This is a genomic window from Pseudomonas sp. PLB05, from assembly GCF_021106615.1.
Lineage (GTDB): Bacteria > Pseudomonadota > Gammaproteobacteria > Pseudomonadales > Pseudomonadaceae > Chryseomonas > Chryseomonas benzopyrenica.
In genome coordinates this window covers 1-55,401 of record NZ_JAJOHO010000002.1, presented here as the reverse complement: position 1 = coordinate 55,401, position 55,401 = coordinate 1, and the positions used below count along the sequence as shown (strand labels likewise).

Below are 55,401 nucleotides of genomic sequence, written 5' to 3'. Positions count from 1 at the left end.
CGCCCTTGGGGCCACCGATGATCAGCTCGGCACCCGGCTGCGCCTGGCGCGCCCAGGTGGTCAGCACCCCGGCTTCATGCAGATAGAAGTCGATGGCCAGTTCGCCACGGGCGGCATCGTAGTGGCGCGGGGTGTAGTGCCGACCGACCAGCTGCTCGGGATTGGCAGCGCGGATCGGGGTGGTGTCGGCGGGGACGAACAGCTTCACGTGTTCGTCGAAGGCTGCGCTCTGGAAATCGGCCAGGTCGCTGCCACCAAAGGTCAGGCGCAAGAGGTCGCCACCCAGGTCTTCGCGGCGGACGACGGTCGCCCAGCGGCGCTTGAGGTCGAAGCGCACGCGCTGGAACAGGTGAGGGGCACTGGCATCGCCCTCGCGGCTGTGAAAAGATGTCGCCATTTCGGAGGTACCATTCATTGAGGTTCCTCACTATATTCGAGGTAAGTAGTTGTCATGTCAACCGCCGCCGCCATTGCCGAAGCCCTGATGGATCTGAAACGGCAGATGCGCCAACAACTGGATGAGACCCTCAAGGCCTCCGGACTTTCCTTTGCCCGCTACAAGGTGCTCAAGGTGCTAGAACGCCTGGGACCCTGCCGCCCGGGCGAGGTCGCCGAACAACTGCGCCATGCGCCGCGCACCCTGACCGATGCCTTCGACGCCCTGGAGCGTGACGGCCTGGTCCGCCGCGAGCCCCATCCCCAGGATCGCCGCGCTCTGCTGGTGCACCTGACCGAGCAGGGGCGCCAGGCCCTGGATCAGGCCCAGACACCCCGGACCCAGGCGCTGGAGGCGGTCTTCGCGCCCCTGGATGCAACTGAGCAGGCACAACTGCTGGCCTATCTGGAGCGCGTCCGTATTCGTCGTTGAGTGGCGGGCGAACTCCGTGGCGGTCGTTGCGCTCGAAAGAAGGACCCTATCGAGGAGAGCCTGCCATGAGTGACCAGCGTTCCGATGCCCACCTGGGCAAGACCCCACCCAACGAACCCGCGCTCGATGAAGCGGGACGCCCCGTGGATGTGGTGAAGAAAGACATGGAGCAGCCGGAATCGACGCCGACCGATGGCATCGACAAGGTCCTCACGCCCACCGATATCAAGACCAAGGAACAGGAAGCCGAGGCGCTCAAGCGCAAGAACGCCGAGGTCGAGCGCAAGCTGGAGCGCTGATGCTCCACGTGGAACCTCGGCTGGCCGAGGTATCCATGGCGTCTTTGCCTCGGAGCCGGCCAAAGCCAAGGTTCCTCATAGTGCCTTTGCACTGGCTGCGAATAGGTGAGGCGCCTAGCCTGGGCGCTGATCATCTCTTCTTGGCGTCAGGCGCACCGATGGACCAGGCCACCTTCATCGAGCAACTCGCCCGCGAGGGTTTCCAGCCACCGGTGCTGGTCGAGCGCGACGCACTGGGCAGGCTGGAATCCCATGCTCACTTCTTCAAAGCCAGGGCGCTGGTGATCCAAGGTGAATTGCACATCCGTACCGCCGCTGGCGAACGCCACTACGGCGTCGGCGACATCTTTCAGCTCGCCGCCCAGGAGCCGCATTCCGAGGTCTTCGGCCCCATGGGCGTGCGTTACCTGGCGGGTCGGCGACCGGCCTAGCCTTCGCTGTCGTTCTTCTCGATGTCCTTGCGTTGGCGGTTGAGGATCACGCAACCGTAGATGCCGCCGCCCAACAGCAACACGGCGAGGATGGAAAAGAGGGTCATGAAGATGGAGTCGTTCATCGTACTCTCCGAAAGCGGGGTCGGAGCAGTCTAGCGACTTGCGGACAGCTCGGCGAACAGGCTCTGGAACAGGGTGTTGCCGACGCCGGAGCGGCATCGGCAGGCGCCCCAGACCCTTAGCCTTCGAGCGTGGCGTTCAGGTTGATCTTGGCGCCCTTGAGCACCTTGGACACCGGGCAACCTTCCTTCGCCTGGTTGGCGATGGTGGTGAACTGTTCCTGGGTGGCACCGGGGATCTTGGCCTTCATGGTCAGATCGATGGTGGTGATCTCGAAGCCGTCGCCGACCTTGTCCAGGGTCACGTCGGCCTTGGTCTCGATCCGCTCGGGAGTCAGGCCGTTCTGGCCCAGCAGCATGGAGAAGGCCATGGAGAAGCAGCCGGCATGGGCTGCGCCGATCAATTCTTCGGGATTGGTGCCCGGAGTGCCTTCGAAACGGGTGTTGAAGCCGTAGGCATTGTCCTTGAGCGCGCCGCTCTCGGTGGAGATATGGCCCTTGCCATCCTTCAGACCGCCTTGCCAGACCGCGGAAGCATATTTCTTCATGGAGCGTCTCCGGTTGTAGATTAGGAATCCATCTAGAACCAGGCGGCAGCCGGTAAGTTCGTTGCAGTCGATCCGGGAACTGCGTGGTCAACCTCTTTCGACCATCCCTGGAGGCCCCCATGAACTATCGCACTCTCGGCCGCACCGGTCTGAAGATCTCGCCCCTTTGCCTCGGCTGCATGACCTATGGCGTGCCCGAGCGCGGCAATCATCCCTGGACCCTGCCGGAAGACCAGAGCCAGCCGCTGCTGAAGAAGGCCCTGGATCTGGGCATCAATTTCTTCGACACCGCCAACAGCTACTCCGACGGCACCAGCGAAGAGATCGTCGGCCGCTTCCTCAAGGCCCACGCCGTGCGCGAGGAGATCGTGCTGGCGACCAAGGTGTACTTCCCTCTGCGCGACAAGCCCAATGTCGGTGGCCTGTCGCGCAAGGCCATCTTCGCCGCCATCGACGCCAGTCTGCAGCGCCTGGGCACCGATTACGTTGATCTCTACCAGATCCATCGCTGGGACTATCACACGCCCATCGAGGAGACCCTGGAGGCCCTGCACGACGTGGTCAAGGCCGGCAAGGCGCTGCACATCGGCGCCAGCAGCATGTACGCCTGGCAATTCGCCAAGGCGCTGCACACCGCCGAACGCCATGGCTGGACCAGATTCGCCACCATGCAGAACCACCTCAACCTGCTCAATCGCGAAGAGGAGCGGGAGATGCTGCCGCTGTGCCGCGACGCCGGCGTTGGCGTGATCCCCTGGAGTCCGCTGGCCCGTGGCCGCCTGACCCGCGACTGGGACGCCAGCACGGCGCGTACCGAAAGCGATGCCTTCGGCAAGACGCTCTATACCGCCAGCGAGGAATCCGATCGGCAGATCGTGGCTGCCGTGGCCCGCATCGCCGAAGCCCGCGGCGTACCGCGCGCTCAGGTGGCGCTGGCCTGGCTGCTGCAGAAGCCGGGCATCGACGCGCCCATCGTCGGCGCCTCCAAGCCGCAGCATCTGGAAGACGCGATGGCGGCGCTGGGGCTGCACCTGAGCGACGAAGAGATCGCCGCCCTGGAAGCGCCCTATGTGCCGCATCCGGTGGTGGGGTTCAGCTGAGACGGGGCCTTGCCCTCACCCCAGCCCTGTCCCGGAGGGAGAGGGGGAAGAGCGGGATGGAGTGCCGGCTGAGGTTCCATGCCCGGGGCCCCAAGGATCCTTCCCCTTGGCGCCCCAAGGCTGAGGCCGGGCTAGCGCTAGCAATAAAAGACGCTTCAGGCTTATTCAAACTCACCCTGCAAAGCCGAGGACCGCTCTGCTCCCCTCTCCCTCAGGGAGAGGGGCCGGGGGTGAGGGTGCCCGACCCTAGGCGAACTGGTCGGCGATCTGCCGCTCGGCGCTGGCCAGGGCCGCGCTCTTGGCTTCGTCGCCATAGGCCAGGCCTTCGGCGCGAACGATCTGGATGTCGGTGATGCCGAGAAAGCCCAGCAGCAGCTGCAGATAGTCCTCGTGGGCGATGCCGGTGGGCTTGCCGGCATGGATGCCGCCCGCGGTGGCGACGATGATCGCCTTCTTGTCGCCACACAGGCCTTCCGGACCGGCTTCGCTGTAGCGGAAGGTGGTACCGGCCACGGTGATGCGGTCGATCCAGGCCTTGAGCTGGGTCGGAATGGTGAAGTTGTACATGGGCGCACCCAGCACCAGTACGTCGGCGGCGAGGAATTCCTGCAGGGCGCGGGCATTGCGCTCCGCTTCGTCGCGCTGTTCGGCGCTGCGCTGCTCGGCCGGGGTGGCCCCAGCGGCCAGGCTGGCGCCGGAGAAGTGCCCGAGGGCGTCGTGGGCGAGGTCATGGTAGATGACCTCCAAACCCGGCGTGGCGGCCTTGAGCGCGTCAACGACCTTGGCGGTCAAGGCGCGGGAGGCGGAGTGATCGCCGAGGATGCTGGAATCGATGTGCAAGAGTTTCATGGCGGTAGTCCTGTAGGGTTCGACGCGATGAGCCCAGACTACCGATAAGACGATCTCCTGATTAGACGGCTAAAATGCGATGCATCGTCCCATGGATAGGACAATCGCTCATGCAAGATCTCAATGACCTCGCCTACTTCGCCAAGGTGGTGGAGGCCGGTGGCTTCGCCGCCGCCGGGCGGCTGCTGGGCATTCCCAAGTCGCGGCTGTCCCGCCGCATCGCCGAGCTGGAGACCCGTCTGGGCGCGCGCTTGTTGCAGCGCACCACCCGCACCCTGACCCTCACCACCCTGGGCGAGCGCTATCTGGTGCACTGCCAGGCGCTGTTGCGCGAGGCGGAAAGCGCCGCCGAAACCGCCGCCAGCCTGTCCAGCGAGCCGCGTGGACCGCTACGAGTGTCCTGCCCAGTGGCCCTGGCGCAGCAGTATCTTCCCGAGGTGGTGACGCAGTTCCTCGCGCGCTATCCCCAGGTGCAGCTGGACATGCTGCTGGTCAATCGGCGGGTGGACATCATCAACGAAGGGGTGGACGTCGCCATGCGCGTGCGGGACGTGGACGACGAAGAACCTGGCCTGGTGGTGCGGCGGCTGCGCCAGGCTTCCGTGGTGTTGGTGGCGGCACCCGAACTGCTCGCCGGGCGACGGCTGGATACCCCGGAGGCCTTGCTAGGCCTGCCCTTGCTGGGCGCCCTGGAGGTGGATCGCAAGGTACACCTGCGTCTGGCAGGACCTCAGGGCGAACGTCGCGAGCTGATACTGGAAGCGCGTCTGGGCATCGATGACTTCGGCGTGCGCAAGGCCGCCGCCCTGGCCGGGCTCGGCTATACCCTGCTGCCATTGCCCTATTGTCAGGCCGAGCTGGCCGAGGGCCGCCTGCAACGTCTGCTGCCGGACTGGTCGATCCCCGGTGGCCATCTCCAGGCCGCCTATGCGCACCGCCGCGGCCAACTGCCGGCAGTGCGCGCCTGGCTGGAGCACCTGGAAGAGAATTTTCGGGATCAGGGCAGTGCGCCGGTCTAGATCACCGTCGCCCAGGCCGAGGCGAGCAGCAGCGCCGCCATCCCCAGGTTGAAGCCGCGCCAGGCGCGGGTCGATTTCAGGCCATGCGCCGCGACCCGGCCAAGCAGCGCCCAGAGACCCAGGCAGGGCACGGACACCAGCAGGAACACCAGCGCCAGGACCAGCACCTGCCGCCAGAGGTCGGCGCCGGGCTCGGCATAGACCGTCACCACCGCCAGCGCCATGCTCCAGCTCTTGGGGTTGAGCACCTGCAGCCCGGCGGTGCCGCCGAAGCCCAGGTGGGCGCTGTCGTCCGCCACCGCGGGCGCGCCGGCGCGGGCCAGTTGCCAGGCCAGCCAGCTCAGCCAGAGCACCCCGGCCCAGGCCAGGCCGCGCTGCCAGTCGGGATGTCGCGCCAGGGTCTGGCCGAGACCGAAGCCCACCACCAGGACCAGGGCCACCGCGCCCAGGCTACCGCCCAGCACCAGGGGCAGACTGGCCCGGGCGCCGTGGCGGGCACTGTGGCCGAGGATGAGCACATTGGTCGGCCCGGGGGTGATGGAGGCGACCAGGCGAACAGCAGGAAGGGCAACAGGGACATGGGAGACTCCTGGTTTGGAGGGAGCCCCAGGGTCGCAAGCCTGCCGCTAGCGGTCTGGAAGATTCGAGCAGCGCGCGCGATAGGCCGCCGGGGTCAGGCCATAGGCGCGGCGGAACCAGCGACCCAGGTGACTCTGGTCGGCGAAGCCCAGGGCGGCGGCGGTCTCCGCCGGCGACAGGCCGTCGGCCAGCAGGCGGCGTGCCCGCGACAACCGCAGCTGTACCAGATAGGCGTGGGGCGCCAGACCAAAGGCCGCCTTGAAGGCGCGAGTCAGGCGGAATCTGTCCACGCCACAGGCCTGGGCCAGTGCTTCCAGGCCGATGTCTTCGTGGTGATGGGCATGCAGGAAGTCCCGCGCGCGCAGAGCGACCTGGGGCAGGCGCGGATCGCCCGCCTGGGGCGCTCGCCATTGCAGTTGCGGCAGGAGGCGCAGCAACAGGGCGTCCAGGGCGCTCTGGCGGACGATCCGCAGCTCTGGCCGACTCAGGACCTCATGGGCCCAGGCCACCGCGCGGTGCAGTTCGGCCTGGTCCACCAGGGTACGGGCGAAGCCCGGTTCGCCCAGCGGCCGGGCATCACCGTGCAGGCCTTGCAGCTCGCGCGCCAGCCACTGGGGATCGAGGTAGAGCATGGAATAGGTGAAGCCCTCGGTTTCCGGCGCCTGGCCGTCGTGCAACTCGCCGGGCTCCAGCAGAAAGACCTGCCCCGGGGTGCTCAGGTGGCGCTGGCCCCGACAGTGGAATTGCTGCAAGCCCTGCTCGGTGTAGCCCACCAGATAGGCGTCGTGCCAGTGCGGATCATAGGCATGGCCCTCGAAATGGGCGCGCAAGGTCTCGATGCCGGTGTCGGCGTCCTGCTGCAGCTGGATCCAGTGATCGTCGGCCATGGCGAGAGAAGGGGATCTGCGGGCTTTCCAGTCTAGCTACGGACCCGGTGCCGGTCTGGAAGATTCGTGCAGCCTAGTGTGGTGTTTCAGAAGTTCGCGCAAGAATTGGCGAGTGATTTTTTGCGGTTCGGCGTTCCGACTTGGGCTAGGCGTCGCGACGAGTCATAGCAGGGCTATGGCGAGGAGTGGCAACGCCGCTCAAGCCGAAAAAGCGCCGCCAAAATTGTGCAGTTAACTTCTGAAACACCACACTAGCGCCCCAGCCGCGCGGGCAGCTCCTGCGCCAGATGGCGGATCAGTTCGGAAAGCCGACGCGGCACATGGCGCTGCTGGCGGTGTACCGCATAGATGGCTGCAGCCGGCGCCTCATGATCGGTCAGCACTGGCACCAGGGCGCCACTGGCGATCAGCTCGGCCACGTCCCATTCCGATCTCAGGATCAGTCCGTGGCCCTCCAGCGCCAGGCGCACCACCACCTCGCCATCGTTGCTGCTGAGGCTGCCGCGCACCTTCTGGGCGAAGTGCTGGCCGGCCTTGGTGAAGCGCCAGACGGCGTAGTCGCCCGCGTCCTGGCGCAGCACCAGGCAATTGTGCCGCGCCAGGTCCGCCACGCTTTCCGGCACGCCGGCCCGAGCCAGGTAGGCGGGGGCGGCGCAGAGCAGGCGACGGTTATCCAGTAGGCGGTGGGCGATGACCCGGGCGTCCGGTGGCTCGCCGACACGGATATCCAGGTCGAAGGGCCCTTCCAGCAGGTTCACCGGATGGCTGGAGAGGTGCAGATTGACTTCCAGCCCGGGATGGCGGTGGGCGAAGTCCGACAGCAGCGGCGCCAGGTGCCGGCGGCCGAAGCCGAAGGTGGCGTTGAGATTGAGCACCCCGCTCAGGGGCGCATCGGGCCTTCCGACGGCGGCCTCCAGGTCTTCCAGCTGGGTCAGCAGCGGTCGGGCGCCTTCCAGATAGCGAAGGCCCTCCGGCGTCAGGTCCAGCCGCCGGGTGGTCCGGCGGATCAATTGCACGCCCAGGCGGCGCTCCAGGACAGTGAGTCTCTTGCTGACCGCCGCCAGGGACAGCCCCAACTCCCGGGCAGCGGCGGTCAGGCTGGGGTGGCCGGCCAAGCGGACAAAGAAGGCAAGGTCGTCAGCGGACAAGATTCTTGATCCCAGGTTAAGAATGGCTTTCCCTGCGACGGGATTGTACGCCTCCGGCGCGAGACTACACTGGGTCCATCCCACCCAGACTGCCGGAGAAAAGCCATGCAAGCGTCCAAGCCCTACAAGATCGCGGTCATCGCCGGTGACGGCATTGGCAAGGAAGTCATGCCCGAAGGTATCCGCGTGCTGGACGCCGCTGCCCAGCGCTTCGGTATCGACCTGCAGTGGGACCATTTCGACTTCGCCAGCGCCGAGTACTACCAGGCCCACGGCAAGATGCTGCCGGACGACTGGTTCGAGACGCTCAAGGACTACGACGCCCTCTACTTCGGCGCCGTCGGCTGGCCGGACGTGGTGCCCGACCACATCTCCCTCTGGGGCTCGCTGCTGCAATTCCGCCGTCGCTTCGACCAGTACGTCAACCTGCGACCCTGCCGGCTGATGCCCGGGGTCAAGGCGCCCCTGGCCAATCGCCAGCCGGGCGACATCGACTTCTATGTGGTGCGCGAGAACACCGAGGGCGAGTACTCCAGTGTCGGCGGCATCATGTTCGAGGGCACCGAACGCGAGGTGGTGATCCAGGATACGGTCATGACCCGCCACGGCACCGACCGCATCCTCAAGTTCGCCTTCGATCTGGCCCAGCAGCGGCCACGCAAGAAGCTGACCTCGGCCACCAAGTCCAATGGCATCGCCATCACCATGCCCTGGTGGGACAAGCGCGTGGAGGAGATGGGCAAGGCCTATCCGGACGTGGCGGTGGACAAGTTCCACATCGACATCCTCACCGCCAACTTCGTCCTGCACCCGGACTGGTTCGACGTGGTGGTGGCCAGCAACCTGTTCGGCGACATCCTCTCCGACCTGGGCCCGGCCTGCACCGGCACCATCGGTATCGCGCCTTCGGCCAACATCAACCCGGAACGCAATTTCCCCAGTCTATTCGAGCCGGTGCACGGCTCGGCGCCGGACATCGCCGGCCGCGGCATCGCCAATCCCATCGGCCAGATCTGGTGTGGCGCCATGATGCTGGAGCATCTCGGCCATGCCGACGCCGGCGCTGCCGTGGTGGCGGCCATCGAGGCCGTGCTGCGCCAGGCTCCCGAACAGGCGCCCCTGACCCGCGACCTCGGCGGCCAGGGCACCACTGAGAGCCTGGGTCAGGCCATCGCCGCGGCTCTGGCCTGAGATGGACGGCCTCTTTGCGGGCTTCGAACAGCGGCGGCTGAACGTCGGCGGCGTCGAGATCAATTACCGCGTCGGTGGTCAAGGGCCTGCGCTGCTGCTGCTCCACGGCCATCCCCAGACCCATGTGATGTGGCACAGGGTGGCGCCGCGGCTGGCCGAGCGCTTTACCCTGGTGGCCGCCGACCTGCGCGGCTATGGCGACAGCGCCAAGCCCGACGCGGGCACGGAGGCCTACAGCAAGCGCACCCTGGCGCGGGACAACGTCGAGCTGATGCGCCTGCTGGGCCACCAGCGCTTCGCCGTGCTGGCCCACGACCGCGGCGCCCGGGTCGCCCATCGCCTGGCGCTGGATCATCCCGCGGCGGTGGAGCGGCTGATGCTGCTGGACATCGCGCCGACCCTGGCCATGTATCGGCAGACCGACGAGGCCTTCGCCCGGGCCTATTGGCACTGGTTCTTCCTGATCCGCCCGGCGCCGTTGCCCGAGCGGTTGATCGAAGCCGATCCGGAAGGCTATCTCAAGGGCGTGATGGGTACGCGCAGTGCCGGCCTGGCCCCCTTTCCACCGGAAGTGCTAGCCGAATACCTGCGCTGCCTGAGCCTGCCTGGCACCGCCCGGGGCATCTGCGAGGACTACCGCGCCAGTGCCGGGATCGACCTGGAGCACGACCAGGCCGACCTGGATGCCGGGCGCCGCCTGGAGCTGCCGTTGCGGGTGCTCTGGGGCGCCGAAGGCACTGTCGGGCGTTGCTTCGATCCGCTGGCCGAATGGCGCCAGGTGGCCACCCAGGTCAGTGGTTGCGCCTTGCCGGGTGGCCATTACCTGGCGGAGGAGTTACCGGATCTGGTCGTGGCAGAAGCGCTGGCCTTCTTTGGTTGAGTCGATGACCGCAAAGGAGTGTTGCGTCATCTAGCTGTAACAAAGTGTGACGTCATTGAGGTCGAGTCAGTCTATTCGTGAAATTTTCGTGAAAAGAGACCTCGATGAACGCTCCCCTCTTCACCGCCAACTGGCAGTGGCGTCGCCTGGCGCTGTGCCAGGCTCTGGCCCTGGGCCTGCTGCTGCTCTGGCTCATTCCCACCGTTCGTACCCAGTTACTGGCCTTCGATGCCGGGCTATTCCACGCCCTCAATGCCCCTCTGGCGCATTCCGCCGCCTGGCTCTATCTCTGGACCTTCTTCAGCCTGCGACCGGTGGATGCCCTGGTTGGCCTGGTGCTGCTGGCCTTGCTGGTTCGCGGCGGCTGGGCCTATCCGACCCATCAGGTACGGCCAGCGCTGGCCGCCTTCATCGGCCTGCTGGTGATCCTACTGATCGTGCGGACCTTGCTGACCAAGGGCATCGAGGTCTGGGGTCTGCAGCATTCCAGTCCGTCCGACGTGCTCGCGGGCGCCTATCTGCTCAGCGATCGCTTTCCCGGGCTGGAACACGGTTGGGAATTGAAGGACAGATCCGGCGCCAGCTTTCCCGGCGACCACGCCTCGGTGCTGCTGCTCTGGGCGCTGTTCATGGCGCACTTCACCCGCGGCGGACGCCGCCTGGTGGTGGCCGCGCTGGCGGTGCTGTTCATGCTGCCGCGCCTGGTGGCCGGCGCCCACTGGGGTTCGGATGACTACATCGGTGGCCTGGCGCTGGCCCTGGGCGTCATCAGCCTGGGCCTGCACACGCCGCTGGCCGCCGTCTTCGCCCGCCAGGGTGAGCGTCTGCTGGCGCCACCCCTGCGTGGCCTGGGGCGGCTGCCGGTGTTGGGCTGCCTGAGTCTGCTGCGACCCTAGGGTGCCTTAGGCGCGCGCCTGGGCCAGGGCCGGCAGCAATTGCTGGTCGATGGCCTGGCGTACCGCCGGCAGCAGCGCCGCGCTGCCGGACAGCAACTCCTGGATCAGTTGGCGCAGGGCCTGGGCACGCTCCTGGTTGAGCCCGGTCACGGCCTGGCGACAGGCTTCGTCCGCGGTTGCCGCGGGCGTCACGTTGAAACCCAGCGCACGCAGGCGGTCGCGGAAGTCGTCCTGGTCGATCAAGTCGGCGATCATCATGGCACTGCCCTCTCAGGTGGAATGCCTGGATTCTCCCATTGGCACCGCAGACGGCAAGCCGGTCTGGCGTCGCCACATAGCCCGATGTCGTTTTTGGAAAGCGCCGCGCCCGCCAGCCAGGCAATGTAGGTTTATTACGACGCCCTGCCTGGACAATCTGCCGCAGGGTCAAAACCGACGTTCGCCATTAGAATGCGCCCTATCCACGATATTTTGCGGTTGTTCGCCTCCAGAGCCGAGCAATCCACGGTTACACACTGAGGCCCATCAGGGCGTTTGAACCTCTTCCGTCTCCAGCGGTTGAGGTTTTTTTTTGTCTTTTGACAGGTTGGCCGCGAGTGCCAAGCCCAGTTCGCCGCCGAGAAAGCGCTCCAGGACGCACCTCAGCGCCTCGGCCCGTCGACCCGGGGCGCGCAGGGCGCCATGCAGCAGGCCCGCGCCCTCCCACAGGCGACTGGGCGTCCCTCCGGCGCGCAAGGCGGCAGCATAGGCGCGGCCGTGATCGGCCAGGGGATCGCGCTGGGCCACGGCGACCAGGGCGGGCGCCAGCCCGCTGAAATCGCCAGCCTGCAGCGGCAAGGCGAGGGGATCCCGGCGATCTTCCGGGCGGGGCAGATAGGCATCCAGACAGGCGCGCCAGTCGGTGGCGCTCAGCAGCGGCGCCTGGGCCTGATGGCGTTCGCTGGGCAGCACCTGGGCGGTCAATGCCGGATAGATCAGTGCCTGGGCCCGCGGCTGGGCGCGACCCTGTTGGCGCAGCGCCAGGCACAGGGCCGCGGCGAGAGTGCCGCCGGCACTGTCGCCGGCCACCGCCAGCCGGCGCTCGTCCAATCCCAGTGCCTGAGCCTCACGTTGTAGCCAGTCCCAGGCCCGCCGGGCATCGTCCAGGGCGGCAGGATAGGGATGCTCCGGCGCCAGGCGATAGTCCACCAGCAGCACCGCCAACCCCAGCCGCCGCGCCAGGCGCGCCGCGAGAAAGCCGTGGGAATCCAGATCGCCGAGCATCCAGCCGCCGCCGTGCAGATAGAGCAGGGCGGGGTGGTTGGCGTGGGTGCCTGGCGGTGCCACCAGCCGCAGTGGTACCCCACCGGCACGGTGATCACTGATCGCCAGCCCCTGGTAGTCCGCTGGCGCCAGGGCCGCGCAGAGCCGGGCATAGGCCTGGCGCTGGGCGGTGATGTCCGGATCCTGGGTGGCGAAGGCCTGGCTGGCCGTGACGAAGGCGGCCATGTCCGCCGACAGCGGCGGCGCCTTCATGGGCGGGGCGGGGGCAGGCCGATGACCCGCCCGACATGCTCTGGCCAGGGCTCGTCCCGCTGCGCCGCCAGCCGGGTCGCCAGCCAGTCGTGCACCCGTGGCGCGAAGGGCGCGGAACGGGGGCCGTCCAGGTGGACGTGCAGCAGCAGTTGCTCGGAGGCGGCCAGCAGGTCGGCCTGGCCCTGGTGATGGAGGCCGAAGTGCAGGTGCAGGCGCTTGGCGTCCAGCGCCAGGAATCTCACCCTCACCTCCAGCCGGGCATCCGCCTTCACCTCGTGCAGGAAATTGAGGTGGCACTCCAGGGTGAACAGCGAGTGCCCGCTGGCCGCGCGACCGGCGGCGTCCAGGCCCATGGCGTCCATCAGGGCGTCGGTGGCATGGCTGAAGATCAGCAGGTAATAGGCGTCGCGCAGGTGGCCGTTGTAGTCGACCCACTCGGGGGCGACCGAAGTCCGGTGGATGATCATGGCCGCTCCTAGTCCTGAATCCCGTGGCGCGCCTTGCAACTGGCGATGGCCGCCTGGACCGCCAGCAGGCAGTCGTCGCGATAGCGCTCCAGGGCGGCCAGCTCCAGGTCGCCTTGCTGGGCCTGGGTACCCTCGACCACGGCGTCGATCAGGCCGTCGGTCAGCTCCGGGGCTTCCAGGTAGGTCCAGGGCAGCTTCAGCGCCGGGCCGAATTGCTGCATGAAGTGGCGCATGCCCGCCGGGCCGCCGGCCAGGGTGTAGGTGAGGAAGGTGCCCATGAACGACCAGCGCAGGCCGGCGCCGTAGCGGATAGCGTCGTCGATTTCGCCGGTGGTGGCGACCCCGTCGTTGACCAGGTGCAGGGCCTCGCGCCAGAGGGCTTCGAGCAGGCGATCGGCGATGAAACCGGGCACCTCCTTGCGCACCCGCAACGGTCGCATGCCCAACTCGCGATAGAAGGCTTCGGCGCACGCCAGGTTGGCCGCCGAGGTATGGCTGCCACCCACCACCTCCACCAGTGGCAGGAGATAGACCGGATTGAACGGATGGCCCACCAGGCAGCGCTCGGGGTGCAGCGCCTCGGCATAGAAGTCGCTGGGCAGCAGGCCCGAGGTGCTGGAGCAGATCAGGGCGTCGGGCCGTGCCGCGCGACTGACCTGGGCATGCAGTTCGCGCTTGAGCTCCAGGCGTTCGGGGGCGCTTTCCTGGATGACGTCGGCGCTGGCGACCGCGGCGTCCAGATCGGTATGGAACGTCAGGCGGTCCAGGCTGGCACCGGGCGCCAGGCCCTGGGCCTCCAGCGCGGGCCAGGCATTGGCCAGGCGGGTGCGCAGGGCGGCTTCGGCACCGGGCGCCGGGTCCCAGGCGCGTACGTCCAGGCCGCGGGCCAGGGCGCGGGCGATCCAGCCGGCGCCGATCACGCCGGTCCCAAGGGCGGCGAAGACGGCGCTCATCGGGCACCTCCCAGCTGCATCCGGTCCCGCCCTTCGGCGGGGCTCAGGGCGTGGCCGCCCAGCCGTTCGATGATCTGGATGACCCGCTCCACCAGGCTGCCATTGGTGGCATGGACACCCCGGTCCAGCCAGAGATTGTCTTCCAGGCCGACGCGCACGTTGCCGCCCAGCAGCATGGCCTGGGCGGCCATGGGCATCTGCATCCGGCCGATGCCGAAACCGGCCCAGCAGGCGCCCGCCGGCAGGTTGTCGACCATGGCCTTCATGGTGGTGGTGTCGGCCGGGGCGCCCCAGGGAATGCCCAGGCACAGCTGGAACAGCGGATCCTTCAGCAGGCCTTCCTTGAGCAACTGCTTGGCGAACCAGAGGTGGCCGGTGTCGAAGATCTCCAGCTCGGCCTTCACCCCCAGTTCGGTGATGCGCCTGGCCCCGGCGCGCAGTTGCGCGGGGGTGGAGACATAGATGAAGTCGCCATCGCCGAAGTTGAGGGTGCCGCAATCCAGGGTGCAGATGTCCGGACGCAATTCCTCGATGTGCAGCAGGCGGGTGAGGGGGCCGACCAGGTCCGAGCCGGGGCCGAAGTCGGTGGGCGTCTCGCCTGGCCCTATCTCCAGGTCGCCGCCCATGCCGGCGGTGAGGTTGATGACGATCTCGGCGTCCGCCTCGCGGATGCGCTCGACCACCTCGCGATAGAGGGCCACGTCGCGGCTGGGCTTGCCGGTGGCGGGGTCGCGCACATGGGCGTGCACCACGGTGGCGCCGGCGCGAGCCGCTTCCAGGGCAGCCGCGGCGATCTCCGCCGGGGTAACGGGGACATGGGGATTGCGGCCTACGGTATCACCGGCCCCGGTGAGGGCGCAGGTGACGATGACATCGGTGTTCATGGGGTCTGTCCTTGGGCGATCAGAGCTTGAGAGCAGCGGCGGGCTGGCCAGCGCGGGTGGTCACGCCCTGGAGGAAGGCGTCGAGGCGTTGCGGGTTGTCTTTGAGCCAGGCGCGGGCGGCGTCCTTGGGTGCGGTGCGTTCCAGGATGGGGGCCATCACGGCGCTGACCTCGGCACTGTCCATGTGCAGATTGGCGAGCAGGCGCTGGACGTTGGGGCAGCGCTGCGGATAATCGGCGGTGGTCACCACCGAGACCGTGGCTTGGCCTTCGTTGGGGCCGAAGACGTCTTCGCTGCCGGTCAGGTAGCGCATCTTGATCTGCAGATTCATGGGGTGCGGCTTCCAGCCGAAGAACACGATCCACTCCTTGCGCTTCTCGGCCCGGCGCACGGCGGTGAGCATGCCCGCCTCGCTGGACTCCACCAGCTGGAAGTCCTTGAGGCCGAAGCGGTCGGTCTTGATCATCTCGGCAGTGCCACGGTTGGCGCCGCTGCCCGGCTCGATGCCGTAGATCTTGCCGCCGAGCCTGTCCTTGAAGCGGACGATGTCGGCAAAGGTTTTCAGACCGGCCTGGTAGACGTACTCGGGCACGGCGAAGGTGGACTGGGCATCGGCCAGCAGCGGCGGGGCCAGCACCTTGACCTGGCCCTTGTCGACGAAGGGCTGCACCACCGGCTGCATGGTGGGCTGCCAGTAGCCCAGGAACACATCCAGGTTCTTGTCGCCCATGGCCGCCATGATGATCTGTTGCGAGGCGGTGGTCGGCTTGACCCCGTAGCCGAGGCCTTCGAGCATGACCTCGGCCAGGGCGCTGGTAGCGACCACGTCGGTCCAGCCGACGACGCCCAGGCGCACGGTCTGGCAGCTGTCGGGATCGGCGGCGCGGGCACTGCCTAGGGTGGCGGCGAGGAGGCCGCAGGCGAGGAGGGTGGCACGAAAGGTCTTGTTAGGCATGGCGAACTCCCTGGGTCGGCGGGCCGAGGATGACTGCCGGTGCCTTCTACCCTAGGCGCCTTGCCCGACCGGCATGCGCAGTCCGACGACCGGAATTTGCACCCTGGCGACCTTCTTGCTTGCCAAAGCGGATCGTTACCGAGGACGCCCCACCCATGCCGCAGTCCTTTGCCTTTCTCCTGCTGCCCGGCTTTTCCGCCCTGGGCTTCATCGCCACCCTGGAACCCCTGCGGGTGGCCAATCGCTTCCGTCCGGGCAGCTATGACTGGCGTATCCTCGGACGTGACGGGGCAGCGGTGACTGCCAGCAACGGCATGTCGGTCAATGTCGACGGCGGCCTGGACGCGCTGACGTCGGGCACCACCCTGTTCGTGGTGGCCGGTTTCGAGCCTTTGGCCCATTACGACGATGGCCTCGCCGGCTGGCTGCGTCAGGTCGCCCGCCATGGGCATCCCCTGGGCGGCATCGACACCGGCGCCCTGGTGCTGGCCCGCGCCGGCCTGCTCGATGGCCATAGGGTCACCCTGCACTGGGAGGCGGTGGCGGCCTTTCGCGAAGCCTGGCCGCAGCTGGTGGTGACCGGCGAGCTGTTCGAGATCGACCGCGGCCGCATCACCTGCGCCGGCGGCACGGCCAGCCTCGACCTGCTGCTGGAGCTGATCGGCCGCAGCCACGGCAGCGAGCTGGCGGTGCAGGTCTCCGAGCAATTCGTGCTCGGGCGCATCCGCCCGCCGCGCGAGCACCAGCGGCTGCAGGTGGCGCAGCGCTACGGCATCGCCAATCGCAAGCTGATCCGGGTGGTGGAGCGGATGGAGCGCCACACCGAGACGCCCCTGGGCACCCTGGAGCTGGCCGCCGGTATCCAGGTGACCCGTCGTCAGCTGGAGCGGCTGTTCCGCCTCCATCTGCAGACGACCCCCTCCACCTTCTATCTGCAACTGCGCCTGGACCAGGCGCGCCAGCTGCTGCAGCAGGGCGAGGCCAGCGTGTTGGACGTGGCCCTGGCCTGCGGTTTCGAATCCGCGTCCTATTTCTCCCGCTGCTACCGCCAGCGCTTCGGCCTGAGTCCGCGGGAGGATCGGCCTCGCCGCGAGGGCCGGCTGTCGGCGGGCGAGCTCGCCGCGGTCGCTGACCGGTAGCGCGACCCTGGCCTGACGCTTCTGGTGATACCCCTGTCGTTTTTGCATCCGGTCGGCCAGGACCCCGGGGCTATGCTGGCCTCGAATCGCCGGCACCCGTTCCGGCGCGAGACCAACGCCGGAGCCTGTCATGAATGCCACCGAACTCCACGCCGACAGCATCGTCATCGACGGGCTGATCATCGCCAAGTGGAACCGCGAACTCTTCGAAGACATGCGCAAAGGTGGCCTGACCGCCGCCAACTGCACCGTCTCGGTATGGGAGGGCTTCCAGGCGACGGTCAACAACATCGCGGCGAGCCAGAAGCTGATCCGCGAGTGCAGCGACCTGGTGGTCCAGGTGCGCACCACCGCCGAGATCCGCCAGGCCAAGGCGCAGGGCAAGACTGGCATCCTGTTCGGCTTCCAGAACGCCCATGCCTTCGAAGACCAGCTCGGCTACGTCGAGATCTTCAAGCAGCTCGGCGTGGGCATCGTGCAGATGTGCTACAACACCCAGAACCTGGTGGGCACCGGTTGCTACGAGCGTGACGGCGGCCTGTCCGGCTTCGGTCGCGAGATCGTCGCCGAGATGAACCGCGTCGGCATCATGTGCGACCTCTCCCACGTCGGCTCCAAGACCAGCGAGGAAGTCATCCTCGAATCCAAGAAGCCGGTCTGCTACTCCCACTGCCTGCCGTCGGGTCTGAAAGAGCATCCGCGCAACAAGTCAGACGCGGAACTCAAGTTCATCGCCGACCACGGCGGCTTCGTCGGCGTGACCATGTTCGCCCCCTTCCTGGCCAAGGGCATCGACTCGACCATTGACGACTACGCCGAGGCCATCGAATACGTGATGAACCTGGTGGGCGAAGACGCCATCGGCATCGGCACCGACTTCACCCAGGGCCACGGCCACGACTTCTTCGAGTGGCTGACCCACGACAAGGGCTACGCCCGTCGCCTGACCAGCTTCGGCAAGATCGTCAACCCGCTGGGCATCCGCACCGTGGGCGAATTCCCCAACCTGACCGAGACCCTGCTCAAGCGCGGCATGCCCGAGCGCACCGTGCGCAAGGTCATGGGCGAGAACTGGATGCGGATTCTCGGCGAAGTCTGGGGCGAGTAGTGAATACCTCTGGAGCCTACTGCGCACACCGCTAGCGGCGTCGCGTCCTCGCGCCAGGTTCGCCGTACCTCGGTACTGCTCTCACCTGGCACTGCGGGACTCCTTGCCAGCGGCGCGCTCGCTACGGCTCCACAGGCATTCACCCACACCTTTTTTTAGATACGTATTAGCGAATCGGAGCTCCACACATGGCCAGCCACGCCCCCGAAATGCCCATCCAGGTCGACGACGAAACCGGCGTCTGGACCACCGACGCCCTGCCGATGCTGTACGTACCCCGGCACTTCTTCGTCAACAACCACATGGGCATCGAAGAAGTCCTGGGTGCCGACAAGTACGCCGAGATCCTCTACAAGGCCGGCTACAAGTCGGCCTGGCACTGGTGCGAAAAGGAAGCCGAGTGCCATGGCATCCACGGTGCCGCGGTGTTCGAGCACTACATGAAGCGCCTGTCGCAGCGCGGTTGGGGCCTGTTCGAGACCCAAAAGCTCGACCTGGACACCGGCTACGCCGAGGTCAAGCTCAAGCACTCCGCCTTCGTCTACGTCTACGGCAAGGTCAATCGCAAGGTGGACTACATGTTCACCGGCTGGTTCTCCGGTGCCATCGACCAGATCCTGGCCGCCAAGGGCAGTGCCATCCGCACCGTCACCGTCCAGGAATACAGCGGCTCCGAAGAAGGTCACGACGACGGCCTGTTCGTTACCCGGCCGAAATAACGCCCCGCCCCCGGGTGGCCAGCGACCCGCTCGCCGCCGCCCCAGCGACACCCAAGAGCAAGAGCGCGGCTCAAGACCGCGCACCAGCCGATCGAGGAGAAGGTCATGGCCTTCGAAGCAATGTTCCAGCCGATCCAGATCGGCAAGCTCACCATCCGCAACCGCGTGCTGTCCACGGCTCACGCCGAGGTCTACGCCACCGACGGCGGCATGACCACCGACAGATACGTCAAGTATTACGAAGAAAAGGCCAAGGGCGGCATCGGCCTGGCCATCTGCGGGGGTTCCTCGGTGGTCGCCATCGACAGCCCGCAGCACTGGTGGAGTTCGGTCAACCTCTCCACCGACCGCATCATTCCGCACTTCCAGAATCTGGCCGACGCCATGCACAAGCATGGCGCCAAGATCATGATCCAGATCACCCACATGGGCCGGCGCTCGCGTTGGGACGGCGGCCACTGGCCGACCCTGATGTCGCCGTCGGGCATCCGCGAGCCCGTGCACCGCGCCACCTGCAAGACCATCGAGCCGGAAGAGATCTGGCGGGTGATCGGCAACTTCGCCCAGGCCGCGCGTCGGGCCAAGGCCGGTGGCCTGGACGGCGTCGAGCTGTCCGCCGTGCACCAGCACATGATCGACCAGTTCTGGTCGCCGCGCGTCAACAAGCGCACCGACGAGTGGGGCGGCAGCTTCGAGAATCGCATGAGATTCGGCCTGGAGGTGCTCAAGGCCGTACGCGCCGAGGTCGGTGACGACTTCTGCGTCGGCATGCGCATCACCGGCGACGAATTCCATCCGGACGGCCTGTCCCACGACGACATGAAGCAGATCGCCAAGTACTACAGCGACACCGGCATGCTCGACTTCATTGGCGTGGTCGGCTCGGGTTGCGACACCCACAACACCCTGGCCAACGTCATTCCCAACATGACCTATCCGCCTGAGCCCTTCCTGCACCTGGCGGCGGGCATCAAGGAAGTGGTCAACGTGCCGGTGCTGCACGCCCAGAACATCAAGGACCCCAACCAGGCCACCCGCATCCTGGAGGGCGGCTACGTCGACATGGTCGGCATGACCCGCGCCCACATCGCCGATCCGCACCTGATCACCAAGATCAAGATGGGCCAGATCGACCAGATCCGTCAGTGCGTCGGTGCCAACTACTGCATCGACCGCCAGTACAACGGCCTGGACGTGCTGTGCATCCAGAACGCCGCCACCAGCCGCGAATACATGGGCCTGCCGCACATCATCGAGAAGTCCACCGGACCCAAGCGCAAGGTGGTCATCGTTGGCGGCGGCCCCGCCGGCATGGAGGCCGCTCGCGTCTCCGCCGAGCGCGGCCATGACGTCACCCTGTTCGAGAAGCAGGAGCAGCTCGGCGGCCAGATCACCCTGGCCTCGCGCGCCCCGCAACGCGACCAGATCGCCGGCATCACCCGCTGGTACCAGCTGGAGCTGACGCGCCTGGGCATCGACCTGCGCCTGGGCACCGCTGCCGATCCGGCGACCATCCTCGACCTGCGGCCGGACATCGTCATCCTGGCCAACGGCGGTCACCCCTTCCTGGAGCAGGTCGATCACTGGCATGCCGCCGAGGGCCTGGTCGTCAGCAGCTGGGACATCCTCTCGGGCAAGGTCGAGCCGGGCAAGAACGTGCTGGTGTACGACACCATCTGCGAATTCACCGGCATGTCCGTGGCCGACTACCTGGCCGACAAGGGCGCCCAGGTCGAGATCGTCACCGACGACATCAAGCCAGGCGTGGCAATCGGAGGGACCACCTTTCCGACCTACTACCGCAGCCTCTATCCCAAGGAAGTGATCATGACCGGCGACCTGATGCTGGAAAAGGTCTACGCCGAGGGCGACAAGAAGATCGCGGTACTGGAGAACGAATACACCGGCGCCCGCGAGGAGCGCGTGGTCGACCAGGTCGTCATCGAGAACGGCGTACGGCCGGACGAGGGGCTCTACTACGCCCTCAAGGAAGACTCTCGCAACAAGGGCCAGATGGACATCGAGGCGCTGTTCGCCATCGAGCCGCAGCCTGCGCTCGGCGAGACCGGCAACGGCTACCTGCTCTACCGGATCGGCGACTGCGTGGCCCAGCGCAACACCCACGCCGCCATCTACGACGCCCTGCGCCTGTGCAAGGACTTCTAAGACGGCCTAATCGCTGCTCGAAAATTCGCGGCCATGGGCCGCTCCTACAGGCTCCGAACGTACCTCGTAGGAGCGGCCCATGGCCGCGATAGCTCACCTTCTGCGGCCCCCGGCGCTTCGCTACCCCGGCCGCGCCTGCGGGGCCCGCCCTGTGAGGATAGATCGATGTTGAACACCATCCTCCCCATCCTGCTCTTCGCCGCCCTGGCCCTCACCGTGATCGGCGCCGTGCGGCGTTTCAGTCTCTGGCGGCAAGGGCGTCCGGCCGAGGTCGACTGGCTCGGCGGGCTGCTGAAGATGCCGCGGCGCTACCTGGTGGACCTGCACCACGTGGTCGACCGCGACAAGTACATCTCCAAGACCCACGTGGCCACTGCTGGCGGCTTCGTCCTGGCGGCCCTGCTGGCCATCCTGGTGCACGGCTTCGGCCTGCAAAGCCGCATCCTCGGCTGGGCGCTGCTGGCGGCCACCGCCTGCATGTTCACCGGTGCTCTGTTCGTCGCCAAGCGTCGCCGCAACCCGCCGGCGCGGCTGTCCAAGGGCCCCTGGATGCGCCTGCCCAAGAGCCTGCTGGCCTTTGCCGCGAGCTTCTTCATCGCCACCCTGCCGGTCGCCGGCATCCTGCCGCCGGATTTCGGGGGCTGGATTCTGGCCGCGGTGCTGGCGGTCGGTGTGGCCTGGGGCGTATCCGAGCTGTTCCTCGGCATGACCTGGGGCGGTCCCATCAAGCACGCCTTCGCCGGCGCCCTGCACCTGGCCTGGCACCGCCGCGCCGAGCGCTTCAGCACCCCGCACAACGCCAGCGCCGCGCGCTCCAGCGGCCTCAAGGCGCTGAACCTGCACGATCCCAAGGCGCCGCTGGGCGTGGAAAAGCCCGCTGACTTCACCTGGAATCAACTGCTCGGCTTCGACGCCTGCGTCCAGTGCGGTCGCTGCGAGGCCATGTGCCCGGCCTTCGCCGCCGGCCAGCCGCTCAACCCCAAGAAGCTGATCCAGGACATGGTGATCGGCCTCAAGGGCGGCAGCGATGCCCATTACTTCGGCTCGCCCTATCCGGGCAAGCCGGTCGGCGAGCACGCGGGCGGTCCGCACCTGCCCATCGTCGCCCGTCAGGGCAAGGCCCTGGTGGACGCCGAGACCCTCTGGTCCTGCACCACCTGTCGTGCCTGCGTCGAGGAATGCCCGATGATGATCGAGCACGTCGATGCCATCGTCGACATGCGCCGGCACCTGACCCTGGAGCGCGGCGAGACGCCGAACAAGGGCGCCGAAGTGCTGGAAAATCTCATCGCCACCGACAACCCCGGCGGCTTCGCCCCCGGTGGTCGCCTGAACTGGGCCGCCGACCTGGACCTGCCGCTGATGAAGGACAAGGGCCAGGCCGAGGTGCTGTTCTGGGTCGGCGACGGCGCCTTCGACATGCGCAACCAACGCACCCTGCGCGCCTTCGTCAAGGTGCTCAAGGCGGCCAAGGTGGACTTCGCCGTGCTCGGCCTGGAAGAACGCGACAGCGGTGACGTGGCCCGTCGCCTGGGCGACGAGGCCACCTTCCAGCAACTGGCCAAGCGCAACATCGAGACCCTCAGCCAGTATCGCTTCCAGACCATCGTCTCCTGCGATCCCCACAGCTTCCACATGCTCAAGAACGAATACGGTGACCTGGGCGGCCACTATCAGGTGCACCACCACAGCACCTTCATCGAGACCCTGCTCAGCCGTGGCTCCCTGCACCTCGGGCAGCACGCCCTGGCCGAACAGGGCGCCACCATCACCTATCACGATCCCTGCTACCTGGGCCGCTACAACGGCGAGTACGAGGCGCCGCGCGCGGTGCTCAAGGCGCTGGGCATCGCGGTCAAGGAGATGGAACGTTCCGGCTTCCGTTCGCGCTGCTGCGGCGGTGGCGGCGGAGCGCCCATCACCGATATCCCCGGCAAGCAGCGGATTCCCGACATGCGCATGGCCGATATCAAGGAAACCGGCGCCGAGCTGGTGGCCGTGGGCTGCCCTCAGTGCACCCTGATGCTGGAAGGTGTGGTCGCCCCGCGTCCGGAGATCAAGGACATCGCCGAGCTGGTGGCCGAAGCCATCGTCGAGGCACCGGTGGACAGCAAGCCTGCGGCTGCGCGTCGGCCGGTGGCGGAGGCGCTGTCGTGAGTGCGGTGTGTGGCCCCCTCACCCTAGCCCTCTCCCCGTGGGGAGAGGGGATGATCAGGTGTGCCAGACAAGTCCCGGTGTTCACCGCTTTTACCCCCTCTCCCCTCAGGGGAGAGGGCTGGGGTGAGGGGCCCACCGCGCACCTCACCTGCCATTTTCAAACGGAGCGCCCAGCATGAGCATCATCCGTCGCGATCCGCGCCGCGAGTGGATCGCGCGCAACCGTCTGCATCCCCTGCATGCGAGCATCGCCAGCAGCGCCGATGCCGAAGCCCGCTGGATGGGCCCCAACGGCCTGGTCCGCAAGAATCCCCACGCCGCTGCCGCCGGCTTCGTCGGTCCCCAGGGCGTCAAGCGCATCGACCGCAGTGGCGCCCAGCAGGGCGGCGGCCGTCGTGGCGCCGCCCAGGCGGTGGAAGAACAGCTGCCGCTGCACCGGATCGCCGAGCCGGCCTTCTACATCGCCGTGGTACCGGATCTGGTCAGCGGTCGCCTGACCGCCCACGACCGCGACCTGCTGGGCTTGGCCCGGCAACTGGCCGGCGCCGAAGGCGCGGTGCTGGCGGTGGTCTTCGGCGAGGTCAAGGAAACCGCCTTCGATACCGCCGGGGTGGATCGCCTGCTGCATCTGGAGGGCGAGCAATTCCAGGGCTATGCCCCCGAACAGCGGGTACTGGCGTTGCGTGCGGTCAACAACGAACTGCAGCCGCGCCACTGGCTGCTGCCCGACAGCCGCAGCGGTGGCGGTGAACTGGGCCGGCGCCTGGGCGCCGCCCTGCACGAGCGTCCCGCCACCCGTGTCTGGCAAGTCAAGGACGGCCTGGTCATCGGCCGTGCCGGAGCCGGTTGCCAGGATCTGCAGCAGCCGCTGCCGCGTCTGGTCCTGGCCCTGCCGGAATGCGCGGAGCCGGTCGGCGAGACCCGGCACGAAGTCCTGCCCGTGCAGCTGGAAGGCAATATCGCCCGCCACCTGCCACGCATCGAGGATCTCGGCCCGGTCGCCGTGGATCCCATGCAGATTCCCCTGGGCGAAGCCGAATTCATCCTCTCCGGCGGCAACGGCATCCGCGACTGGGAGCTGTTCCATAGCACCGCCGCGCTGCTGGGTGCCACCGAAGGCGCCTCGCGGGTGGCGGTGGACGACGGCCACATGCCGCGCAACCGCCAGGTGGGTGCCACCGGCACCTGGGTCACCGCGCGGGTCTATCTGGCCGTGGGCATCTCCGGCGCCGTGCAGCACCTGCAGGGCATCGCCAGTTGCGACAAGGTCATCGCCATCAATACCAATCCGGGCTGCGACATGGTCAAGCGTGCCGATCTCTCGGTGATCGGCAACGGTGACGCCATCCTGGCCGCCCTGGCGCGGCTGGTCGAACAACAGCGGGCAGGGGAGTTGCAGGATGTCGCCTGAGCAGAAGCTGCCGTCGCTGGACGGCGTCAAGGTCGTGGCCCTGGTGTCCGTTGGCGCCCATCCCACCTCCGGGCGGGCCCGGCGGGCGGAACAGGATGCCCGCGCAGTCGAACTGGGCCTGCGCCTGGTGGGCGACAAGCTGCGCGTGCTGCACGCCGGTGATCCCGCCGAAGAGGCCCTGCGCGGCTATCTGGGCATGGGCGTGCCGGCCCTGCACGTACTGGAACAACCGGCCGGCGCCGATGCCCTGCCAGCCCTGGGCGATACCCTGCGCGAGGTCGGTGCCGGCCTGGTACTGACCGGCAGCCAGGCAGAGACGGGCGAGGGCTCGGGTTTGCTGCCCTATCTGCTGGCCGAGACCCTCGGCTGGCCGCTGGTGGTCGGCCTCGCCGCGGTGGAAGCCGTGGAAGGCGGCCAGGCCACGGTGCTCCAGGCCCTGCCACGGGGTCAGCGCCGGCGGCTGCGGGTGCGCCTGCCCTTTGTCGCCAGCGTCGACAGCGCCGCCCCGGCGCCGCGGCAAAGCGCCTTCGGCCCGGCCCGGCGTGGCGAGCTGCAGGTGGAAACCACCGAGGTGGTGCAGGACAGTCTGTTCGAAAACGGCGAATTGCAACCGGCCAAGGCGCGCCCCAAGCGCCTCAAGGTGATCAAGGCCAAGACCGCCGCCGACCGCTTCAAGGCTGCCACGGCCAAGGCCTCCGGCGATGGCGGCCAGGTCCTCAAGGACCTGACCCCGGAAGCGGCAGCCGCCGCCATCTTCAAGGTATTGCGCGAGGAAGGCGTGGTGCGCTGAAGCCGTATCCCCTCTCCCTCTGGGAGAGGGCTAGGGTGAGGGCACCCTTGGCACCCAATCCTCAGGTGGAAAAGGCGGCGCCGTTTTCCACGCTACGAGGTCGCCGTGCCAAAACCACGCTCCAAACCGCCCCCTCTCCCTCAGGGAGAGGGCCGGGGTGAGGGTACCCTTGGCACCCAATCCTCAGGTGGAAAAGGCCGTGCCGTCTGCCACGCCACGGTGCTGCAGAACCCGTAGGTTGGGCTGAGCCTGCGAAGCCCAACGATCCCAACCTCCGGCGCCTATCAGTGCGCCTCATCCCAATTGCCACCCACCCCCGACTCCACCAGCAGCGGCACGTCCAGCTCGCCGGCACCGCTCATCAGCGGTAGCAGGCCCTCGCGCAGGCGCTCCACCTGGTCTTCGCGGACCTCCAGCACCAGTTCGTCGTGTACCTGCAGGATCACTCGGGCGTCCAGCTCCGGGGTCGCCTGCAGCCAGCCATCCACCGCGATCATGGCGCGCTTGATGATGTCCGCCGCGGTGCCCTGCATGGGCGCGTTGATCGCCGCCCGCTCGGCGGCCCGACGCAGACCCTGGTTCTTGGAGTGGATGTCCGGCAGGTACAGCCGGCGACCGTAGAGGGTCTCCACGTAGCCCTGGTCCACCACCTGGGCGCGGGTACGCTCCATGTAGGCCAGCACGCCGGGATAGCGCTGGAAATAGCGATCGATATAGGCCTGGGCCTCGGCCCGGCCAACGCCGATCTGCTTGGCCAGGCCAAAGGCGCTCATGCCATAGATCAGGCCGAAGTTGATGGCCTTGGCGCGGCGGCGATCCTCGTTGCTGACCTCCTCCAGCGGCACGCCCATCACCTCGGCGGCGGTGGCGCGGTGCACGTCTAGGTCGTTCTGGAAGGCGTGCAGCAGACCTTCGTCCTGGGCCAGGTGAGCCATGATGCGCAACTCGATCTGCGAATAGTCCGCCGCCAGCAGGCGATAGCCTTTCGGCGCGACGAAGGCCTGGCGGATGCGCCGGCCCTCGGCGGTACGGATCGGGATGTTCTGCAGATTCGGATCGCTGGAAGACAGCCGCCCGGTCGCCGTCACCGCCTGGTGGTAGCTGGTGTGGATGCGCCCGGTGCGCGGATTGATCTGCTGCGGCAGCTTGTCGGTGTAGGTGCTCTTGAGCTTGCTCATCTGCCGGTACTGCATCAGCACCTTGGGCAGCGGGAAGTCCTGGTCGGCCAGTTCCTGCAACACCGCCTCGGCGGTGGAGGGCTGGCCGGAGGCGGTCTTGCTCACCACCGGCAGGCCCAGCTTGACGAAGAGGATCTCGCCCAGCTGCTTGGGCGAACCCAGGTTGAATTCCTGGCCGGCCAGCTCATAGGCCTCCTTTTCCAGGGCGATCATCTTTTCGCCCAGCTCGCGGCTCTGCACCCCGAGCAGCGCCGAATCCACCAGGGCGCCGTTGCGCTCGATGCGCGCCAGTGCCGGCACCAGCGGCATCTCGATGTCGCGCAGGACCCCAGCCAGGCCCGGTACGGCTTCCAGCTTGGGCCAGAGCGTCTCGTGCAGGCGCAGGGTGACGTCGGCATCCTCGGCGGCATAGGGCCCGGCCTGCTCGATGGCGATCTGGTCGAAAGTCAGCTGCTTGGCGCCCTTGCCGGCGATGTCCTCGAAGCGGATGGTGCTGTGGCCCAGGTACTTGAGCGCCAGGCTGTCCATGTCGTGGCGAGTGGCGGTGGCATCCAGCACATAGGATTCGAGCATGGTGTCGAAGGCGATGCCCTGGATCGTGATGCCGTAGCGGGTCAGCACATTGAGGTCGTACTTGCCGTGCTGCATGACCTTGAGCTTCTTAGGATCCTCCAGCAGCGGCTTGAGCGCCGCCAGCACCGGCTCCAGTGCGAGCTGGGTCGGCGCGCCCATGTAGCTGTGGGCCAGGGGCACATAGGCGGCCTGGCCCGGCGCCACGGCGAAGGACAGCCCTACCAGCTCGGCGCGCTGGGCGTCGATGCTGGTGGTCTCGGTGTCGAAGGCGAAGCAGTCGGCGGCCTGCAGCCGCGCCAGCCAGGCGTCGAAATCGGCCTGTTCCAGCACGGTGTCATAGTGGGTTTCCACCTGGGTGGTGGCGGCATCCTCGGCCAGCGGCAGGGGCGCACCCTGGCGTTTGGTGTCGCGGATCAGCTCATCCAGCCAGGACTTGAATTCCAGTTCCTGGTAGAGCGCCATCAGGGCTTCCACATGGGGCTCGCCGACTTTGAGCTCGTCGAAGGTCAGCTCCAGCGGCACGTCCAGCTTGATGGTGGCCAGCTGGTAGGACAGGTAGGCCTGCTCGCGATGCTGGTCCAGCTTGGCGGCCAGCGACTTGGCACCGCGCAGGGGCAGGGCGGCCACGGCGTCGAGGTTGGCGTAGAGGGTATCCAGGCCACCGCCGATGCCATTGAGCAGCCCGGCGGCGGTCTTCTCGCCCACCCCCGGCACCCCGGGGATGTTGTCGATCTTGTCGCCCATCAGCGCCAGGTAGTCGATGATCAGCTCGGGGCCCACGCCGAACTTGGCCTTGACCCCTTCCACGTCCAGCACGCTGCCGCTCATGGTGTTGACCAGGGTGACATAGGGGCAGACCAGCTGGGCCATGTCCTTGTCGCCGGTGGAGATCACCACCGGGCGCTCGGCGCTGGCGCAATGGCGGGCGAGGGTGCCGATGACGTCGTCGGCTTCCACCCCTTCGATGGCCAGCAGTGGCAGGCCCAGGGCGCGGATGCAGGCGTGCAGCGGCTCGACCTGGCCACGCAGGTCGTCGGGCATGGCCGGGCGCTGGGCCTTGTAGTCGGCGAAGAGCGCGTCGCGGAAGGTCGGGCCCTTGGCGTCGAAGACCACCGCGAAGAGGCTGTCCGGATACTGGCGGCGCAGCGAGAGCAGCATGTTGAGCACGCCCTTCACCGCGCCGGTCGGCTTGCCGGTGGAAGTCATCAGCGGCGGCAGGGCGTGGAAGGCGCGATAGAGGTAGGAGGAACCGTCCACCAGGACGAGAGGGGCGTGGCTCATGGTCTGGACCTTTGTCGTGGCGTGTGCGGCGTCTGTCCGGCCAGTCTCGACGACAACTGGGCCGGGTTCTAGAATCGACCACTCGCTCCGTTCAAAAGGTCAAAGGTTACCATGGGTGCTCGTCGCTTCCTCTTCGCCGCGTTGCTGCTGGCGCCGCTGGTGCAGGCCGCGGAACCGCTGCCACCGGGGGAAAAGCCCCTGCCTGACGAGATCAAGGTGATCCGCTACCAGGCCGGCAACCAGACCATCGAGGAGACGAGCATCCGCGGCGTACTGCAGTCCACCCGGGTCATCCCCAAGCACGGCGCACCCTACGAGCTGGTGCCCGCCGATGGCAGCAGCACCGCCGCCAATGACAAGCCGATCCTGCACGTCCCCAGCTGGCGACTGTTCAGCTGGTAGGCGCAGGGCGCCTGGACCGGTAAACTGCGCGCCGCTCGCACATTCTCCCGCCAGGCCCCGTCATGTCCGTCTTCACGCCCCTCGATCGTCCTACCCTCGAAGCCTTTCTCGCGCCCTATGGCCTGGGTCGGCTGCGGGATTTCCGGGGCATCGCCGAGGGTTCGGAAAACACCAACTACTTCATCAGCCTGGAAGGCGGCGAATTCGTCCTGACGCTGGTGGAGCGTGGTCCGGTGGCGGAGATGCCGTTCTTCATCGAGCTGCTCGACGTCCTCCACGACGCCGACCTGCCGGTGCCCTATGCGGTACGCACCCAGGATGGCCAGGCCCTGCGCAAGCTGGCCGGCAAGCCGGCGCTGCTGCAACCGCGCCTGGCCGGCCGCCACGAGCGTGCGCCCAATCCCCATCATTGCGGCGAAGTCGGCCACCTGCTGGGCCATCTGCACCGAGCCACCGCCGGCGAGCGCCGCATCGAGCGCGCCAGTGATCGCGGCCTGGCCTGGATGCTGGCCGAAGGCGAGCGCCTGGCGCCGGGCCTGGACGCCACGGCCCGGCCGCTGCTGGAGCGCACCCTGGGGGAGATCCGCGAGCTGCTGAGCGAGCAGCCACCGTTGCCCGAAGCCAATCTGCACGGCGACCTGTTCCGCGACAACGTGATGTTCGATGGTCCGCAGCTGTCCGGCGTCATCGACTTCTACAACGCCAGTTCCGGCTGGATGCTCTATGACCTCGCCATCACGGTGAACGACTGGTGCTCCACCGAGAGCGGCGCGCTGGACCTGCCGCGCGCTCGGGCACTGCTGGCGGCCTATGCCGCCGATCGCCACTTCACGCCGCGCGAAGCCGAATTGTGGCCGGTGCTCCTGCGCGTCGCCTGCGTGCGTTTCTGGCTGTCCCGGTTGATCGCCGCCCAGGCCTTCGCCGGCCAGGACGTGCTGATCCATGACCCGGCCGAATTCCAGCAGCGCCTGGCGGCGCGGCAGCAGACCCCGCTGGAACTGCCGCTGACCCTGTAGCCACGGTTCCACGTGGAACCTCTGCGCTGAGCTACAGCTGCAAGCATCGGTCGATGGAGGGCTGCGCCTGTCCCTGCCGCTGCCAAGTCAGCGTCGCCTCGATCAGACTGCCCGGTGCGGCGCCCAGGCGCGTGGTGACCGGGCAGCCGTCACCCCTGGCCTCGCCGGCCTGACGGGTGCGGGCGACACCACCCGGTCCGTGCAATTCGATGATGAGTTCGTAGCTCAGGGGCGTGTCTTCGCTGGTAAAGCACAGCTGTACCTGAGCGCCCGCCGGTTGCGGCTGCAACTCCAGGCGGGCGCTGGCCGCGGCGCCGCCCGCCAGGGGCAGGAGGGCCGCGAGCAGCCAGGCGGCACGCGTCACCGCTGGTTGATGGTGGCGCTGTTGCCGAAGCCGCTCTGCGAGATCTGCGCGCTGTCGTTGAAGCCGTTGAAGTTGGCCGAGGTCTGCAGGATGCTCGCGCGGTTGCTGTCGCCGACCTGGCTGACGCTGGCCGTGCTGATGGCGCTGGTGACGTCGAGGCGTGCCTCGTTGCCATTGCCGCTCTGGACGATACTGGTCTGGTTGCTGTCACCCTGGACGGTGACGCTGGCCAGGTTGTCGTCGCCGGTGGAGCTGCCGCTGAAGCGATTGCCGCGGCCGGCCTGGTCGACGTTCAGGGTGTTGCGATTACCGTCCTGGGTGAAGCTCAATTCGTTGAACTTGCCGGAGGAGAGCACCGTGGCGACGTTGGCCTGGCCACGCTGGGTCAGCTCCACGGTGTCGACCGAGTAGCCCTGCTGGGTCAGCTCGATGCGGTTATCGGTGCCGGACTGATTGAGGGTAGCGGTCACGGCATCGCCGCTCTGGTCGACCCGCACCTGGTTGTTGTCACCGTTCTGCTCCAGGGTCAGCTGGGCGCTGGAGGCCGACTGGACCAGGGTGCCGCTGTTGCTGCCCATGGAGGTGAGGGTGGCCTGATTGCCGAAGCCGTCCTGGGTCAGGGTGTGGACGTTGCTGCCGCCCTCCTGGCGCAGGCTCGCCACGTTGCCCTGGGCATAGCCATAGATGTCGCCGCCCTGGGTGATGGTGGCGCTGCTGGCGCCGGTCTGGAGCACCTTGATCTCGTTGCTTTCGCCCTGCAGCTGATAGAGGGCCGCGCTGTTGCCGGCGCCGCTCTGGTCCAGGGTGATGGTACCGCTGTTGCCATTCTGCTGGACGGTGGCGGTGCTGTTCTCGGCAAGGGCGTTGGCGGCCACTAGGGCCAGCGCCAGGGCGGCCAGGGGTCTGAGTAGAAACATCTGTCTGATCTCCATGAGTGCCATCAGCGGTACTGACGTACCACCGTGTTCTGGTTGCTTCCGTACTGGACGATGCGGCTGGACAGGCCCGAGCCGTGCTGTTCGATGCGGGCGTTGCCCTGGACGCCAAGTTGCAGGATGTCGGCCTGGTTGCCGCTGCCGACCTGCTCGATGCGCGCGACGTTGCCGTAGCCACCCTGGAGGATGACCGCGCTGAGTTCCGTGCCATCCTGGAGGATGCTGGCTTCCTGGGTGGCGCCACTCTGAGCGATATGAGCGCGCAGTGCGGTGCCGCGCTGGTCGATGAGCGCCTGGTTGCCTACGCCGAACTGACGGATGACGGCGTCGCGCCCGACCGCTGGGGCCTGACCCAGGTCGCCGGTCTCCATGAGATCGGCAGCCGACGCCAGGGCGTCCAGGCCGAGTGCCAGGGCAAGGACCACGGCCAGGCCGCGGGTTGGGCTGCGCATCTCTGTCACCGTCATTGCCTAAGATTCTCCGCCTGGCATTGTCCGGAGCCGCCTGGCCCATCGCTATCGCTCCAGGGAGCGAATCCCGCGGGCCTCGCGGCTTAATCCCTAGCGCCGGGTCGGCTCCAGGTACTTGGTCAGCGCCGGATCCCGTGGATCACGTCCGTCCGCCACTAGCCATAGCCGCCGCTCGACGCCCTGGGCGACCAGATGGGCGACCGCCGCCTCGATGGCGGAGAGCACGCACAGCTGCGCCGGCTCGTTGGTGGTGTAGCCGGATTCGGCTTCGAGCAGCTTCTTGAATTCGATGAACTTGAAGACGCCGGCCTGGCGCCCGATGGAATAGATGGTCTTGGAAGTCATGACATTGGCCAGCACCCGGCCGCTGCGGGTGTCGATGGCGCGCAGATTGACCGTGACCTGATCCACCCGGTACTCCTCGGACAGGCCGATGCCCAGGTAGCGCGCCCCTTCGCCGCCGCTGCGGACGTTGGTGTCATAGGCCACCACGCCGCCTTCCAGCAGCAGGTTGGCCGCCTGCAGCGACGGCAGCGCCTGCTGCAGATTCTCCGGCAGGTCCGGCTTGTTCTGGGTGGCGCGGATGATCTTGCGTTCGGTCAGCAGATTTTGCAGACCCTCGCGTTCGAGCACTACGAACCAGCCACTGGCCTGCAGGGCGTCCACCAGCATGCTGCCGGCGCCCTGGGTCACAGCGGTGGAAAAGGAACTGGCCGGATTGGGCTTGTACTGCCCGGTCTGGTCGCGGAAGCCGTAGACGGCGGCCACCAGCGGTCCCTTGGGTGGCGGCAGCGCCAGCAGGTCGTAGTAGGTGGAGGCGCGCGGCGTCAGGGTCGGAGCGGCGTTCTGTTCGGCGGGCATGGGGTCGCGCACGCAGCCGGTCAGGACGAGGGCGGCGGTCAGGGCCGCCGCCAGGGAAAAGGCGTTCATGGCAGGCATCCGTGCTCAGGGTTGGTTGAAGCCGTTGACGGAGATTTCCGAAATCTCCCCGGTCCCGCGGTCGGTGATCTGCACGGTCAGGTTGCCGGAGTCGTCGACGATGTTGACGATGAACTGGTCGGTGGACAGGGTGCCCGAGTTGCCGTCCTTGATGTCGGTCAGCACCTGGGACAGCAGCCGCGATTCCAGCTGGCTGGTGAAGCGCTCCAGGGGCGACTGGCTGCTGGCGCTGCTGCGCAGGTCGGGATCCTTGTGACGATCCTGGGCGGTGGCGTTGTTCAGCAGGTAGGTGCCATTGAGCGGATTGCCGCCAAAGGACGGATTCACCGGCGAGTAGACCAGCTCGGTCGCCAGGGCCGGGGCGACGCCCAGGGTGCAGAGCAGGGGCAGGGCCTTCCAGGCGTGCGCGTTCATAACTCGTCCTTTTCCATGTCGAAAGTGTCCTGCAGCAGGTTTTCCAGGCGCCGGCGGGTGATGCCCTCGTGGACCTGATCCGCGGCGGCGTAGGCGGCATCCTTGAGTTCGCTGTTGTTGGGCGGAATGAACTGCCGATAGAGCAGCCGCTGCTCGTACTCCACCCAGACCAGGCTGCCCCAGCGCGCCGAGGGCCGTTCGCGCACCACCAGGTTGAAGTCCAGGTCGGTGGTGTCGGTGAGGCGGTCGGCGAAGTGGCGATAGAAGTCGTGGCCGAAGCGGGAGATGGTGTTGTCCACCAGCAGTCCCTGAATGATGTCGCCCTCGGCCCGCAGCGGGCCGGCCAGCAACAGCCCGAGCAGCAGCCAGGCGGCTTTCATCCCGGCAGATCCTGCCCGGCATGGAAGCGCAACGCCGCCTCGGCGCGGTTGGCGGCGCCGGTCTTGCGCAACAGGTTGTGCATGTGGCTCTTGACCGTGTGGGTGCTCAGGCACAGCGCCTCGCCGATGGCGGCGTTGGACAACCCGCGGCCGACCAGCCGGAGGATCTCCCGCTCGCGGCGGGTCAGGCCGTCGGCGGCGATGCTGGGGCGCTCACGAGAGCGGCGCAGCAGGTGGGCCAGGATGGCGCGGGGCAGCCAGTCCTCGCCGGCCAGCAGCGCACCGAGCCCTTGCAGCAACTGGTCGCGGCTGGCCTGGGGGGCGAACACGCCCTGGATGGCGGGAAAGCGCTCGACCCAGGGCAGGGCCTGTTCGACGCTGGCATTGAGAAAGGCCACGGTGACCGCCGGCGCCAGGCCTTCCAACCAGCGTTCCAGTGACGCCTCGGGCACGCTGCCGAGATCGACCAGCACCAGGCTGGTCTCGCCGGCCGCTTCCAGCTCGCGAGCGCAGCTCAGCTCGATGCCGTGGCGTTCTTCCAGAAAGGGTTTGAGCAATTCCGCCAGGAGGACGTTTCTCGTCGTCAGGCAGACCTTGCTCGCAGGTATCGCGCGCATGTCCATATGGGCTGTCTCATCATCCGTTGCGCGCACGCTGAGACAAATCGCCGGGAGCGACAAGAAAAAATTGACCGATTTCCAGCGACTTACCGGCTCTGTGGACCGCTTGGCAGATTGCCCGTCGATCAGCCGACGGCAGCTAGCTCCAAAGACTTAGCTCTCTGGATGGAGCGGGAAATCCAGGCGCTCCGAAGGCGGCAGCGCCTGGACGCTCGAGCGCGGCCTCAGCGGGTGAGGGTGACCTTGCGCAGATGGCGCGGCTGGTCTGGATCCTGCCCGCGGGCTTCGGCCAGCAGCGCAGCCATGCGATAGAAACTCTGGATCGCCAGCAGGCCGTCCAGGTCCGGATGGCCGGCGGCGGCGAGGGGCAGATCGCGCTCGGCGACCTCGTCCGGGGCGGCCAGCAGCACCCGGGCACCGCGGCCGCGCAAGTCCCGCGCCAGTTGCAGCAGGCCGGCCTGCTCGGGGCCACGCAGGGCAAAGATCAGCAGCGGATAGCCATGTTCCACCAGTGCCAGGGGGCCGTGCTGCAATTCGGCGCCACTGAAGGCCTCGCCCTGCAGCGCCGAGGTTTCCTTTAGCTTGAGCGCGGCCTCCTGGGCGATGGCGAATCCGGGTCCGCGGCCCACCACCATGCAGCGTTCGGCGTCGCGCAGCACCGGCAGCGCCGGCGCCCAGCTCAGCTCGGCCGCGCGATCCAGCGCCGCGGGCAAGGCGGCGCCGGCGGCGAGCAGGGTTTCGTCCTGCTGCCAGTGGGCGATCAACCGGGCCGCGGCGGCCAGGGTGGCGATGAAACTCTTGGTGGCGGCGACGCTGTGTTCGGGACCGGCCTGCACGCCGATGGCGTGGCGACAGGCCAGGGCCAGGGGCGAGTCGATCTCGTTGACCAGGGCCGCGGTGCGGGCGCCGTAGCGATCCAACGCCGAGAGGGTCTCGATCAGATCGGGACTGCGCCCGGATTGGGAAAAGCCCAGGGCGAGCTGCCCTTCGACGCGCAGTGGTGCCTGGCGCAGGGTCACCAGCGACGGCGGCAGGGACAGCACCGGCAGCCCCAGGTGGGCCATGGCCAGGTAGGCGAAATAGCTGGCCGCATGGTCCGAACTGCCACGCGCCACGGTCAGCGCCAGCTGCGGCGGCTGGGCTCTGAGGTCGTCGGCCAGGGCCGCCAGGGCCTGGTCGATGGTCGCCAGTTGGCGAGCGACCGCCGCACCGCTGGCGGCGGCTTCTGCGAGCATGAGCGAGGTCAAGAGGGTCTCCTTGCGCGAACGCCTGTTACACGACGTCTGTTGCATGACGCCTGAGTCCCTTACTCTGCCACTCCCGGTCAGGCGCGACCAGCCGACCTTGGCCTAGTCGCCTTCGTCCGCCGCACCGCCGGTGAATTGCAGGTCATGCTTGCGCAGCTTGTCGGACAGCGTCTTGCGCGGCAGGCCCAGGGCTTCGGCCAGGCTGCGCAGGGAGGCGTGGGGCCGGGCCAGTTCGCGCTGAATGAGTTCGCGCTCGAAGGCCTCGACCTGCTCGCCCAGCCCGGCGGCCAGGGCGGCCGTGGCGGGCGCTGCCGCCACGGTGGCAGCGGCCACGGGCGGCGCCGCCATGGGCGCCAGGGGCGCATAGGCGCTGTTGTCCAGGGCCAGCTCCAGGCCCAGGGCGAAGCGTTCGGCGGCGTTCTGCAATTCGCGCACGTTACCCGGCCAGCTGTGGGCGATCAGCGCCGCGCGCTGCTCGGCATCGGCCTCGCGCACCGGCGTGCCATGGCGCTCGGCGGCGGCCAGGGCGAAATGGCGGAACAGCGGCAGGATGTCCTCGCTGCGCTCGCGCAGGGCGGGGATGCGCAGGGTGGCGACATTGAGCCGGTAGTAGAGGTCGGCACGGAAGCGGCCCTGGTCGGCAGCCTGGCGCAGGTCTTCCTTGGTGGCGGCGACCACCCGGATATCCAGCGGGATCTGCTGGTTGGAGCCGAGGCGCTCGACCTTGCGCTCCTGCAGCAGGCGCAGCAGCTTGACCTGGACATCCAGGCTCATGCTCTCGATCTCGTCGAGAAAGAGGGTGCCACCGCTGGCGTATTCGAACTTGCCGATGCGTCTTTTCTGGGCGCCGGTGAAGGCGCCCTGTTCGTGGCCGAAGAGTTCGCTCTCCACCACGGATTCGGCGAGAGCACCGGCGTTGATGGCGACGAAGGGGCCGTCGCGGCGATTCGACAGGTCGTGCAGGGCACGCGCCACCACCTCCTTGCCGGCGCCCGTCTCGCCATGAATGAGCACATCGGCCTGGGTCGCGGCGAGGGCGCCGATCTGGTCACGCAGCCGGGCCATGCCCGGGGTCTGGCCGATCAGCCGGGTCTGCAGTTCATGGCGCTCGGCCAGGGCCAGGCGCAGGCTGCGGTTCTCCAGCACCAGATGGCGGGCGCCCAGGGCACGGCGCACGCTGTCGATCAGGGCGTCGTTGGCGAAGGGCTTTTCCAGGAAGTCGTAGGCCCCGGCGCGCATGGCCTGCACCGCCAGGGGCACGTCGCCATGGCCGGTGATCAGCACCACCGGCAATTCGGCGTCACGCTGGTGCAACTGGGCCAGCAACTCCAGGCCATCGATGCCAGGCATGCGGATATCGCTGACCACCACCCCGGGCCAATCGCGCACGGCCGCCAGCTCCAGGTCCCGGGCATCGACCAGGGTCGTCACCTTGAAGCCGGCCAGGTCCAGGGTCTGGCTCAGTGCCAGGCGCAGGTGGGCGTCGTCGTCGATCAGCAGGATCTGGCTGGCGGGATCGAAGGGGGGCAGGGCGTTCATGACTAGGACCTAAGGTAGAGGGGCTAAGGTGTTCAACCGCGGACTTCTTCCTGGGGCACCGAGGCGACCCCCGGCTTGCCATGCAACAGGTAAAGGCGCACCTCGGCACCGCCATCGCCATGGTTGGACAGGTGCAGATGGCCACCCAGGGTACGCAACAGGTTATCGCAGATCGCCAGGCCCAGGCCGAGGCCCTGGGCGGTGGCCTTGGTGGTGAAGAAGGGTTCGTGGGCGCGGGCCAGGGCCTCGCTGGAAAAGCCCGGACCGTTGTCTCTCAGGATCAGCGTCACGCCGCGCTCGTCGATGCTGGTCGTCAGCCACAGTCGGCGGGTGCTGGTCTTTTCCGCCAGGGCGTCGAGGGCATTGCTCAGCAGATTGCTGATGATCTGCCGCAAGCGGGTTTCGCCGGCCTGCACCCATAGCGGCGCATCGGGCAGGTCGCGGATCAGCTCCACCTGCATGGCCCGGCGCCGCGCGGCGACCAGCGCCAGGGCGTCTTCCAGGGCGCCCTGCAGGACCACGCTCTCCGGCGCGCGGCGGGCGCCGCGGGCATAGGCCTTGAGGTGGGCGATGATGTTGGCCATCCGCGTGGTCAGCTCGCCGATCAGCTTGAGATTGCCGCGGGCGTCGTCCAGGCGATCGTGGTCGAGCAGCACGACGGCGTTTTCCGTGTAGCTGCGAATGGCCGCCAGCGGCTGGTTGAGTTCGTGGCTGATGCTGGCCGACATGGTCCCCAGCGCCGACAGCTTGCCCGCCTGCACGGCTTCGTCCTGGGCGCGCATGAGTTCGCGCTGGGCCTGTTCGCGGTCGTGGACCTCCTGTTGCAACCGGGCGTTGAGCGTCTGCAGGTCGCGGGTGCGTTCCTCCACGCTCAGCTCCAGGTCACGCTTGGCCCGGGCATCCAGCGCCAGGCGCTCGATGAAGTGGCGCCGCCGCAGGGTCATGACCACCAGCAACAGCAGCAGCGCCAGCAGGGTCGCCGCGCCGACATAGAGGGCACTGCGCACCTGGCGCTCGACCATCTCCCGTGGTGCCAGGATCCGGGCGGTCCAGCCCACCTCGTCGAGGTTGCGGGTCTGGGTCAGCCAGTCGCCAGGCACCAGGGTCAGGGGGGCGGGATTGGTGGTGGGGTAGGGCCGGTTGGCATTGACCTGCTCGCGCTGGCGCTCGTCCAGCGGATGGGTGGCGCGAAAGCGCCAGGCATCGTGTGAGGTAAGGATGACCACGCCCAGGTCATCGGTCACCAGCAGTTGCTCGGGGGCGTTGCCCCAAAGCCGTTCCGCGCTGTCCAGATCGACCTTGACCACCACCACACCAATGGCCCGCGCGCCGTCGCGCACGGCGGCGGCAAAGTAGTAGCCGCGCTTGCTGGAGGTGGTGCCGAGGCCGAAGAAGCGCCCCGGCTGGCCTTGCATGGCCGCCTTGTAATAGGGCCGGAAGGAAAAGTCGCGGCCGACGAAGCTGTCTGGCTGGCGATAGTTGGAACTGGACAGGCAGGTGCCGTCATCCTGCATCAGGTAAATGACATCGGCCCCGGTCCGCTGGCGAATGTCTTCCAGCATCTGGCTGGCGGCGTCCTGGGCGCTGCCGTCGCCTTGTCCTTCCAGGGCATGGCGCAGCACCGGCAGATCGCCCAACAGGTCCGGCAGCACCTCGTAGCGCCGCAGGGTGCCCAGCAGGTTGGCGACATAGAGGTCCAGCGTCTGGCCGTTCTGCTCGGCCAGTTGCGCCTCGTAATAGTGCTGGGCCGCATAGCGCAGCGGAATCAGCAGCAGCGTCAGACCCAGGGCCAAGAGCAGCAGACTGCTCCAGCGGGGACGCTTGGGTAGGTGAGGACTCTTGGGCATGCGCGGCTACGATGAGGGGGCGTTCCGGCATTATGCCCAAGCCGGGCCCTCGGCGAAGAGATCGCCAGACTGTTAACGCCTTGGCAGTCGACTGAAATGTCTTGTTACCGATAGCCCTGGCTGTGGAAAGGGACACGGTTTTACCAGGCGAAAGGCGGCTAACTGAGGCTGCAATCAGCCACCGAAGGAGTGACTTCCATGAAAAGCACCACCCTCTGCCTGACCCTCGCCGGCCTGCTGGCCACCTCCGCCGCCTTCGCCCAGACGGCGCCGGCCGATCCGGCAGCGCCGCCTGCCGCGACGAGCAACAGCCCGGCCAAGACCGGCAAGCAGGCCACTACCCACCACAAGAAGGTGGCCCACAAGAAGGTCCATAAGGCCAGCACCAGCGGCAGCTGATCCGCGGTGCGGCACCTCCCCGCGGGGGAGGTGCCTAATAGGGAGTGAATCCGTCCAGAGGAGTCCTCCCCATGCGCCCGTTCCCCCTGCTTCCCGCCCTGATCCTGGGCCTCAGCCTGTCCGGCGCCGTCCTGGCCCAGACCAGTCCGACCAATCCCCCGGCCACTCCCGCGCGGCCCGATCCCACCAGCAGCCATGGCATGGAAAAGGCGCCCAGCACCGGTGTCGGTGCGGCCGACAATGGCTCCAGCAGCGGTTCGGGCAGTGATACCGGCACCGACCACGTGAAGAAGCCCAAGACCCAGCACAGGGATCATTGAGGCATCCCGCCCATTCCCCCGGGGAATGATCCAATGAGCAAAGATCGCTTGAGCAGCCCGCGTGGGCATGTCGAAATCGGCTTCTAGCCTGAGCCAGGAGCCGCTCCCATGACCGCCGCGTCGCTGCTTTCCCCGGACTTGATCCGCACCCGCTTTTCCCAGGCCATGTCGGCGATGTACCGCCAGGAGGTGCCCCAGTACGGCACCCTGCTGGAATTGGTCGCCGAGGTGAACGCCGGACAACCGGGCTTCGCCGGAGACTCCGCGGAGCGCCTGGATCTGGAGCGCCATGGTGCCATTCGCGTCGGCACCGCCGCCGAACTGGCCACCCTGCGCCGCCTGTTCGCCGTGATGGGCATGCAGCCGGTCGGCTACTACGACCTCAGCGTGGCCGGGGTACCGGTGCATTCCACCGCCTTCCGCCCGGTCGCGCCGGCCGCCCTGCAGATCAATCCCTTCCGCGTCTTCACCTCGCTGTTGCGCCTGGAGCTGATCGAAGACGCCGAGCTGCGCCAGCTGGCCGAAAAGGTCCTGAACGAGCGCCGCATCTTCAGCCCGGGCGTGCTGGAACTGATCGAGCGTGCCGAAGCCCAGGGCGGGCTGACGGATGCCGAAGCCGCTGCCTTCGTCCAGGAAGCCCTGGAGACCTTTCGCTGGCACCGCGAGGCCAATGTCGACGCCAGCCTCTATCAGCGCCTGCACGACGCCCATCGGCTGATCGCCGACGTGGTCTGCTTCAAGGGTCCGCACATCAACCACCTGACCCCGCGCACCCTCGACATCGACGCCGTCCAGGCCCGGATGCCCGCCCGGGGCATCGCGCCCAAGGAAACCATCGAGGGCCCGCCCCGCCGCCAGTGCCCCATCCTGCTGCGGCAGACCAGCTTCAAGGCGCTGGAAGAACCCATCCTGTTCCAGGGCGAGGTCCAGGGTTCGCACACGGCGCGCTTCGGCGAGATCGAGCAGCGCGGCATCGCCCTCACGCCGGCCGGTCGCCAGCGCTACGACGAGCTGCTGCAGGAGGTCCGCCAGCGCAGCAAGGCGGCCGGCAGTGACTACGCAACGGTATTGGCCGAGGTGTTCCAGGCACTGCCCGACAACTGGGATGAGCTGCGCCGCCAGGGCCTGGCCTGGTTCCGCTATCGCGTGGCGTCCGGCAGCCAACCGGCTAGCGATAGCCGCGATCCCGACGCCCTGATCGCCGCCGGCCAGCTCCTCGCCGATCCCATCACCTACGAAGACTTCCTGCCGGTCAGCGCCGCGGGCATCTTCCAGTCCAACCTGGGGGCCGGCAGCCAGCAGGAATACCAGAGCGGCGGCAATCGCGCCGCCTTCGAAGCCGCCCTGGGCGCCCCAGTGCTCGACGAGATGGCGCTGTACGAACGCCAGCAGCAGGAATCCCTGGACACCGCCCTGGCTGCCCTCGGCCGCCCCGCCTAGAATGTCGGCTCCCGCGTCGGCGGCCTCCGGCCCCGACGCCCGCCCCCGGCAGGCAGCCACGATGTTCACCAAACTCGATCCGACCGACTGGCAGCTCATCCACCTGCTGCAACAGAATGCCCGCGCTTCCAACGCCACCCTGGCCCGCCAGCTGGGCCTGGCACGCACCACCGTGGTCACCCGCCTGGCGCGCCTGGAGCGTGATGGCATCATCCAGGGCTACGGCCTGCGCCTGGGCTCGGAACTGGAACAGGCCGCCGTACGCGCCTACTGCGCCATCAGCGTCCTGCCGCGCAGTACCGCCGGCGTCATCCGCGCCCTGGAAAAGATGGTCGAGGTCGAGGAAGTCTCCTCGGTCAGCGGCCAGTTCGACTACCTGGCCTTCCTGCGCTGTACCACCCACGAAAAGCTCGACGACCTGCTCGACCGCATCGGTAACCTCGACGGGGTCAAGCAGACCCAGACCTCGATCATCCTGAATCGGAAGATCGATCGGCGGGGTGGGGCTGGGGCCGCCTAGACACGCCTTGTCAGGATTGCCGGCTGCGGTATTCGGCACTGCCTTTGATTGCGGTAGCCACATCGTCCAACGTCATGGCGCCACTGGTGACCTGTGATGTCCAAGTCTTCAATCCACTATTATCGGCGTCTCGTCCCAAGAAGCTTTGATAGAGCTGATGTATAGAGGCCTGAGTGTGAGCTACACCCTCGGCGCTGCCGGCAATGGCTGCTTTGACCATTGCTAAGTTCATGCTGCCGTCGGATATTCGTTGCACCCAGTAGCTCAAGCCTTCCTTGTCAGCAGGGCGGCCAAGAAAGGAAATATAAAGCTGGTTGAGCGTTACCTGGAGATTTCCTTGATACTCCACGCTACCAATAAGTGCTGCGGCGACAGAGTTGGTGGTCATGGCTCCGCTGTTTAGCAGGCCAGCCCAATAACTAAGGCCTGCGCTATCCGCGCTGCGTCCCAAATAGCTCTGGTAAAGTTTCTCTACCGTAATGCGGTTTTGATATTCCGTACTGAGAATGATGCTGTTGATAACACCAGCCAGCGTTAGGTTTCCATTTGCTATCTGACTAGACCAATACGTCAGCCCGGCTGGGTCGGCTTCTCGACCTAGATAATCTCGATAGACTCCTGCAATTTCCTGGGTATGGCTCGAACCCTGCGTTACACTCGGGATCTGGCTGGTGACTGCTATAGGGCCTATTCTGGAACAGCTGGAATCATCGAGATATTGTTTTAGAACTGCCCACTGTGGTCGATCCACGCCATTGATAGGCTCCACAGCAAGATTATAATTTGCCCAGCCTGGGCCGGCCGCCCAATAGGTTGCCGGAATACAATTTTGTTTCAGGTAGGCCAGCATCCGACCCATGATGACATTCCAGCGTGGATCACTGTCCGGTACGCCAAATTCCCCAATCATGCCGTGTTTGCCGTTTTTCTTAAGCCACTCCACGAAGGGCCTTACTCGCTCAACGCCATAATTGTCCGGATACGCGTTAGCGCTAGGGTTAGCGTAGTTGCCACCTCCGCCCTCCCCGTCGAAATAGGTATGCGCTTGGAATATCAGGTTGTCGGCAGGATCCTTTAGGGCGAGCAGGTTATCGTTCCATTGAGGCCAGCGAGTCGCTTCCGCCCAGCCATTGCCTTCGATCATGACGGGGCGCTTGGAGTCGATCGACCTTATGGCATTGATGGCGGCTTGAGCAGCTACTACCCACTGGGCTACTGCGTCATGAGGTTCGTTCATGACGTCGTATGCAAAAAGGGAGGGTTGAGGACTCCAGCGTTGCGCAATCCGTGTCATTACATCTTGGTAATGTGCATAGGAAACATTGCCTGTACCTATCACGACGCCTCGATAGCGCATGTAGTTATGCAAATCTAAGATGATTTTCATGCCGTACTTGTTGGCATAGCCGAAGGTGCGGTCGATCAGGGCTGCATAGGTGGGATCCAGTGCGCCACCAAGGGTGGGTTGCAAGCGCTCCCAGATGATCGGGAAGCGAATCAGCTTTACTCCGCGTGCACTCCATTGGCTAAAATAAGCCTCTACTGGAAAGATGTAATGGGTTCCGTTGACTCCGGGCAGGACTCGGGCTGCAAAGCCGGCACCCGATAGGTTCAGACCCACCAGAGGTATCCCCTCAGCACGAGCCGGCTCGACCTTGCCAAAGAGTGCGCAACTGGCGACCAGGATCGCTAGTGCAAGGGAGAAAAACCGAGGGGTGAGGGCTTTCATCGGTGCCAATCGCCATAGTCAGTAGAGGACGCGGAAGCGGAGCGGATGTCGACGGGCCGCCTGGTCTCAGGCAGCGCGATCTTTTCTCCGAGCCGTGGTCGTGATATCTGACGCTTTGGCGGATTCTTTAGACGAAGGCGATGAGCGGGATTTCAAGCGCCATGTTGTCAGCGGGGCAAATCCAGAACAAACGCTGTGCAGTCTATACGAGCGCTGTCCCACCGACCGACGCTACCTGGACCCATTGGCCAGACGTCGTTTAATCGAACAAAGAATTCCTCGCAGGCCTGACGATGGCCAGAATCACGCTGGGCGCTCCGGGTACTCTGGCAAACTTATGGTCGGCTACTAGGTCTGAGCGACCTCTGAAGCCGTATCGTGAGATCGATGGCTATCTCAAAAAGCGCGGTTCATCAGACCTGTGGCGCGCAAACCTGTAGAATCCCGTCCTGTTTTCGTGCAGGGCAGTGCGTCAGGGACACAGGGCTTGCCCGGTGCTCAGGGCTCACACCGTTCCACATCACCGCCGGCGATAGATAGCCTTTAGACTCATGTGCGACCTAGCCTTGTTGTTCACCCTACTGATCGCGATGTCGGCTACTCGCTCGAGTCCTAATGAGGAAAGCCTCTCCGGGCATCTGTCCGTCTGCCCAGATACCAAGCCGACCGCGGTCCCGGTCCCGTCGATGCCTCCCTGGCTCGCCAAGGCAGTCAATCCAGTGGTCGCCCGGACCTGCTCGTTTAAGCGCCGAGCGAGTGAGTCAACCTTTTCCTGGCCTGCTCGGTGAGGCAGGTATCAGCGGCCAATCAGTTTTTCGCGAAGACGCATGACGCTCTAGAGAGTCGTATTCGCTGCAAATGAAGGAGCAAAAATGGGTGGCATACTGAGAAGTATTTATATGTATAGAGGCTTCATCATGTCCTCTATACGCAATGAGTTTGTCAGCCGGTTTTCCAGGAGCCGTTTAGGCGGTGTCTGGATGGTTATTCATCCCTTGGTGCAGGTGGCAATCTATGCGCTAATTCTATCGAATTTGCTCGCCGCGAAGTTGCCAGGCATTGATAACAAATATGCTTATGCCATGTATTTGATGGCCGGCATCCTGGCCTGGACGCTGTTCTCTGAAATCGTCGGTCGTTGTCTTACCGTGTTTATCGACAACGGTGGCCTCATCAAGAAGATGCGTTTTCCCCGAATTACCCTGCCGGTAATCGTGGTGGGGTCATGCCTGATAAACTACGCCATCCTTCTTGTGTGCATCCTGGTGGTTTTCGTATTGATGGGAAATCGACCGGGATTGGAAATCCTCTGGATCTTTCCGATGACGGTGTTCGTCGTTGCTCTGGCGGTGGGCATCGGCTTGCTGCTTGGCGTGCTCAATGTCTTTATCAGAGACATTGGTCAGGTAGTTCCTATCTTCTTGCAGGTGCTTTTTTGGTTTACTCCGATTGTTTATCCGTTGAACGTGATACCGGAAAGCGTTAAGAATCTGGTCGCCTACAATCCGATGTACAAGATCGTCGGGGGTTACCACGATATTCTGGTCTATGGAAAGGTTCCAGGTATTGAAGGCATGTTGTCGGCCTTTCTGATTTCCCTGGCGCTGATGGCGCTCGGCCTCTTCGTGTTTCGCCGGGCCGCGCCCGAGATGGTGGATGCGCTATGAGTCTCATGCAGGTTTCCGGGATAGGTAAGGCCTACCGCAACTATCGCTCGGAGTGGCAGAGGTTTGCCCGCTGGTTTGGCATGAAGACAGTACCTGCTGAAGAGGTGTGGGTATTGAAGAATGTCAACTTTACGATCGAGGCCGGACAGGCGATCGGTATCGTTGGCCAGAACGGAGCCGGCAAGTCGACGCTGCTTAAAATGATCACCGGTACCCTCCAGCCTACCGAAGGCAGCATTAAGGTGAATGGCCGAATTGCGGCCATTCTCGAACTTGGGATGGGCTTCAATCCCGAGCTGACGGGCCGGCAAAATGCTTATCACGCGGCAGGGCTCATGGGCTATTCGGCGGAACAGATCCGTAAGGTGATGCCCAATATCTATGAATTCGCCGAAATTGGTCATTACTTCGATGAAGCGGTAAGAACCTATTCGAGCGGCATGCAAATGCGTGTGGCATTTGCGGTCGCAACCGCATTCCGCCCGGAAATTCTCATCGTGGACGAAGCGCTGTCAGTAGGCGATGCCTATTTCCAGCACAAGAGTTTCAATCGAATTAAGGAATTTCAGGAGCAGGGGACGACGCTGCTCATCGTATCGCATGATCGGGCTTCAATTCAGGTTCTATGCGATCGCGCCATTCTGCTGGAAAAAGGTACTGTCATCAAAGATGGTGCGCCGGAGGAAGTCATGGACTTCTACAATGCTCTGATCGCTGAAAAGGAAAATAGCACAGTACAGATCAAGCAGATGGCCGATGGTAGAACGCAGACTGTTTCGGGAACTGGCGAAATTACGGTCGAAGAAATAGCCATTCTGAACGCCGCTGGAGCCCCCATCGAATACGTGGATGTAGGTCAGCCGGTTACCTTGAGAATCGTGGCTCGCGCCCATCAGGACGTCGAACGCTTGGTGCTAGGTTACGGCATCAAGGACCGGCTTGGTCAAGTCATGTACGGCACTAATACCCATCTCAAGGATCAGGCGCTTGACAACGTCAAAGCGGGTGAGTGCGTCGAATTCAAGGTCGCCTTCGACATGAATCTCGGTCCAGGAAGTTACTCCGTTCAAACTGCGCTGTGCAGTACGGATACTCATCTGGTCAACAATTATGAGTGGCGCGACATGGCGCTTGTGTTCAATGTCATGAATGTCGACAAGCATCACTTTGCGGGTTGTGCCTGGATGGACCCAGTGATCGAGGTGACCGTGGCATGACATTCGTCTCTTATGCGCAAAACTTCGAAGACGTCTTATTGTGGCGGGCGCTGAAGGGCATCAAGCATGGTTTCTACATCGACATCGGCGCCCAAGATCCGATTGTCGATTCGGTCAGCTTCGCCTTTTACCGCAATGGCTGGCGCGGCGTTCACGTCGAGCCTACGCCGCAGTACGCGGCGCTGCTGGAAAAGGAACGCCCTGACGAGACCGTGGAGCGGTTGGCTATAGGCACTCCCGAAGGGAGCATGACCTTTTTCCAGATTCCAGATACCGGGCTCTCCACCGCGGACGTTGCAATCGCCGATCGTCATCGGCAGGCAGGTTGCGCCGTCGTCGAAACCCAGGTTGAGGTGCTAGGCCTGGACACGCTGCTTGACCGCTATGACTACAAGGTCGTGCATTGGCTGAAGGTCGATGTTGAAGGCTTCGAGAAGCAGGTACTCGAGAGTTGGAAGTCTTCGCCAGTCAGACCGTGGATATTACTGATCGAAAGCACTGCGCCTGGAACCCAAACGCAGACCCATGCCGCCTGGGAAGCGATGGTCTTGGAAAAGGGTTATCACTACGCCTATTTCGACGGATTGAATCGCTACTACGTGCACGAGAGCCGCTCAGGCCTTCTCGATCACTTTCAGGTGCCGGTCAGTATCTTTGATGAGTTCTTTCTCAGTGGAACAGCTTCGCAGCCCTACTATGGCCTGCTCAAAGGGCAACTGCAGGAAGTCGCTCATGAGAAAGAGCGGCTGCAGCAACTGTCCGAGCAGCAAGAAGCCGAACTGCTGGCGGCGCGAACTCGTATCGAGACCCTCGCAACCGAGGTCCCGGTGCTGGATGCACGCGCCGCCGCGGTCGAGGCTGCAAAGGTCGATCTTGAATACGTCATTGCTCAGATGACATCTGAACTGGCGCAGAGCAAGGACGAGACGGCGCTGTTGAATGAGCGGCTCAATGAATCGTTGGGCAACGCGCATCATTGGTGGCGTCGCGCGGTCGATGCTGAAGCTCGAGTAACAGCGATTCATGCAAGCAGCTCGTGGCAGCTTACCCGGCCTTGGCGTTTCGCCGGGAGACTGGGACACCGCCTTTCTCGTAGGCTCTTGAGGGGGAGCCCCGCCGACGGCTCCGCGGCGAAGGCGGCCATTCGCAAGAGTCTGGCCTATGCTTTGTCTTGGCTGTATCGCCATCCGCGCCTGCTGAAGACGCTTTCGGCGACCCTGCGCAAGACTCCCTTTCTACACGGCGTCATGCGCAAGCTGCATCGTCGCTTCGTTGCCAGTCCGACATCGCCTGCGCAGTCCCAGCACCTTTACGATAATGAGACCCCGCCACTGGACCGTGACGAACTCACCTCTGGAGCGCGGCACATTCTCGCGTTACTGGATGCAAGGCAAGGCTCGAACACGAAGGATATCGGCTGATGCGGGTAGTTATTGATTTGCAAGCGGCGCAAGCGGAGAACCGCAAGCGCGGGATCGGGCGCTATGCGCTGTCCCTGGTCGAAGGCCTCATCAAGGCTGGCGGCGGATACGAGATTATCCTGCTGCTGTCGGATGCCTTTCCCGAGACCATCGCGCCCCTCAGGAAGCATTTTGTCGAGCTGCTGCCGGCCGAAAACCTGCGTGTATGGACGGCGCCGAGACATACGGCCTTTCTACACGAAAGTACCGAGCAGCAGCGCCAGGCGGCGGAGTGGGTCAGAGAGGCATTCATCATCAGCCTCAATCCCAGCTTGGTACTGGTGCTCAGCCTGTTCGAAGGACTGGTGGACGATGCCGTGACCAGCATAGGCATGCTGGATAGCACTGTGCCTACTGTGGTTGTGCTGTACGATCTCATTCCGTTGATCAACAGATCCGTCTACCTGGAAAACCCCAAGGTCGAGCGCTGGTATGAAAGCAAGCTGAATCACCTGCGCAGAGCCGCTCGGGTGTTGTCCATTTCGGATTCCTCCCGGCGCGAGGCGCTGGATTTTCTCGGGCTGCCACCAGAAAGTGTCGTTAATATCTCTACGGCTGCGGACGCAGGCTTCGTGCCGCAACAACTGGCCGATGAGGCGCGGGCGCTGTTGCTGGAACGTTATGCGCTCAAGCGCGAATTCTTGCTTTACACCGGTGGCATCGATCACCGCAAGAATATCGAGCGGCTGATTGAGAGCTACGCCAAACTGTCCCAGGTAGTAAGAAACGACCATCAGCTGGCCATTGTCTGCTCTATCCATGAACAGGATCGGCAGCGCCTGACAGGGTTGGCCAAGCGGGTGGGCCTAGCCGATGACGAGCTGGTTTTCACCGGTTATGTCCCCGAGGCAGACCTTGTCGCGCTCTACAGCACCTGCAAGGCCTTTGTCTTTCCTTCCTGGCACGAAGGCTTCGGCTTGCCTGCACTCGAAGCCATGAGTTGCGGCAAGGCCGTGATCGCGGCCAATACCTCCAGCTTGCCTGAAGTGATAGGTCGCGCGGATGCACTATTCGATCCTTATGACACCGACGCGATGGCGCGGAAGATCGAACAGGTATTGCTTGATGGAGACTTTCGCCGTGACCTCGAGCGCCATGCGACCAAGCAGAGCCAAGCCTTCTCCTGGGCGGCCACGGCGACGCGTACCTGGCAAGCTATTAATCCTCTGATCCAGGCGCAGACCGAGACCCTGCCCAGGGGCGGTGCCGCACGCCCTCGGCTAGCTTATTTTTCGCCTCTGCCGCCTGCGCGAAGCGGCATCAGCGACTACAGCGCCGAGTTAATCCCGGACCTGAGTCGACATTACGAGATCGATCTCATTACCGATCAGCCCGCTATCGATGGGACCGGTATCACGTCCATCTGTCCGATCCGGTCGGTGGAGTGGTTCATCCGGCACGCTGGCCGCTATGACCGTATCCTCTATCACTTCGGTAATTCGCTGCTACACGAACAGATGTTCCCGCTGTTGCAGCGCTTTCCTGGCGTGGTCGTCCTCCATGACTTTTTCCTGTCGGGAGTCGTAGCCCATCTCGAAGCCCACGGGCTGGTACCCGGACTATGGGTGCAGTCGCTGTATCGCTCTCACGGCTATGCGGCGGTCCAGAACCGCTTTAACGCGCAAGACACCGCAGACGTCGTCTGGCGTTATCCCTGCAACCTGCCCGTGCTGGAAAACGCTCTGGGCGTGATTGTGCACTCCGATAGTTCGCGACGTATGGCAAAGGACTGGTACGGCGTGGCAGCCGGAGCCGACTGGTCGATTATTCCTTTGCTGCGCGAGCCGTCGCGGCAGGGCGGGAAAGATCTGGGCGAGATTCGTCGCTCCTTGGGGTTCGCCCCGGACGATTTCATCGTCGCAAGCTTTGGCTTGCTGGGACCGACCAAGCTCAATGACCGCTTGCTGGATGCCTGGAATCGATCGTCACTGTCGAAGGAGCGCTCTTGCTATCTGGTCTTCGTGGGCGAAAATGCCGCAAATGACTATGGAAAGAGCATCGAGCGAAAGATTGCGAACAGCAGTCAGCCGGCCAACATCAAGATCGCCGGTTGGACCGATGCGACAGTATTCAAGAGTTACCTGAGCATTGCAGATGTAGGCGTACAGCTCAGAACGCTCTCGCGTGGGGAGACGTCGGCGTCTGCATTGGATTGCCTTAATTACGGCATCCCTCTGGTCGTGAATGCCAATGGCAGCATGGCGGATCTGCCGGACGACTCTACGATCAAGCTCGCGGACGATTTTACCGACGACGCCTTGATCGACGCGTTGGAACGCCTGTGGCGGGACGCCGGGCTGCGACAATCGTTAGCGACCCGTGGTCAGCAGACCGTGCATCAGGATCACGCTCCGCGGGCGTGTGCCGATCGCTACTGGCAGAGTATCGAGCGCTTTTACGAGCGCGGCAATGCAGTCGGCAAGTTGGTGGCACGCCTTGCGCAGTCGGACATCACCTCTACGAATCTGCACATTGATGTCGCTCGCTCCTTCGACTATTCGTATCGCTCCCCTTATCACCAGCGGCAGTTACTGGTTGATATCTCCGAACTCGTCCAGCGCGACGTGGGGAGCGGAATTCAGCGAGTCGTCCGCGGTATCCTGGGAGAATGGATGCGCAATCCGCCCGCGGGAATACGCATCGAGCCGGTCTACGCCACCATCGGCAAGCCGGGTTACCGCTATGCACGGCGCTTCTCGTTGAGGTTCCTAAGCTGCCCAGATGCGAATCTGCAGGACGACCCAGTATCGGCCAAGGCCGGCGATGTCTTCTTCGGTCTGGATTTACAGCCTACCGTGGTGCGGGAGCAGGAGGGTTATTACCAGGCCCTGCATCGCGCAGGCGTCAGGCTTTCATTCCTGGTTCACGATCTTCTTCCTATTACGATGCCCGAGTGCTTCTTGCCGGGCGCCCCAGATATCTTCAAGCAATGGCTGAAGATCATCGGTCAGTTCGATGGCTTAGTCTGCGTCTCTGCTGCCACTGCGGCAGCGGTTCGTGAAATGATGCCTACCCTTGGCTTCACCGTCGAAAATCTCCCGAAGCTGGCCGTTTCTCATAATGGCGGCGACATAGGCAACTCCACGCCCACCACGGGCCTGCCACCCGATGCGTCCCAGCGCCTGGCTGCCATACGGGGCACGACGAGTTTCCTGATGGTGGGGACGCTGGAGCCGCGCAAGGCTCACACGCAGGTCCTTGAGGCGATGGAGCAACTGTGGCGCGATGGGCTTAACTGTATCTTGGTCATCGTCGGTAAGTCGGGCTGGATGGTCGAGGACCTAGTTAGTCGCCTGAGCGCTCACCCTGAACTGAATCGGAGATTGTTCTGGTTCGACTCCATCAGTGACGAGTATCTGGAGCAGCTCTATTCGAGCTGTGATGCCTTGATAGCCGCGTCGCTGGACGAAGGCTTCGGATTGCCGTTGATCGAGGCGGCACAGCACGAGCTGCCGATAATTGCGCGGGACATTCCTGTATTTCGGGAAGTTGCCGGTGAGCACGCTTTCTATTTCAAGGCTGATAATGCATCTGAACTCGCCAGTGCGCTTGTGGAATGGAGCAGGCTGAGCAAGGACAATAGTCAGCCGATGTCCCGTGATATGCCTTGGCTATCATGGAAAACAAGTGCCGATAATCTACTGAAAACCCTAATTTGAAGCGTGAGATTTCAACGATGAAAGCAATCATTACCGGCATCACGGGCCAAGACGGCGCCTACCTGGCCCAACTGCTGCTGGAGAAAGGCTATACCGTCTACGGTACCTATCGCCGTACCAGCTCGGTCAACTTTTGGCGCATCGAAGAAGTAGGTGTCGCCGGCCATCCCAATCTGCACCTGGTCGAGTACGACCTGACCGATCTGTCCGCTAGCATCCGTCTGCTGCAGACCACCGAGGCGACCGAGGTGTACAACCTCGCTGCCCAGAGCTTCGTGGGCGTTTCCTTCGACCAGCCGGTAACCACCGCTGAAATCACCGGTGTCGGTCCGGTGAACCTGCTCGAAGCCATCCGCATCGTCAATCCGAAGATCCGCTTCTACCAGGCATCCACTTCGGAGATGTTCGGTAAGGTCCAGGCGATTCCGCAGATCGAGAGCACGCCTTTCTATCCGCGCAGCCCCTACGGCGTGGCCAAGCTCTATGCCCACTGGATGACCATCAACTACCGCGAGTCCTACGGCATCTTCGGCACCAGCGGCATTCTCTTCAACCACGAATCCCCGCTGCGTGGCCGGGAGTTCGTGACCCGCAAGATCACCGACAGCATCGCCAAGATCAAGCTGGGCAAGCTGGACGTGCTGGAGCTGGGCAACCTCGACGCCAAGCGCGACTGGGGCTTCGCCAAGGAATATGTCGAGGGCATGTGGCGCATGCTGCAGGCCGACAAGCCGGACACCTATGTACTGGCCACCAACCGCACCGAGACCGTGCGTGACTTCGTCAGCCTGGCGGCCAAGGCCGTGGATATCCAGCTGGAGTGGAAGGGCGAAGCGGACAAGGAAGAAGGCTACTGCACCCGTAGCGGCAAGAAGGTCGTGGCCGTGAATCCGAAATTCCACCGTCCCGCTGAAGTGGATCTGCTGATCGGCGATCCCGAGAAGGCCAAGCGCGAGCTGGGTTGGGAGCCCAAGACCACCCTGGAGCAGCTCTGCCAGATGATGGTCGAGGCTGACCTGCGTCGCAACGAACAAGGCTTCTCGTTCTAACTAAGGGGATAGGCATGCCAACCGCTCTGGTTACAGGCGCATCGGGCTTCACGGGACGCTATCTGATCCAGGCGCTCAAGGCGCGGGGATTCAAGGTAGTCGGATTCGGTAGTGGTACTACCGATGCGGATGTCACCCTGGCATGCGATCTCACCGACAAGGCAACGGTCGTCGCTGCCGTAGCTCAGGTGCAACCGGACTGGGTCATCCATCTGGCGGCGCTGGCCTTTGTCGGGCATGCCGACCAGGAAGCCTTCTATCGGGTGAACCTGTTCGGCACCTTGAATTTGCTGGAGGCGCTGGGCGCTCTCGCGCGTCAACCTCGACGGGTGCTGATTGCCAGTAGCGCCAACATCTATGGAACTCCGGGCATCGAAGTGATCGATGAGTCGGTTTGTCCGGCGCCGGTTAATCACTACGCCTGTAGCAAGCTGGCCATGGAGCATATGGTCGCTACCTGGTACGACCGTCTGAACATCGTCGTCACTCGGCCATTCAACTACACCGGGCCAGGCCAGGACGAGCGCTTTCTCATCCCCAAGATCGTTGGCCATTTTGCCCGCGGCGAACGCGTGATCGAGCTGGGTAACCTGGACGTGAGTCGGGACTTTTCCGATGTTCGCGACCTTGCGCAGGCTTACCTGGGTCTACTGGACAGCGACCATCGCTCCAGTCCCGTCAACGTCTGCTCGGGCAGGGCAACGGCGCTACGCACCATCATCGAGATGATGGAACGTATTGCCGGTTACTCGATAGAGGTCCGGGTCAACCCGGCCTTCGTTCGGGCTAACGAGATTCCGACGCTCCGTGGCAGTGACGCATACCTGCGCAAGATCGTGGGGGCCAGGGAGCTGATCTCGCTGGAGCGAACGCTTGAAGATCTGTACCGGTCTTTGAGGAGCGTCCGTTGACGGCATTGAAAGTCGGACTGGGCAGCACGGTCTGGTCTTCTGGGGTAGCCAAGGGGCATCTCGATGGGATCGGCATCTATACCCAGTCCTTGTCCCAAGCGTTCACAAGCCGCTCAGACGTCCGGATTCGTCCCTACACCTTTGGCGTAGACACCCCGTCTCTGGATTGCGGCGTACCTGTCAGCCTGGCACCGCACTTTCCCAAGTTCGTCCTGAAGAACGCGTTGCTCGGCGCCGATCACAAGGTCGACCAGCGCCTGGCGAACGAAGTCGATATCTTCCACGCGCCTGATCATCATATTCCTCGGCTCAAGAACGTGGCGATGGTGGCCAGCGTGATGGACCTGATTCCGCAGATTCATCCTGAGTGGGTCACGCTCAAGCTGCGCAGATTGAAGAACTGGCTGTTCAACCAGAGCGTGGGCTGGGCCGATCAGGTCATCACCATCTCGGAGTACAGCAAGAGAGACATCGTCAGACTGCTGGGCATTGCGGAAGAGCGGGTCCATGTCACGCCACTCGGCGTGGACGGGCACTACTTCAGCCGGCAATCCGACGCCGCGCGCCAGGAGGCACTGCGCAAGCATGGCCTGGAGCCAGGCTTCTTCCTCTTTGTCGGTACCCTGCAACCGCGCAAGAATCTTGCGGCTGTTCTTGCAGCTCATTCCCAGCTACCCGAGGCGCTGCGCAAGCGGCATCCCCTGGTCGTGGTCGGTCGTAACGGCTGGCGCGCCGAGACCCTGGTCGAGGAACTGCGTGCTCTGGAAGCTAGAGGCGAAGGCAAATGGCTGGAGTATCTGCCCCAGGATGAAGTCATCGCCTTGCTGCAGAGTGCGGCGGCTCTGGTGTTCATGTCGTTGTTCGAAGGCTTTGGTCTGCCGGCCATTGAAGCCTTCGCCGCGCGGTGTCCCGTGATCTGCTCCAACACGACGTCGCTGCCGGAAGTGGTCGGCGATGCGGCCCTGCAGGCTGATCCATACGACTCCAAGGCCATAACCCAGGCCATGCTGGAAGTCCTCGACGATCCCTTGGCTGTTAGCCAACGAGTGGAAGAGGGCGAGCGCCGCGCTCGCGACTACACCTGGGGCGCCTGCGCTGCTCGGACGCTAGAGGTGTATCGCCTCGCCCTGCAAGGTCGCTAGGCTGTCACTCAGGCCAGGGCTTCGCGATAGACCTCGATGAGCTTGCTGGCCATGATCTCGCTGCGAAAATGCGTCTCGAAGCGTGCCCGTGCGGCTTGCCCGTAGCGGGTGCGTAGCTCGGCATCCTCCCACATTTTCATCAGCCCCTCACGCAAAGCCGCAGGCTCCGGTGGCACACCGATCCCTGTCTGCCCGTTGAGGTTGATCTCACTCATGCCCGAGCCGATCTCGCAACTGAGCATGGGTTTGCCGTACATGGCCGCTTCCAGCAGCGCCATGCCAAAGGCCTCGGAACGCAGGTGCGAAGGAAACACGAAGCTCTCGCAACCTGCGTAGAGCGCCGCCAGGTCTTCTTCGCTCTGACGTCCCAGAAAATGGCAATTTCTGAGGCCCAGCCGCTTGCATTGCGCTCGCAGCGCTTCACCTTCCGGGCCGGCACCCACGATCGCCAGGGGGTAATCCAGCCCCTGGAGCGCTTCGAGCAACAGATGCAGACCTTTGTAATAGCGCAACACCCCTACGAACAGCAGATAGCGCGGTCCGAGGCGCTGGCGCCAGCTCGCGAGCCGCTGCGGATCAGCTTCTGGATAGCTGGCAGGATCGAGGCCATAGGGAATCACCCGGACCTTCGTACCTAAACGCTGCAGGGCAGGGCTGGATTGGCGATAGGGTTCGGTGGCCGCTATGACGCAGGTTGCGTTGCCCAGGAAGCGTTGCATCAGGGGCGTATACAGCTTGAGCAGATGGCGTTGCTTGACGATGTCCGAGTGATAGCTCACCACATAGGGTTTGCCAGGTCGCGTCAACAGCTGCAAGACGTCCATGAACGGCCAGGGAAAATGAAAATGTACCAGGTCGGCAGCGCGGGCCTCCTCGGCGAAGGCTCGAAAAGCGGCCAAGGAGAGACCCGTAGAAGCCAGGTCGACATCCTGTTTGACGCGACGGACAGGAATGCCATCCACCTCCAGGCACTCCGGGGCAGGATGCTTGCTGAGCGTCAGGATTCGGTGATCGATTCCAAAGCCCCTCGTGGCCAGGCACATCTGGCGAATGACGTGTTCGATTCCGCCATGGGTGTCGGGTAGATAGGTCTTGAAGACATGCAGAATACGCACGATCGATCTGGGCTCAAAAGGAACGCACCCTAGCACAGGTGTCTAGTATGCAGTTTCCGGTTCTAGTGATAGGGATTTCAAACTTGTGGGGCGGCACACCCTTTTTTATGGCTTTTTGCTATCAAAGCCATTGAACTTTTCTACCGAACGGTAGTGGCTGGCATACGAATTGACATTGAGATTTAACGAAATTGGCCTATTCTGACCTCGTCAAGAAGCTGGCGCTGTCACACAAAAGGTGTGATATGGTTGGCACTTGACCAAGGCTCGGATGCACCTATCCGGGACTGCTAAGGAAATCGGTCACGGGCATTATGGATCAAATGGACGATTCACCCTTCACCTTCAAGACTCGGCTGCGGGTTCTACCCCGTTAGCACGGACACTTTCGAGTAAGCTCATACCGAGCTGAAGGAGTGTTCATGAAGCGCAAGAAATACAGTCCTGAATTCAAGCGGGAAGCCATCGAGTTGGTTCGTCGTTCAGG

53 protein-coding genes and 1 pseudogene (1 of these 54 only partly in view) are annotated in these 55,401 nt (G+C 64.9%); 28 read left to right on the top strand and 26 right to left on the bottom strand.

Going from position 1 to position 55,401, the window contains the following annotated elements; all coding sequences use genetic code 11:
* A protein-coding gene (locus tag LRS53_RS06935; RefSeq protein ID WP_231355453.1) for a siderophore-interacting protein crosses the window boundary here: on the bottom strand, nt 1-415 show its 5' portion. The gene continues 398 nt to the left of window position 1, outside the view; the window shows 415 of its 813 coding nt (coding positions 1-415); it begins with the start codon at nt 413-415; its stop codon lies off the left edge, out of view.
* A gap of 36 nt (nt 416-451) precedes the next feature.
* Here LRS53_RS06935 and LRS53_RS06930 point away from each other — a divergent pair, with 36 nt between their 5' ends.
* The 3 genes from LRS53_RS06930 (at nt 452) to LRS53_RS06920 (ending at nt 1,598) form a co-directional block, all read left to right on the top strand.
* Nucleotides 452-868, top strand: a complete 417-nt coding sequence (locus tag LRS53_RS06930) for a MarR family winged helix-turn-helix transcriptional regulator (RefSeq protein WP_184289187.1) — start codon at nt 452-454, stop codon at nt 866-868.
* A 65-nt stretch (nt 869-933) separates the two neighbouring features.
* Nucleotides 934-1,167, top strand: a complete 234-nt coding sequence (locus tag LRS53_RS06925) for a hypothetical protein (protein ID WP_064309094.1) — start codon at nt 934-936, stop codon at nt 1,165-1,167.
* A 158-nt stretch (nt 1,168-1,325) separates the two neighbouring features.
* Nucleotides 1,326-1,598 (top strand): cupin, encoded by a 273-nt coding sequence (locus tag LRS53_RS06920; protein ID WP_231355452.1) that lies wholly within the window; start codon nt 1,326-1,328, stop codon nt 1,596-1,598.
* On the opposite strand, the gene LRS53_RS23600 is transcribed toward LRS53_RS06920, so the two are convergent.
* Together LRS53_RS23600 and LRS53_RS06915 are read right to left on the bottom strand one after the other, a co-directional pair.
* Nucleotides 1,595-1,723, bottom strand: a complete 129-nt coding sequence (locus tag LRS53_RS23600) for a hypothetical protein (protein ID WP_017641567.1) — start codon at nt 1,721-1,723, stop codon at nt 1,595-1,597. The genes LRS53_RS06920 and LRS53_RS23600 overlap by 4 nt on opposite strands.
* A gap of 116 nt (nt 1,724-1,839) precedes the next feature.
* Nucleotides 1,840-2,268, bottom strand: a complete 429-nt coding sequence (locus LRS53_RS06915; RefSeq protein WP_017641568.1) for an OsmC family protein — start codon at nt 2,266-2,268, stop codon at nt 1,840-1,842.
* Nucleotides 2,269-2,387: 119 nt separating this feature from the next.
* Here LRS53_RS06915 and LRS53_RS06910 point away from each other — a divergent pair, with 119 nt between their 5' ends.
* Nucleotides 2,388-3,368: an aldo/keto reductase gene (locus LRS53_RS06910; RefSeq protein WP_231355451.1), complete on the top strand. Its 981-nt coding sequence runs from the start codon at nt 2,388-2,390 to the stop codon at nt 3,366-3,368.
* Nucleotides 3,369-3,614: 246 nt separating this feature from the next.
* On the opposite strand, the gene LRS53_RS06905 is transcribed toward LRS53_RS06910, so the two are convergent.
* Nucleotides 3,615-4,217 (bottom strand): FMN-dependent NADH-azoreductase, encoded by a 603-nt coding sequence (locus LRS53_RS06905; protein ID WP_231355450.1) that lies wholly within the window; start codon nt 4,215-4,217, stop codon nt 3,615-3,617.
* 110 nt (nt 4,218-4,327) lie between these two features.
* Here LRS53_RS06905 and LRS53_RS06900 point away from each other — a divergent pair, with 110 nt between their 5' ends.
* The gene (locus tag LRS53_RS06900; RefSeq protein ID WP_231355449.1) at nt 4,328-5,236 is read left to right on the top strand and encodes a LysR family transcriptional regulator; all 909 of its coding nucleotides are present in this window, start codon (nt 4,328-4,330) and stop codon (nt 5,234-5,236) included.
* On the opposite strand, the pseudogene LRS53_RS06895 reads toward LRS53_RS06900, so the two are convergent.
* The 3 genes and pseudogenes from LRS53_RS06895 to LRS53_RS06885 all read right to left on the bottom strand — a co-directional run bounded on the left by LRS53_RS06895 (nt 5,233) and on the right by LRS53_RS06885 (nt 7,850).
* Nucleotides 5,233-5,816 (bottom strand): annotated as a pseudogene (locus tag LRS53_RS06895) (LysE family translocator). The gene LRS53_RS06900 and the pseudogene LRS53_RS06895 sit on opposite strands and share 4 nt — an antisense overlap.
* 46 nt (nt 5,817-5,862) lie before the next feature.
* Nucleotides 5,863-6,702, bottom strand: a complete 840-nt coding sequence (locus tag LRS53_RS06890; RefSeq protein WP_231355448.1) for an AraC family transcriptional regulator — start codon at nt 6,700-6,702, stop codon at nt 5,863-5,865.
* A 251-nt stretch (nt 6,703-6,953) separates the two neighbouring features.
* On the bottom strand, nt 6,954-7,850 hold the full coding sequence (locus tag LRS53_RS06885; protein WP_231355447.1) for a LysR family transcriptional regulator: 897 nt from the start codon (nt 7,848-7,850) through the stop codon (nt 6,954-6,956).
* A 105-nt stretch (nt 7,851-7,955) separates the two neighbouring features.
* Between LRS53_RS06885 and LRS53_RS06880 the strand changes: the two genes are divergently transcribed.
* The 3 genes from LRS53_RS06880 to LRS53_RS06870 all read left to right on the top strand — a co-directional run bounded on the left by LRS53_RS06880 (nt 7,956) and on the right by LRS53_RS06870 (nt 10,817).
* The gene (locus LRS53_RS06880) at nt 7,956-9,041 is read left to right on the top strand and encodes a tartrate dehydrogenase (RefSeq protein WP_231355446.1); all 1,086 of its coding nucleotides are present in this window, start codon (nt 7,956-7,958) and stop codon (nt 9,039-9,041) included.
* Between the two features lies 1 nt (nt 9,042).
* On the top strand, nt 9,043-9,921 hold the full coding sequence (locus LRS53_RS06875; RefSeq protein WP_231355445.1) for an alpha/beta fold hydrolase: 879 nt from the start codon (nt 9,043-9,045) through the stop codon (nt 9,919-9,921).
* Between the two features lie 104 nt (nt 9,922-10,025).
* Entirely contained in the window at nt 10,026-10,817 is a 792-nt protein-coding gene (locus LRS53_RS06870) for a phosphatase PAP2 family protein (protein ID WP_231355444.1), read from the top strand.
* A 6-nt stretch (nt 10,818-10,823) separates the two neighbouring features.
* Here LRS53_RS06870 and LRS53_RS06865 read toward each other — a convergent pair whose 3' ends face one another.
* From LRS53_RS06865 to choX, 6 genes are all read right to left on the bottom strand, one after another.
* A complete protein-coding gene (locus LRS53_RS06865; protein WP_017641580.1) occupies nt 10,824-11,075 on the bottom strand; it encodes a hypothetical protein in 252 nt (83 codons plus the stop codon).
* A gap of 267 nt (nt 11,076-11,342) precedes the next feature.
* A complete protein-coding gene (locus LRS53_RS06860) occupies nt 11,343-12,332 on the bottom strand; it encodes an alpha/beta hydrolase (protein WP_231355443.1) in 990 nt (329 codons plus the stop codon).
* Complete coding sequence (locus tag LRS53_RS06855) at nt 12,329-12,799, bottom strand: thioesterase family protein (protein ID WP_231355442.1); 471 nt, start codon at nt 12,797-12,799, stop codon at nt 12,329-12,331. The genes LRS53_RS06860 and LRS53_RS06855 overlap by 4 nt, the downstream gene beginning before the upstream one ends.
* Before the next feature lie 8 nt (nt 12,800-12,807).
* The gene (locus LRS53_RS06850; protein WP_231355441.1) at nt 12,808-13,752 is read right to left on the bottom strand and encodes an L-carnitine dehydrogenase; all 945 of its coding nucleotides are present in this window, start codon (nt 13,750-13,752) and stop codon (nt 12,808-12,810) included.
* Nucleotides 13,749-14,636: a 3-keto-5-aminohexanoate cleavage protein gene (locus LRS53_RS06845; RefSeq protein WP_231355440.1), complete on the bottom strand. Its 888-nt coding sequence runs from the start codon at nt 14,634-14,636 to the stop codon at nt 13,749-13,751. Before LRS53_RS06845 ends, LRS53_RS06850 begins: the two co-directional genes overlap by 4 nt.
* Nucleotides 14,637-14,655: 19 nt before the next feature.
* Nucleotides 14,656-15,591: a choline ABC transporter substrate-binding protein gene (gene choX / locus LRS53_RS06840; RefSeq protein WP_231355439.1), complete on the bottom strand. Its 936-nt coding sequence runs from the start codon at nt 15,589-15,591 to the stop codon at nt 14,656-14,658.
* Between the two features lie 155 nt (nt 15,592-15,746).
* Between choX and LRS53_RS06835 the strand changes: the two genes are divergently transcribed.
* The 7 genes from LRS53_RS06835 to etfB all read left to right on the top strand — a co-directional run bounded on the left by LRS53_RS06835 (nt 15,747) and on the right by etfB (nt 25,081).
* A complete protein-coding gene (locus tag LRS53_RS06835) occupies nt 15,747-16,730 on the top strand; it encodes a GlxA family transcriptional regulator (protein WP_231355438.1) in 984 nt (327 codons plus the stop codon).
* Nucleotides 16,731-16,860: 130 nt separating this feature from the next.
* Complete coding sequence (locus LRS53_RS06830; RefSeq protein WP_231355437.1) at nt 16,861-17,838, top strand: dipeptidase; 978 nt, start codon at nt 16,861-16,863, stop codon at nt 17,836-17,838.
* A gap of 188 nt (nt 17,839-18,026) precedes the next feature.
* Entirely contained in the window at nt 18,027-18,557 is a 531-nt protein-coding gene (locus LRS53_RS06825) for a DUF5943 domain-containing protein (protein ID WP_007160248.1), read from the top strand.
* Nucleotides 18,558-18,662: 105 nt separating this feature from the next.
* A complete protein-coding gene (gene dgcA, locus LRS53_RS06820; protein ID WP_017641588.1) occupies nt 18,663-20,723 on the top strand; it encodes a dimethylglycine demethylation protein DgcA in 2,061 nt (686 codons plus the stop codon).
* A gap of 165 nt (nt 20,724-20,888) precedes the next feature.
* Nucleotides 20,889-22,880, top strand: a complete 1,992-nt coding sequence (gene dgcB, locus LRS53_RS06815) for a dimethylglycine demethylation protein DgcB (RefSeq protein WP_231355436.1) — start codon at nt 20,889-20,891, stop codon at nt 22,878-22,880.
* A gap of 175 nt (nt 22,881-23,055) precedes the next feature.
* Nucleotides 23,056-24,291 carry an electron transfer flavoprotein subunit alpha gene (gene etfA, locus LRS53_RS06810; RefSeq protein WP_231355435.1) on the top strand — a complete coding sequence of 412 codons (1,236 nt, stop codon included), beginning with the start codon at nt 23,056-23,058 and terminating at the stop codon, nt 24,289-24,291.
* A complete protein-coding gene (gene etfB, locus LRS53_RS06805) occupies nt 24,281-25,081 on the top strand; it encodes an electron transfer flavoprotein subunit beta (protein WP_442968486.1) in 801 nt (266 codons plus the stop codon). Before etfA ends, etfB begins: the two co-directional genes overlap by 11 nt.
* Nucleotides 25,082-25,365: 284 nt before the next feature.
* Here the strand turns inward: etfB and polA are convergent, their stop codons facing one another.
* Nucleotides 25,366-28,113 carry a DNA polymerase I gene (polA, locus tag LRS53_RS06800; protein WP_231355434.1) on the bottom strand — a complete coding sequence of 916 codons (2,748 nt, stop codon included), beginning with the start codon at nt 28,111-28,113 and terminating at the stop codon, nt 25,366-25,368.
* A gap of 111 nt (nt 28,114-28,224) precedes the next feature.
* Between polA and LRS53_RS06795 the strand changes: the two genes are divergently transcribed.
* Together LRS53_RS06795 and LRS53_RS06790 are read left to right on the top strand one after the other, a co-directional pair.
* On the top strand, nt 28,225-28,515 hold the full coding sequence (locus tag LRS53_RS06795) for a DUF2782 domain-containing protein (RefSeq protein WP_231355433.1): 291 nt from the start codon (nt 28,225-28,227) through the stop codon (nt 28,513-28,515).
* Between the two features lie 62 nt (nt 28,516-28,577).
* Nucleotides 28,578-29,531, top strand: coding sequence for a homoserine kinase (locus LRS53_RS06790; RefSeq protein ID WP_231355432.1), 954 nt, complete (start codon nt 28,578-28,580; stop codon nt 29,529-29,531).
* 31 nt (nt 29,532-29,562) lie between these two features.
* Here LRS53_RS06790 and LRS53_RS06785 read toward each other — a convergent pair whose 3' ends face one another.
* The 10 genes from LRS53_RS06785 to LRS53_RS06740 all read right to left on the bottom strand — a co-directional run bounded on the left by LRS53_RS06785 (nt 29,563) and on the right by LRS53_RS06740 (nt 38,286).
* Entirely contained in the window at nt 29,563-29,895 is a 333-nt protein-coding gene (locus tag LRS53_RS06785; RefSeq protein WP_231355431.1) for a hypothetical protein, read from the bottom strand.
* Nucleotides 29,892-30,812 carry a hypothetical protein gene (locus LRS53_RS06780; RefSeq protein ID WP_231355430.1) on the bottom strand — a complete coding sequence of 307 codons (921 nt, stop codon included), beginning with the start codon at nt 30,810-30,812 and terminating at the stop codon, nt 29,892-29,894. Before LRS53_RS06780 ends, LRS53_RS06785 begins: the two co-directional genes overlap by 4 nt.
* A 23-nt stretch (nt 30,813-30,835) precedes the next feature.
* Nucleotides 30,836-31,282: a curli fiber surface-exposed nucleator CsgB gene (locus LRS53_RS06775; protein WP_231355429.1), complete on the bottom strand. Its 447-nt coding sequence runs from the start codon at nt 31,280-31,282 to the stop codon at nt 30,836-30,838.
* Nucleotides 31,283-31,390: 108 nt separating this feature from the next.
* On the bottom strand, nt 31,391-32,230 hold the full coding sequence (locus LRS53_RS06770; protein ID WP_017641598.1) for a CsgG/HfaB family protein: 840 nt from the start codon (nt 32,228-32,230) through the stop codon (nt 31,391-31,393).
* A gap of 15 nt (nt 32,231-32,245) precedes the next feature.
* Nucleotides 32,246-32,653, bottom strand: coding sequence for a curli assembly protein CsgF (locus LRS53_RS06765; protein WP_017641599.1), 408 nt, complete (start codon nt 32,651-32,653; stop codon nt 32,246-32,248).
* Complete coding sequence (gene csgE / locus LRS53_RS06760; RefSeq protein ID WP_017641600.1) at nt 32,650-33,033, bottom strand: curli production assembly/transport protein CsgE; 384 nt, start codon at nt 33,031-33,033, stop codon at nt 32,650-32,652. Before csgE ends, LRS53_RS06765 begins: the two co-directional genes overlap by 4 nt.
* The gene (locus LRS53_RS06755; RefSeq protein ID WP_231355428.1) at nt 33,030-33,650 is read right to left on the bottom strand and encodes a helix-turn-helix transcriptional regulator; all 621 of its coding nucleotides are present in this window, start codon (nt 33,648-33,650) and stop codon (nt 33,030-33,032) included. Before LRS53_RS06755 ends, csgE begins: the two co-directional genes overlap by 4 nt.
* 227 nt (nt 33,651-33,877) lie before the next feature.
* Entirely contained in the window at nt 33,878-34,888 is a 1,011-nt protein-coding gene (locus LRS53_RS06750; RefSeq protein WP_231356100.1) for an SIS domain-containing protein, read from the bottom strand.
* 114 nt (nt 34,889-35,002) lie between these two features.
* The gene (locus tag LRS53_RS06745) at nt 35,003-36,439 is read right to left on the bottom strand and encodes a sigma-54-dependent transcriptional regulator (protein ID WP_231355427.1); all 1,437 of its coding nucleotides are present in this window, start codon (nt 36,437-36,439) and stop codon (nt 35,003-35,005) included.
* 32 nt (nt 36,440-36,471) lie between these two features.
* Nucleotides 36,472-38,286: a sensor histidine kinase gene (locus tag LRS53_RS06740; RefSeq protein WP_017641604.1), complete on the bottom strand. Its 1,815-nt coding sequence runs from the start codon at nt 38,284-38,286 to the stop codon at nt 36,472-36,474.
* Nucleotides 38,287-38,484: 198 nt separating this feature from the next.
* On the opposite strand from LRS53_RS06740, the gene LRS53_RS06735 reads away from it, so the two are divergent.
* From LRS53_RS06735 to LRS53_RS06720, 4 genes are all read left to right on the top strand, one after another.
* Entirely contained in the window at nt 38,485-38,685 is a 201-nt protein-coding gene (locus tag LRS53_RS06735; RefSeq protein ID WP_093253527.1) for a hypothetical protein, read from the top strand.
* A gap of 71 nt (nt 38,686-38,756) precedes the next feature.
* Entirely contained in the window at nt 38,757-39,005 is a 249-nt protein-coding gene (locus LRS53_RS06730; protein WP_231355426.1) for a hypothetical protein, read from the top strand.
* 108 nt (nt 39,006-39,113) lie between these two features.
* Nucleotides 39,114-40,445 (top strand): 2-oxoadipate dioxygenase/decarboxylase HglS, encoded by a 1,332-nt coding sequence (hglS, locus tag LRS53_RS06725; RefSeq protein ID WP_231355425.1) that lies wholly within the window; start codon nt 39,114-39,116, stop codon nt 40,443-40,445.
* Nucleotides 40,446-40,506: 61 nt separating this feature from the next.
* Entirely contained in the window at nt 40,507-40,965 is a 459-nt protein-coding gene (locus LRS53_RS06720) for an Lrp/AsnC family transcriptional regulator (protein WP_231355424.1), read from the top strand.
* A 10-nt stretch (nt 40,966-40,975) separates the two neighbouring features.
* On the opposite strand, the gene LRS53_RS06715 is transcribed toward LRS53_RS06720, so the two are convergent.
* Nucleotides 40,976-42,694, bottom strand: coding sequence for a cellulase family glycosylhydrolase (locus LRS53_RS06715; RefSeq protein ID WP_231355423.1), 1,719 nt, complete (start codon nt 42,692-42,694; stop codon nt 40,976-40,978).
* Nucleotides 42,695-43,566: 872 nt separating this feature from the next.
* Between LRS53_RS06715 and LRS53_RS06710 the strand changes: the two genes are divergently transcribed.
* From LRS53_RS06710 to LRS53_RS06680, 7 genes are read left to right on the top strand one after another with little or no spacing between them, the layout of a single operon-like run.
* On the top strand, nt 43,567-44,361 hold the full coding sequence (locus LRS53_RS06710; protein ID WP_231355422.1) for an ABC transporter permease: 795 nt from the start codon (nt 43,567-43,569) through the stop codon (nt 44,359-44,361).
* On the top strand, nt 44,358-45,578 hold the full coding sequence (locus tag LRS53_RS06705; RefSeq protein WP_231355421.1) for an ABC transporter ATP-binding protein: 1,221 nt from the start codon (nt 44,358-44,360) through the stop codon (nt 45,576-45,578). Before LRS53_RS06710 ends, LRS53_RS06705 begins: the two co-directional genes overlap by 4 nt.
* The gene (locus LRS53_RS06700; RefSeq protein WP_231355420.1) at nt 45,575-46,999 is read left to right on the top strand and encodes an FkbM family methyltransferase; all 1,425 of its coding nucleotides are present in this window, start codon (nt 45,575-45,577) and stop codon (nt 46,997-46,999) included. Before LRS53_RS06705 ends, LRS53_RS06700 begins: the two co-directional genes overlap by 4 nt.
* Nucleotides 46,999-50,697, top strand: coding sequence for a glycosyltransferase (locus LRS53_RS06695; RefSeq protein WP_231355419.1), 3,699 nt, complete (start codon nt 46,999-47,001; stop codon nt 50,695-50,697). Before LRS53_RS06700 ends, LRS53_RS06695 begins: the two co-directional genes overlap by 1 nt.
* Before the next feature lie 17 nt (nt 50,698-50,714).
* Nucleotides 50,715-51,746, top strand: coding sequence for a GDP-mannose 4,6-dehydratase (gene gmd / locus LRS53_RS06690; protein ID WP_132832635.1), 1,032 nt, complete (start codon nt 50,715-50,717; stop codon nt 51,744-51,746).
* Between the two features lie 14 nt (nt 51,747-51,760).
* Nucleotides 51,761-52,657 carry an NAD-dependent epimerase/dehydratase family protein gene (locus tag LRS53_RS06685; protein ID WP_231355418.1) on the top strand — a complete coding sequence of 299 codons (897 nt, stop codon included), beginning with the start codon at nt 51,761-51,763 and terminating at the stop codon, nt 52,655-52,657.
* A 5-nt stretch (nt 52,658-52,662) separates the two neighbouring features.
* On the top strand, nt 52,663-53,799 hold the full coding sequence (locus tag LRS53_RS06680; RefSeq protein ID WP_231356099.1) for a glycosyltransferase family 4 protein: 1,137 nt from the start codon (nt 52,663-52,665) through the stop codon (nt 53,797-53,799).
* Between the two features lie 8 nt (nt 53,800-53,807).
* On the opposite strand, the gene LRS53_RS06675 is transcribed toward LRS53_RS06680, so the two are convergent.
* Nucleotides 53,808-54,914: a glycosyltransferase gene (locus tag LRS53_RS06675; protein WP_231355417.1), complete on the bottom strand. Its 1,107-nt coding sequence runs from the start codon at nt 54,912-54,914 to the stop codon at nt 53,808-53,810.
* Nucleotides 54,915-55,401 lie beyond the last annotated feature (487 nt).

What these genes read in the sequence shown, in the direction of transcription:
- LRS53_RS06855 (WP_231355442.1), bottom strand. Translation starts at nt 12,799, where the DNA reads ATGATCATCCACCGGACTTCGGTCGCCCCCGAGTGGGTCGACTACAAC.
- LRS53_RS06705 (WP_231355421.1), top strand. Translation starts at nt 44,358, where the DNA reads ATGAGTCTCATGCAGGTTTCCGGGATAGGTAAGGCCTACCGCAACTAT.
- LRS53_RS06795 (WP_231355433.1), top strand. Translation starts at nt 28,225, where the DNA reads ATGGGTGCTCGTCGCTTCCTCTTCGCCGCGTTGCTGCTGGCGCCGCTG.
- LRS53_RS06700 (WP_231355420.1), top strand. Translation starts at nt 45,575, where the DNA reads ATGACATTCGTCTCTTATGCGCAAAACTTCGAAGACGTCTTATTGTGG.
- LRS53_RS06775 (WP_231355429.1), bottom strand. Translation starts at nt 31,282, where the DNA reads ATGCGCAGCCCAACCCGCGGCCTGGCCGTGGTCCTTGCCCTGGCACTC.
- LRS53_RS06730 (WP_231355426.1), top strand. Translation starts at nt 38,757, where the DNA reads ATGCGCCCGTTCCCCCTGCTTCCCGCCCTGATCCTGGGCCTCAGCCTG.
- LRS53_RS06825 (WP_007160248.1), top strand. Translation starts at nt 18,027, where the DNA reads ATGGCCAGCCACGCCCCCGAAATGCCCATCCAGGTCGACGACGAAACC.
- LRS53_RS06715 (WP_231355423.1), bottom strand. Translation starts at nt 42,694, where the DNA reads ATGAAAGCCCTCACCCCTCGGTTTTTCTCCCTTGCACTAGCGATCCTG.
- LRS53_RS06790 (WP_231355432.1), top strand. Translation starts at nt 28,578, where the DNA reads ATGTCCGTCTTCACGCCCCTCGATCGTCCTACCCTCGAAGCCTTTCTC.
- LRS53_RS06685 (WP_231355418.1), top strand. Translation starts at nt 51,761, where the DNA reads ATGCCAACCGCTCTGGTTACAGGCGCATCGGGCTTCACGGGACGCTAT.
- csgE (WP_017641600.1), bottom strand. Translation starts at nt 33,033, where the DNA reads ATGAAAGCCGCCTGGCTGCTGCTCGGGCTGTTGCTGGCCGGCCCGCTG.
- LRS53_RS06900 (WP_231355449.1), top strand. Translation starts at nt 4,328, where the DNA reads ATGCAAGATCTCAATGACCTCGCCTACTTCGCCAAGGTGGTGGAGGCC.
- LRS53_RS06870 (WP_231355444.1), top strand. Translation starts at nt 10,026, where the DNA reads ATGAACGCTCCCCTCTTCACCGCCAACTGGCAGTGGCGTCGCCTGGCG.
- LRS53_RS06875 (WP_231355445.1), top strand. Translation starts at nt 9,043, where the DNA reads ATGGACGGCCTCTTTGCGGGCTTCGAACAGCGGCGGCTGAACGTCGGC.
- LRS53_RS06860 (WP_231355443.1), bottom strand. Translation starts at nt 12,332, where the DNA reads ATGAAGGCGCCGCCGCTGTCGGCGGACATGGCCGCCTTCGTCACGGCC.
- dgcB (WP_231355436.1), top strand. Translation starts at nt 20,889, where the DNA reads ATGTTGAACACCATCCTCCCCATCCTGCTCTTCGCCGCCCTGGCCCTC.
- LRS53_RS06915 (WP_017641568.1), bottom strand. Translation starts at nt 2,268, where the DNA reads ATGAAGAAATATGCTTCCGCGGTCTGGCAAGGCGGTCTGAAGGATGGC.
- LRS53_RS06710 (WP_231355422.1), top strand. Translation starts at nt 43,567, where the DNA reads ATGGGTGGCATACTGAGAAGTATTTATATGTATAGAGGCTTCATCATG.
- LRS53_RS06830 (WP_231355437.1), top strand. Translation starts at nt 16,861, where the DNA reads ATGAATGCCACCGAACTCCACGCCGACAGCATCGTCATCGACGGGCTG.
- LRS53_RS06850 (WP_231355441.1), bottom strand. Translation starts at nt 13,752, where the DNA reads ATGAGCGCCGTCTTCGCCGCCCTTGGGACCGGCGTGATCGGCGCCGGC.
- LRS53_RS06740 (WP_017641604.1), bottom strand. Translation starts at nt 38,286, where the DNA reads ATGCCCAAGAGTCCTCACCTACCCAAGCGTCCCCGCTGGAGCAGTCTG.
- LRS53_RS06845 (WP_231355440.1), bottom strand. Translation starts at nt 14,636, where the DNA reads ATGAACACCGATGTCATCGTCACCTGCGCCCTCACCGGGGCCGGTGAT.
- LRS53_RS06905 (WP_231355450.1), bottom strand. Translation starts at nt 4,217, where the DNA reads ATGAAACTCTTGCACATCGATTCCAGCATCCTCGGCGATCACTCCGCC.
- polA (WP_231355434.1), bottom strand. Translation starts at nt 28,113, where the DNA reads ATGAGCCACGCCCCTCTCGTCCTGGTGGACGGTTCCTCCTACCTCTAT.
- dgcA (WP_017641588.1), top strand. Translation starts at nt 18,663, where the DNA reads ATGGCCTTCGAAGCAATGTTCCAGCCGATCCAGATCGGCAAGCTCACC.
- LRS53_RS06735 (WP_093253527.1), top strand. Translation starts at nt 38,485, where the DNA reads ATGAAAAGCACCACCCTCTGCCTGACCCTCGCCGGCCTGCTGGCCACC.
- LRS53_RS06865 (WP_017641580.1), bottom strand. Translation starts at nt 11,075, where the DNA reads ATGATGATCGCCGACTTGATCGACCAGGACGACTTCCGCGACCGCCTG.
- LRS53_RS06890 (WP_231355448.1), bottom strand. Translation starts at nt 6,702, where the DNA reads ATGGCCGACGATCACTGGATCCAGCTGCAGCAGGACGCCGACACCGGC.
- LRS53_RS06770 (WP_017641598.1), bottom strand. Translation starts at nt 32,230, where the DNA reads ATGAACGCCTTTTCCCTGGCGGCGGCCCTGACCGCCGCCCTCGTCCTG.
- LRS53_RS06750 (WP_231356100.1), bottom strand. Translation starts at nt 34,888, where the DNA reads ATGCTCGCAGAAGCCGCCGCCAGCGGTGCGGCGGTCGCTCGCCAACTG.
- LRS53_RS06720 (WP_231355424.1), top strand. Translation starts at nt 40,507, where the DNA reads ATGTTCACCAAACTCGATCCGACCGACTGGCAGCTCATCCACCTGCTG.
- LRS53_RS06755 (WP_231355428.1), bottom strand. Translation starts at nt 33,650, where the DNA reads ATGCGCGCGATACCTGCGAGCAAGGTCTGCCTGACGACGAGAAACGTC.
- choX (WP_231355439.1), bottom strand. Translation starts at nt 15,591, where the DNA reads ATGCCTAACAAGACCTTTCGTGCCACCCTCCTCGCCTGCGGCCTCCTC.
- LRS53_RS06925 (WP_064309094.1), top strand. Translation starts at nt 934, where the DNA reads ATGAGTGACCAGCGTTCCGATGCCCACCTGGGCAAGACCCCACCCAAC.
- etfA (WP_231355435.1), top strand. Translation starts at nt 23,056, where the DNA reads ATGAGCATCATCCGTCGCGATCCGCGCCGCGAGTGGATCGCGCGCAAC.
- LRS53_RS06765 (WP_017641599.1), bottom strand. Translation starts at nt 32,653, where the DNA reads ATGAACGCGCACGCCTGGAAGGCCCTGCCCCTGCTCTGCACCCTGGGC.
- LRS53_RS06910 (WP_231355451.1), top strand. Translation starts at nt 2,388, where the DNA reads ATGAACTATCGCACTCTCGGCCGCACCGGTCTGAAGATCTCGCCCCTT.
- LRS53_RS06930 (WP_184289187.1), top strand. Translation starts at nt 452, where the DNA reads ATGTCAACCGCCGCCGCCATTGCCGAAGCCCTGATGGATCTGAAACGG.
- etfB (WP_442968486.1), top strand. Translation starts at nt 24,281, where the DNA reads ATGTCGCCTGAGCAGAAGCTGCCGTCGCTGGACGGCGTCAAGGTCGTG.
- LRS53_RS06780 (WP_231355430.1), bottom strand. Translation starts at nt 30,812, where the DNA reads ATGTTTCTACTCAGACCCCTGGCCGCCCTGGCGCTGGCCCTAGTGGCC.
- LRS53_RS06880 (WP_231355446.1), top strand. Translation starts at nt 7,956, where the DNA reads ATGCAAGCGTCCAAGCCCTACAAGATCGCGGTCATCGCCGGTGACGGC.
- LRS53_RS06835 (WP_231355438.1), top strand. Translation starts at nt 15,747, where the DNA reads ATGCCGCAGTCCTTTGCCTTTCTCCTGCTGCCCGGCTTTTCCGCCCTG.
- hglS (WP_231355425.1), top strand. Translation starts at nt 39,114, where the DNA reads ATGACCGCCGCGTCGCTGCTTTCCCCGGACTTGATCCGCACCCGCTTT.
- LRS53_RS06920 (WP_231355452.1), top strand. Translation starts at nt 1,326, where the DNA reads ATGGACCAGGCCACCTTCATCGAGCAACTCGCCCGCGAGGGTTTCCAG.
- gmd (WP_132832635.1), top strand. Translation starts at nt 50,715, where the DNA reads ATGAAAGCAATCATTACCGGCATCACGGGCCAAGACGGCGCCTACCTG.
- LRS53_RS06695 (WP_231355419.1), top strand. Translation starts at nt 46,999, where the DNA reads ATGCGGGTAGTTATTGATTTGCAAGCGGCGCAAGCGGAGAACCGCAAG.
- LRS53_RS06745 (WP_231355427.1), bottom strand. Translation starts at nt 36,439, where the DNA reads ATGAACGCCCTGCCCCCCTTCGATCCCGCCAGCCAGATCCTGCTGATC.
- LRS53_RS23600 (WP_017641567.1), bottom strand. Translation starts at nt 1,723, where the DNA reads ATGAACGACTCCATCTTCATGACCCTCTTTTCCATCCTCGCCGTGTTG.